The following is a 57,671-nucleotide window of genomic DNA, read 5'->3' on the forward strand; positions in this document are numbered from 1 at the left end:
ACATGATGGAGGACCCGCGTACCATCCGGTCCTGCACGCATCTGCTGTTCATCGCCAAGAACCTGGAGCGGATCGGCGACCATGCCACCAACATCGCCGAACGCGTCTATTTTGCCGCCACGGGCGAGCAACTGCCGGTCGTGAGGCCGCGCGGCCTCCCGGTGGTGTAACGGAAGCGGGATGATGTCGGGCACGATGATGGAGACGGGCGAGGATGCGGGGGCGCGCAGGCCCTATATCCTGGTGGTCGAGGATGACGACGCGCTGCTGATGCTGGTGCGGTACAATCTGGAAAAGCTGGGTTACGAGGTCGGGGTGGCCGAGGACGGCAACCAGGCGCTGGCGCGGGTGGCGGAGCGCCGGCCCGACCTGATGATCCTGGACTGGATGCTGCCCGGCCTGTCGGGGCTGGATGTGTGCCGGCGGCTGCGCGAGCAGGAGGTGACCCGGGGGTTGCCGATCCTGATGCTGACCGCGCGGGCCGGCGAGGCCGACAATATTCGCGGCCTGGATGTCGGTGCCGACGATTATGTCGTCAAACCTCTCAGCATCGAGGCGTTGCAGGCGCGCATCCGCGCCCTGCTGCGGCGGGCGCCGCCGCTGGAGCAGGTGCTGCGCTTTGCCGACCTGACGATGGATACCGTTGCCCATCGGGTCGAGCGCAACGGGCGGACGCTGGCGCTGGGCCCAACGGAATACCGGATCCTGGAGTTCTTCCTGCGCCATCCGCGCCAGGTCTTCTCGCGCGAGGACCTGTTGCAGCGGGTGTGGGAGCGGGGGGTCCATGTGGAACTGCGCACCGTCGACGTGCATATCCGTCGCCTGCGCCTGATCCTGAACGGGCCGGGCGAGGGCGATGTCGTCCGCACCGTGCGGGCCGCCGGCTATGCCCTGGATGATCCGCGCCCCTGATCGCGCCGCCCGCGCGCCTGTCGGGACGGGAGTTGAGCCATGTCCGTCCTAGCGGTCGAAAACATCGTGGCGGCTTTGGGTGCGCTGGCGGCCGGCGCGCTGGGGTGGCGCCTGGTCGTCGGCCGGCGCGCCGCGACCCTGTCGATGGCGGGGGGGGATTCCGTCCACGCGGTGCCGCCCTCGGCCACCGTCCTGTCGCGCATGTTCGAGACGCTGGACCTGGTGCCGGCGGCGATTCTGGTGCTGGATGCCGGAGGGCGCATCCTGCATGCGGGGCCCGGCGCGTGGGAATTGTTCGGCGACAGCCTGGGCGCGATCATGCGGCATCCGGCCGCGCTGTCGGCGGTGCTGGGATTGTGCGATGGCGACCGGGCCGAGATGGATATGATGCTGGACGTGCCGATCCGCCGCGCGGTGCGCGGGCAGTTCCGCCGGATCAGCATCGGGCCGGGGCAGTCGGTGGTGCTGGCGACCTTGCAGGATGGCAGCGAGCGCGACGCGCTGGAGCGCATGCGGACCGATTTCGTGGCCTATGCCAGCCATGAACTGCGCACCCCGCTGGCGGCGCTGACGGGCTTTATCGAGACGCTGCGCGGGCCGGCGGCGGACGATCCGCCGGCGCAGCAGCGCTTTCTGGAGGTGATGGCCGGCCAGGCGGCGCGGATGCAGCGCCTGCTGGACCGGCTGCTGATGCTGTCGCGGGTGCAGATGATCGAGCATCGCAAGCCGCGCGGCACGGTCAGCCCCGCCACCATCGTCGCGCGGGTGCGCGACGAGGCGGCGCCCCTGCTGGAAGCGGGGCCGGCCAGCCTGGAGATCGACCTGGCCCCCGGCCTGCCGGACTTTGCCGGCGATGCCGACCAGGTGGTGCAGGTGCTGCTGAACCTGGTCGAGAACGCGATCAAATATGGTTCGGCCGAACGTGATCGCGGGGTGACGATCGGCCTGCGCGTGCGCCAGATGGTGCCGGCGGCGCTGATGGGTGTGATGGGGGCGGGCAAGGTGCATGGCGTGGGGTCGGGCGAGGGAAGCGTCCGCCAGGGGGTGGCCTTTACCGTGGCCGACAATGGGCCGGGGATAGAGGCGCGGCACCTGCCGCGCCTGACCGAGCGTTTCTATCGCGTCGAGGGCAGTTCGACCCGGCGGACCGGAACCGGGCTGGGGCTGGCGATCGTCAAGCATATCATCGACCGGCATGACGGGCGGCTGACGGTCGAAAGCCGGGTGGGGCACGGGACGGCCTTTACGGTGTGGTTCCCGTTCGGGGATGGCGTGTCTTTGAAACGTCATGAAACTGTCATAGACACATCATGCCCCCAGCCGGCCGATCCGGGCTAGGAGGAAAGTGCCCGGGATGGCGCCTTGCCGCTGCCCCGGATTTCTGTCTGTCACGCTCGTTCAGGAACGGAACCCGATGCGTCGTCCTGTCAAATTCCTTGCCGCCCTCATGGTTGCGGCTGGCCCGGCTGCCCTTTCCGTGGCGCATGCCGCCGACATCACCGGAGCCGGCTCCAGCTTCGCCGCTCCGATTTACGAAGCCTGGGGCGCGGCCGCCAAGAACGCTACCGGCGTGGCCGTGAACTACCAGAGTGTCGGCTCCAGCGCCGGTCAGAACCAGATCCTGGCCGGGACGGTCGATTTCGGCGCCTCCGACGCCCCGATGGACGCGGCCAAGCTGGAAAAGGGCTCGCTGTTCCAGTTCCCGACCGTGATGGGCGGCATCGTTCCGGTGGTGAACGTGCCGGGCGTGAGCGCCAACGCGCTGCGCCTGACGGGCGACGTGCTGGCCGATATCTATGCCGGCACCATCTCGTCGTGGAACGACCCCCGGATCGTGGCGCTGAACCCGGGCCTGAAGCTGCCGGACCTGCCCATCGCGACGGTGCATCGCGCCGACGGGTCGGGCACGACCTTCGTGTTTACCTCGTACCTGTCGCGTGAATCGCAGTCGTGGCATGACGCGGCCGGTGCCGGCAGCTCGATCGCCTGGCCGGGCGGCGTGGGCGCGCGCGGCAATGATGGCGTCGCGGCCTCGGTCCGCAACACCGAAGGCGGCATCGGCTATGTCGAATATGCCTATGCCAGCCGCAACCACATGACGACGGTGCAGCTTAAGAGCAAGGCCGGTGATTTCGTCACCGCCGACCTGAGCAGCTTCGCCAAGGCCGCCGAGGCCGCCGATTGGAAGGGCGCGACCAATTTCGCGGTCGACCTGCTGGATACGCCGGGCCAGGGCGCGTGGCCGATCGTCTCGGCGACCTACGTGCTGGTGCCGAAGCCGCCGAAGGATGCGGCCAAGGGTACCGCGGTGCGGAAATTCTTTGGCTGGGCCTTCGACAATGGCGATTCGGCTGCCCGCCGCTTGGATTATGTCGTCCTGCCGGCTTCGGTGAAGGCTGCCGTGCGCGCCGCCTGGTAACGGCGACGCTCCATCCGGTTATGGAAAAGGCGGGGGCCCCGGGTCCCCGCCTTTTTTATTTGTAGTGACGGGATCGGGGAAAAATAATTCTGTCATGTTCTTCATGTGTGTTTTATCGCCTGTCGTTCCATGGACGATGTTGTTTTTAGGGCACAGTGATTAATTCTATTTATTTTCAATTGTTTGCGGCGTTTTGTCATCGATCTGTCATACAACAGTTATAAAATCATCACACCGCAAAAGGATGGTCCAGTTTACGAAGTCGTCATCTTCTTCTTTGGAACGGATGATATGCGTCTTCGATCCTCTCTTTCCGCCCTGTTCTGCACCACCGCATTGCTGGGCACTGTCTCGTTCATTCATCCGGCAGCGGCCGCCGACTCGCAGGATGCGCAATTGCGTGAACTGCGCAGGGAAATGCTGGAGATGCGGAGCCAGATCAAGGCGCTGAGATCGCGCCTGAACGAGCCCGACAGGAACACGCGGACCGCCCGGGTGGCGGAAGCGGCGCATCGTTCCGAAATGTCCAACCGCATGGCGCATGATATCCATATCGGCGAGCCGGCCCTGCCGAGCGTCGGCGTGCTGAACGCGTCGGGCGCCGGGACGCCGCCGTCGGATCGCGCGGTGGTGGAATCCTGGAAGGATTTCCAGGCCGCTTCGCAGAGCGACGAGGAAGTCGCGGTCGGCGGGATGAAGATCGGCTTCCCCAAAGGGCGCTTCACGGTCCAGTCGAAGGATGGCGAATATGCGCTGTCGATCGGCCTGGCCTTCCATGAGGATTTTGGTGGCTTCATCACCAACAATCCGCGCAGCAGCGGCAATATCCATGAGGCGAAGGGCGCGTTCAACAGCTTTACGACCAACCAGCGCCGCCTGCGCATTCCCTTCATGTTCCGCTACAAGAACTGGGTCGCCGCGGTCACCCCGGATTTCGGCGCCAACCACAATGACGGCTATGTCGGGCTGTATGAAGGCAACCTGAACTATACCGGCCTGCGCAACACCATCCTGACGGTCGGCTACTTCCAGCCGCGCGTGACCGAGGAAGACGCGGAAAGCTCCAACGACTTCTTCACGCTCGAGCGTCCGAGCATCACCGACATGGTGCGCAACATCGCCGCCGGTGACGCCCGCTTCAGCGTCGGCGGCCTGCATTACGAAAAGCGCTGGTGGATCGCCGGGTATTTCACCGGACAGGAATGGGGCCATCGGAACCCCTCCGATAACGGCGCCACCTATTATGGCGGCGGCAGCGGCGCCGTCGTCGACAGCCAGACCGGCGGCGTGTTCCGCGTTGCCGGCCGGCCGGTCGCGACAAAGAACTGGGATGTGCATCTGGGCACCTCGGCGATGTCCGCCTTCAAGGTGCAGGGCACGGGCACCAACAACCGCACGACCTCGTTCGGCCAGCGCCCCGAGTTCGATATCGGTGAAGGCAGCATGGCCGCCACCGGCGCGATTCCCTTCGTCTCGCATATCTGGGCGGCCGGGCCGGAACTGGGCGTTCGCTGGAACCGCCTGCTCGTGAAGGGTGAGTATTATCACGTCGGGGTCGAGCGGTCGCAGGGCCTGCCGACGCTGGGCTTCCAGGGTTGGTATGGTGCCGCCGCCTATACCATCTTCGGCACGCCGCGCATGTATAACGTCAAGGAAGGCGCCTGGGGCGCGCCGGGCGTGAAGGAGACGGAGGAGTTCGATCCGGCGCACGACAAATGGGGTGCCCTGGAAGTCGTCGGCCACTACAGCGTGATCGACCTGAATTCCAACGCCAACGACCCGTCGGCGCGTGCCGGCAGCAAGATGTACAACTATTACGGCGTGAACGGTGGCCAGCAGACGGTCTGGCAGGGTGGCCTGAACTGGTATCCGAACCGCCATTTCGCGATCAAGGCGGACTACAGCCACTTCATCGTGTCGCGCAGCCAGCAGGCGACCAACACGCTGGGCCGCACCGGCGACTCGGTCGAGGCCCGGGTGCAGGCGACGTTCTGAGCAGACGACGGGAGAGAGCCGCGTCTGCGCGGATCTCTCCCCGGGAACGGGACCATGGCGAAGGGCGCGCGGCATCCGGTCCGCGCGCCCTTTTTCCATTCAGGTTTCGCGATGGCGGGCTTCGTCGAGCGCCTTGCGAAACGCGTTGACCATCAGGCTGTTCTCGGCCTCTTTCTTGACCACGAAATGGAGCTGGGTCGAGAGCGGCGGCAGGTCCGTGCAGGCCAGCGGGCGCAGCCGGCCGTCGCGGACCATCGGGGCGGCGAAGGCGTCGGGCAGGAAGCCGATATACACGCCGGTCAGGATCAGCATCGCCCGTGCGTCGATCGTCTCGGCCGAGGCGGAGAAGGCCAGGCGGCGGCGGATGGCGGGCCAGTCGGACGCCGTGGCGGCGTCGGAGACGTCGATCAGGCGTTCGTTCTCCAGCATCGCCAGCGTCAGCGGGCCGTCATGGCCGAACAGGGCGTGCCGGCGGCCGCAATAGAGATGCAGCGTCTCGGTGACCAGGATGCTGGCGCTGAGGGCCGGCTGGTCCGTCGGCATCAGGGTGAGCGCCGCCGTCGCCCGGCCGTCGAGCAGGGCGTGCTCGATCTCGGCGGCCGAAGTCGAGGTCATGCTGATGAAGACTTGCGGGTGCTGGCGGGCGAAGATTTCCAGTGCCTGGATGATGCCGGTTTCGCCATAGACCAGCATGTTGTCGATGACGTAGAGCGCGAAGCGGCCGGACAGCACGCCGCTGGCGATATTGACGCGGTCGCGGAAGCGGTCGATGTCGCGCAGCAGGTCGTCCGTCGCCTCCAGCACCGCGCGGCCTTCCGGCGTCAGCGCGAAGCCGCCGCGTCCCCGGCGGCACAGGCGGATGCGCAGGCGCTGTTCCAGCGACGAGATGTCGATGCTGATCGACGATTTGCTCTTGCCCAGCGCCAGTTCGGCGGCGGCGAAGCCGCCGCGCGTGGCGACGGTGCGGAACACGCGCAGCAGGCGCAGGTCGACCTCGGCCAACTGGCCGGAGAAACCCTGGGGGGAGCGGGCCGGGGCGGCCCCATGCCGGGGGTCGGCCAAGGGAGCATCCTTCCTCTGTGCGAGGAAGGGGCATATCATGGCCGGGCGGCGGGCGCCATTTTCCGGCCCGGGCCGTCAGGAGGCGAAGGGGCGGGGCGACACCGAGGCGTGGCCGCCATCCTGCATGACGTAGGCGCGCATCTCGCGGGCCAGGGTCTCGGCTTCCTCCAGCCGCAATTTCACGATGTCGCCGATGCTGACCAGGCCGACCAGGGTGCCGCCGCCATCGAGGATCGGCACATGGCGGCTGTGCCGGCGGGTCATCTTGCGGGCGACCATGTGGATATCCTCCGACCGCGTCGCGGTCGGGACCTCGCGGGTCATGATGTCCCGCGCCGCCAGGCGTTCGACGCCCGCGCCGTGACGCGCCAGGGCATCGACGATCGAGCGTTCCGAGACGAGGCCGGCGAGATGGCCGGCGCCGTCGACGACCGGGACCGCGCCGATGCGGCGTTCGACCAGCAGGCGGGCGATCGCCGCGACGGGCTCGTCGGGCTCGACGGTGACGACGGCCGCGCCTTTCTCGTTGAGGATGTGCAGGACGGGGATGCTCATCGGGTGTCTTCCTGTGATTGCTCCACGCTTCATGGGTGGCGTGGCGTGCCGTCGAAGGTGGCGTTTTTCGGCCCGGGCGCAATGGCGCGCGCGGTCATATCGGTGTGAGGGCGCCCTGGTGCTTCACGGCGGGGGGGAACGTCTCATATAAGGGGGGCGCGCCGGGATGCGGCGTAGCGCGGGTGTTCGCGTCGCGACCGCCCGGCCCCTGTCCGGAAAGGCTTTCGAGATCATGCCCGCCTATCGTTCCCGCACCACGACGCATGGCCGCAACATGGCGGGGGCCCGCAGCCTGTGGCGCGCCACGGGCATGCAGGAGTCCGATTTCGGCAAGCCGATCATCGCCATCGCCAATTCCTTCACCCAGTTCGTGCCCGGGCATGTCCATCTGAAGGATCTGGGGCAGCTCGTGGCCGGCGCGGTGGCCGAGGCGGGGGGAATCGGCCGGGAATTCAATACCATCGCGGTCGATGACGGCATTGCCATGGGGCATGGCGGCATGCTGTACAGCCTGCCCTCGCGCGAGCTGATCGCCGATGCGGTGGAATATATGTGCAATGCCCACTGCGCCGACGCGCTGGTGTGCATCAGCAATTGCGACAAGATCACGCCCGGGATGCTGATGGCCGCGATGCGGCTGAACATTCCGACCATCTTCATCTCCGGCGGCCCGATGGAGGCCGGACGGGTGACGACGGGGGGGATCGAGCGCCATGTGGACCTGGTGACGTCGATGGTCTCGGCCGCCGATCCGCGCGTCAGCGATGCCGAGTCCGAATCGATCGAGCGGTCGGCCTGCCCGACCTGCGGATCGTGCTCGGGGATGTTCACCGCCAATTCGATGAACTGCCTGACCGAGGCGCTGGGCCTGGCGCTGCCGGGCAATGGCAGCCTGGTGGCGACCCATGCCGACCGGCGGGATCTGTTCCTGGAGGCCGGGCGGCGGATCGTGGGCCTGGCGCGCCGCTGGTACGAGCAGGACGATGCCGGCGTTCTGCCGCGCGGCATCGCCACCATGGCCGCGTTCGAGAACGCGATGACGGTCGACATCGCCATGGGGGGCTCGACCAACACCGTGCTGCACCTGCTGGCCGCCGCCCATGAGGGCGAGGTGCCCTTTACCATGGCCGATATCGACCGGCTGTCGCGCCGGGTGCCGCATCTGTGCAAGGTCGCGCCGTCGAAGGCCGACGTGCATATGGAAGACGTGCATCATGCGGGCGGGGTGTTCGCCATCATGGGCGAGCTGGACCGGCTGGGGCTGCTGCATCGCGAGGTGTCGATGGTGCATGCGCGCTCGCTGGCCCAGGCGCTGGAGCAGTGGGACGTGGCGGCGCCCGAGGCGCGGGAGGCGGCGCGGACGCTGTTCCGCGCCGCGCCGGGCGGGGTGCGGACCACGCAGGCATTCTCGCAGGCCAGCCGGTATCACGCGCTGGACCTGGACCGGGCGGAGGGGGCGATTCGCGACGGGGCGCATGCCTTCAGCCAGGATGGCGGGCTGGCGGTGCTGTACGGCAACATCGCCGAGGACGGCGCGATCGTGAAGACGGCGGGCGTGGCGGCGAACCTGCTGCGCTTCAAGGGTCCGGCGCGGATCTTCGAGAGCCAGGACGATGCCGTGTCGGCGATCCTGGGCAACCGGATCGTGGCGGGCGACGTGGTGGTGATCCGCTATGAGGGGCCCAAGGGCGGGCCGGGGATGCAGGAGATGCTGTACCCGACCAGCTACCTGAAATCGAAGGGGCTGGCGGAATCCTGCGCGCTGATTACCGACGGGCGGTTCTCGGGCGGGAGTTCGGGCCTGTCGATCGGCCATATTTCGCCCGAGGCGGCGGAAGGCGGGGCGATCGGCCTGCTGCGCGAGGGCGACCTCATCGAGATCGACATTCCCGGCCGGGTGCTGCGCGTCGACCTGCCGGACGCCGAACTGTCCGCGCGGCGGCTGCGGATGGACGAGGCGGGGGAGGCGGCGTGGCAGCCCGTGCGCACCCGCGCCGTATCGGTGGCGTTGCAGGCCTATGCCGCGCTGACCACCAGCGCCGCGCGGGGCGCGGTGCGCGATGTGGGGCAGTTGCGCCGCCGCGGATAGCGGGAGCGGCCGTGCGGGGCGCCGGGTGGACAGTCCGGCGCCCTTCTTGTATTCATATCGTAATGATACCCGTCTGATGTTACGTTGGGCAATATATTGCCCGGCAATGATGAAGAGTTGGGCATAGATTTGGCCCTTCTGTACCGTGTCGGCGGCTTCATGAAATTTGTTTTCGGAACATGGACATCTTTTCATACATACTTTGAAATATATCTATGTATAGGCTGTGGTGAGACAGCGTTGCTCTTGCGGGCACGCGCGCACGGGGAGCCAGAGATGATCATCACGCCGCATAATTCCTGATCCGAGCGGGACTGGCCCGCGCGTTGCGCGGTGCTGAGGCCGGACCCGGCCATGGCTGACGGACAGCGTGTCGACCCTTCTGCGTGTCGCGGAAAGGGGATGGCGCGCCGGTCGTCCGGACGTGGCTGCGCGGCCTGTTTCCTCCTGATGCCGGTAAATGCCCTGGACAGGGAAAAAGTCACCTATGAATGCAATCGTCGTGACGGCCCTGCGACGGCCGTACACATTTGTCGTTCTGTCGATCCTGATCGTCTTGTTCGGCGTCATGTCCGCCCTCAAGACGCCGACAGACGTCTTTCCCAATATCAAGATTCCGGCGATTGCCGTGGTGTGGACCTATGGCGGTCTGCTGCCCGACGAGTTCGCCGCGCGCGTCATGTACAATTACGAACAGGGCGTGACCTCGACGGTCGAGGGAATCGAGCACATGGAGTCCGATTCCTATTACGGCCGCGGCATCGTGAAGATCTTCTTCCAGCCCGGCACGGAGATCGGATCGGCCGAGGCGGACGTGACCGCGATCTCGCAGACGGTGCTGATGCAGTTGCCGGAGAAGATCCCGGCGCCGATGATCATGAAGCTGGAGGCGTCGTCGGTTCCCGTCATCACGCTGGAGCTGACGTCGGACACCATGACGCCGTCGGACCTGTTCAAGCTGGCGCAGATCCGCGTGCGCACGCTGCTGGTGACGGTGCCGGGCGCCATCGTGCCGCATCCCTATGGCGGCATGGACGCCTTCGTGATGTTCGCGCTCAACCAGAAGCAGCTCCAGGCGCACCACCTGTCGGCGATGGATGTGCAGAACGTCCTGGACAAGCAGAACATCGTGCGTCCGGCCGGCGACCAGAAGATCGGCCCCACCGACTGGATGGTCGCGACCAACGCGCAGCCGCGAACGATGGAGGAACTGGCGAACATCCCGATCAAGCGCGTCGGCAATTCCGTCATCTACATGCATGACCTGGGCGACGTGTATCGCGGCGGCCATCCGCAGACCAACCTGGTGCTGGTCAAGGGCCGGCAGGCCGTCATCATGGTGGTGATGAAGAGCGGCGAGGCCTCGACCCTGGATGTCGTGTCCGGCGTGAAGGCGCTGATCCCGCGCCTCCAGAAGGTCATTCCGCCCACGGCCCATATCTCGGTCCTGAACGATGCCTCGGGCTTCGTGAAGGATTCGATCGTGGACGTGTTGCGCGAGATGGTGACCGCCGCGTTCCTGACCGGGCTGGTGGTGCTGCTGTTCCTGGGCTCGTGGCGCTCGACGATCATCATCGCGACCTCGATCCCGCTGGCGATCCTGTGCGCGGTCATCGGGCTGGGCTGGGCCGGGCAGACGATCAACGTCATGACGCTGGGCGGGCTGGCGCTGGCCGTCGGTATCCTGGTCGACGACGCCACCGTCATGATCGAGAATATCGACACCCACCTGGAGATGGGCAAGGAACTGGAGGTCGCGATCATCGACGCGGCCAACCAGATCGTGATCCCGACCTTCGTCTCCACCACCTGCATCTGCATCGTCTGGCTGCCGCTGTTCGAACTGGGTGGGGTGGCCGGGTGGCTGTTCATGCCGATGGCCGAAGCCATCATCTTCGCGATGATCGCCTCGTTCATCCTGTCGCGGACGCTGGTGCCGACCATGGCGAAGTTCCTGCTGGCGGGGCAGACCCATGGCGCGCACGGGCATGACACGCATGAGGACCAGCTGAAGGGCGGCAATATCTTCTCGCGCTTCCAGCGCGGGTTCGAGCATCGGTTCACCGCCTTCCGCGAGGCGTATGGACGCTTCCTGGAACGGTCGATCGCGCGGCGGGGGCGCTTCGCGTCGATCTTCCTCGGGCTGTCCCTGCTTTCGATGGGATTGTATGTCGTGGCCGGGCGCGACTTCTTCCCGGAAATCAAGTCCGACCAGTTGCAGATGCACATGCGCGCGCCGCTGGGCACCCGGATCGAGGTGGCCGGCCGGATCGCGACGCTGGTCAGCGACCGGATCCATCAGCTCCTGCCGGGCAAGGTCGACGATGTGGTGAGCAATTGCGGCCTGCCGGAAGGCCCGCATAACCAGGCCTTCATCCCCACCCCGACGATCGGGACGCAGGATTGCGACCTGACCATCACGCTGACGGAAGCGGAAGCGCCGGTGTGGGATTATCGCGCCGTGCTGCGCAAGGGCCTGTCGGCGAGCTTTCCCGGCACGGTCTTTACCTTCCAGCCGGCCGACCTGACGGCACGTATCCTCAATTTCGGCTCGCCCGCGCCGATCGACATCAAGATCGCCGGTCCGGAGCTGGGCAAGAGCTACACCTACGCGCTGGAGCTGGTGAACAAGCTGCGGCTCGTGCCGGGGGCCACCGACGTGTCGTTGCAGCAGACGATGAAGACGCCGACCCTGTTCGTGAAGGGGGACCGGACCTTCAGCCAGGCGACCGGCGTCAATGCCGCCGACCTGGCCGACAACGAGCTGATGACGCTGTCGGGCAGTTCGACCGTCGATCCGCAATACTGGTACGATCCGGCCTGGGGGGTGACCTTCCTGCTGAATACCTATGTGACGCAGAACCAGTTGACGCACTTCAACGACCTGCTGTCGATCCCGGTCGACAAGGGGGACGGCGACCCGTCGGGCAAGGGGATGCAGTTGCTGGGCGCCATCAGCACGATTTCGGCCAAGGGGACGCCGGGGCAGGTGTCGCACTACAACTCGATGCCCGCCTTCGATATCTACGTATCGGCCGAGGGCACCGACCTGGGCAGCGTGCTGGCGGGCGTGAACAGGGTGATCGCGCAGACGGCGGCGGACGTGCCGCGCGGCGCGGCGGTGGATGTGGAAGGGCAGGCGACGACCATGCGCAGCGCCTATGTGCAACTGGTCGGCGGCCTGGCGGTCTCGATCGTGCTGATCTACCTGCTGATCGTCGTCAACTTCCAGTCCTGGCTTGATCCGTTCATCATCATCTCGGCGCTGCCAGGGGCGCTGGCGGGGATCGCGTGGAGCCTGTTCCTGACCCACACGCATCTGTCGGTGCCCGCGCTGACCGGTGCCATCATGTGCATGGGAACGGCGACGGCGAACTCGATCCTGGTCGTGTCCTATGCCCGCGAGCGGCTGGAGGTGCATGGCGATGCGCTGAAGGCGGCGCTGGAGGCGGGATATGGACGTATCCGCCCCGTGCTGATGACCGCCGCCGCGATGATCGTGGGCATGGTGCCGATGTCGATCAGCAATTCGCAGAACGCGCCGCTGGGCAAGGCGGTGATCGGCGGCCTGATCGTGGCCACCATTTCGACGCTTCTGTTCGTTCCCTGTGTCTATGCGATTATCTACAACCGCTCGTCGAGCCGGAAGGAGACCGTTTGATGGCTTCTCTGTCACGCAACACCCTTCTGGCGTCGGGGGCATGTGTCCTGGCGGTGCTGGTCGGTTATCAGGTGGTCACCCGTGTCCATGCGGTGACGGAACTGCGCGCCGAGACGTTGCGCAATGCGTTGCCCGACGTCGCGGTGATCCTGGCGAAGCCATCGCCCAAGACCGTGACCCTGACCCTGCCGGGCAATATCGATGCCTGGTACCAGGCGCCGCTCTTTCCGCAGGCCTCGGGCTACGTGAAGATGTGGTACAAGGACTACGGCGCCGAGGTGAAGGCCGGCGACGTGCTGGCCGAGATCAACGCCCCCAGCCTGGACGCGCAATATGCCCAGGCCAAGGCCGACCTGGCGGAGGCGCAGGCCAAATACAACCTGGCCGTGGTCAGCGCCAATCGCTGGCGGGCGATGGGCAAGTCGCAGGCGGTGTCGGGCCAGTCGGTCTCGGTCGCGGATGCGAACGAGAAGGCCGGGCTGGCGGCGATGCAGGCGGCCGAGCACAGGGTGGACCAGTACGAGGCGTTGGAGCGCTTCAAGACCATCGTGGCGCCGTTCGACGGCGTGGTGACGTCGCGCGACATCAATGTCGGCGACTATGTCAGCAGCGGGGCCGGGGAGCATGGCAGCAACGGCGACGCCAGCCAGCTCTTTACCGTGTCGGACATGCACAAGATGCGCCTGTTCGTCTCGGTGCCCGAAACGTTCTCGTATATTCTCAAGCCGGGCATGACCGCCCAGGTCAGCGTGCCGCAGTTCCCCAACCAGACCTTCAAGGCCGACTTCCTGACCATCGCGCGGGGATATGACCCCAATACCCGCACGGCGATCACCGAGTTCGTCATCGACAACGACAAGCATGAGCTGTGGCCGGGGACGTTCGCATCGGTGACGATGACGGCGCCCTCGACCCCCGGTGTGTTCCAGATCCCGACCGCGGCGCTGGTGTTCCAGGAGAAGGGCATGCAGGTCGCGGTGCTGGACGCCAACGACGTGGTGCATTACCGCGACATCCAGGTGGGGCGCATGGCCGATGCCGAGACCGACGTGACCTCGGGGATTTCGCCCAGCGACCGGATCATCAACAATCCGCCGGCCGACCTGCTGGAGGGGCAGAAGGTCCATGTCGTCCAGCCCGTGAAGGGGTATGATGAATCGTCCGAGGAAATCGAGGGATGAGCATGCGGTCACTGCGCCGGACCATGATGTCCGGCGGGGCGTTGCTGTCGCTGGCGGCGCTGTCCGCCTGCGACCTGGCGCCCGCCTATCATCCCCCGACCTATGTCGTGCCGGCGAGCTGGCATGGGCAGGGGGCGTTCGCCACCGCGACGCCGGCGGACACGCAGATGCCGTCGAACTGGTGGACGCTGCTGCATGACTCGCAGCTCGATGCGCTGGAGGACAAGGCGATCGCCGCCAATGCGGACTTGCAGGCGGCGGCCGAGCGGTTCGTGCAGGCGCGGGCCATGGTCATGAGCGCGCGGGCCGACCTGCTGCCGCATTTCGGGCTGGCCTTCGGCGCCTCGGACAACAAGCAGTCGGCCGACCGGCTGTTCCGCTACAAGGGCGCGCTGACCCAGACCGACGAGTTCTATGGCGGCCTGGCGTCGTGGGAGCCGGATTTCTGGTCCGAGATCCGCAACCAGGTGCGGATGGCCAAATTCTCGGCCCAGGAGAAGGCGGCGGATTATGCCGGCGCGCGGCTGAGCCTTCAGGCGGAACTGGCCAGCGACTATGTCGCGCTGCGCGGCTATGACGCGCAGGATGCGATCTATCGCAAGTCCATCGCCTATTACGAGCAGGCGCTGAAGGTGACGCAAACGCAGCTTGCCAACCAGGCGGCGCCGCGGCTGGACCTGGCCCGCGCGCAGAACCGCCTGTATGTGACCCAGGCGGCCGAGCTGGACATCATGGCCCAGCGCGAGGTGACGGAGCATGCGATCGCGGTGCTGACCAACAGCGCGCCGTCCGGTTTCCATATCGCGCCGACGGACCGGCTGATGTTCACCCGGGCGGCCATTCCGGTCGGCGTGCCGTCCGACCTGTTGCAGCGGCGGCCGGACGTGGCGGCGGCGGAACGCGAGATGGCGCAGGCCAACCGGGCCATCGGCGTGGCGCGGGCGGCGTTCTATCCGCATATCTCGCTGCATGCCAATGGCGGTTTCGATGCCAACGGCTTCGACCTCGCCAACCTGGCGAACAGCATGTGGTCGTATGGCGCGTCGGCCTCGATGCCGATCTTCGAGGGCGGGATGCGCCGGGCGGCCTTGCAGGCGTCCTGGGCCAGCTATCGCGAGATGCGCGACCATTACCGGTCTTCGGTGCTCGGGGCGTTCCGCGAGGTGGAGGACGGGTTGTCGCGCACCGACCGGCTCTGGGCGGAAAGCCTGCGGCTGAAGGCGGCGACGTCGGCGGCGCTGGACATGCAGAACATGACCATGACCCTGTACAAAGGCGGGCTGTCGCCCTACCTGGACGCGATCGTCGCGCAGGAAGCGGCGCTGGAGGCCCAGATTTCGCAGGTGCAGGTCGAGACCCGCTATTTCCAGGCGGAAATCGGCCTGATCCGGTCGCTGGGCGGCGGATGGAACGACAAGCTGCTGCCGACGCCGGACCAGACCATGACGTTCTCGGTCCTGCAATATGACGGGTTGCATCACCCCGAGCCGGCCGGTGGCATCGCCAGCGTGCGGGACGAGGTGCCGTTCGACAACCTGACCGGGGCGGCACCGGCGCTGCGTACCGGGACGGCGCCGGTTCAGGCGGGGCACTAGCCGCTGGCTTGTGACGGCCAGGGTGGACGAAGGCGGGGCGGCTCTGGCGCCCCGCCTTCGCGGCTTGCTGGTCCGGATGGAAAATGAAGGCGGCGAAGGGCGCAAGCCGCACGCCGGCGACGAGGCGGATGCTGTCATCCGCCTCAAGCGTCCGCTCATGGGTGGACATGCGACCGGAGCGGCCCGTTCCAGATAAAACCCGGCAGGACGTAGTTTTTCTGAAGCGAGTGGCCGGACGTATCGAACACCAGACCACCAGGCAGGGTCAGAAGCTGCTGCCCTCGACGGGGATGCCAGACCGTCTGTGCAAATTGGGCATAGCGGCCGTTCCGACCCGATTGCATACGGGCGGCATCATGGGTGAAGGCGATCCTCCCGCCATTGGCATCGTAGCGTCCCGGTAGGCGGCTGCCGTTCGCCGTCTCGTCATGACATGCGCGCCGCTCGCGCCATGGAGCGTCCAGCCGTGCCCCCATGGGAAGCCGCCATTATAGTATTGCGCGGCATTCGAGTCTTCGTAAGCGTCCGGACTACGCACGCTTGACTGCGGGTCTCGTGAATGCGCCGGCTCTCTGTATCAGCGACCTAAACATTGATTGACCAGTATAAAAGGTAGAAAAGATGGGCCGCTTTCGCCCTCATTTTTGCCATTCAATGCCCGGTTAAGCTTCTTCGAATAACGAACTATTCCCGGTTTTTCTTGACGTGAGGAGCCAGGGCGGCCAGCGATGAGGCCATGGATACGATCAGTCTTCTTGCCCTGCTCCTGACCCTCTCGGCAGGCTTCAGCATTCTTAACCACCACACATTGCGTGTTCCTGTCACGATTGGCGTTCTGGTCTTCTCATTGCTGACCTCGCTGCTGGTCATGATCCTGAATCCGCTGATCCCGGCCTATGATCTTCAGGCTCTCCCACGATCCGTGCTCGGTGCCATCAATCTGCCTGCGGCACTTCTGAATGGTGCCCTGTCGCTGCTGCTTTTTGCGGGAGCCATGCAGGTGAATGTCGGACATCTGCGCGCAAAGCTGATGTCTGTGACAGCCCTCTCCATTCTGGGAACCGTGCTGGCCGTGGCTTTTCTGGCGGTCGCGGCGTGGTGTGTTTTCCCGCTGCTGGGCCATGCCGTTCCGTTTACATGGTGCATCGTGCTCGGCGCCATTCTGGCACCTACGGACCCGGTTTCAGTCGTGGGGATGCTGAAACGTCTGGGACTGCCAGGACCGCTACAGGCCGTTTTTGCGGGTGAGAGCCTGTTCAATGACGGTGTGGGCGTCGTTATATTCGGTGTAACGATCGGGCTGGCGAACGGAGACAGCCAGGGAGTGGGAGCTTCCGAGATCGCCCTGAGCTTCTGCCGCGAAGCGCTCGGTGGCGGCCTTCTTGGAGCGGCAACCGGGTGGATCGCGCTTCGTGTGCTCAAGGCGCAGCGTGACCCTCATATCGATCTGCTGACCTCGCTGGCTCTGGCAACCGGAACATTCAGCATCGCCAATCAACTTGGCATGTCCGGTGCGATTGCCGTCGTCATGGCCGGTCTCTGCTTCGGAACCAGCTACAGCCATTCCATTTTCGATGAAGTATCCCGCAAGGAACTCGATATTGCATGGACGCTGATTGACGAGGTGCTGAACGTCTTGCTGTTCATGCTCATCGGCTTTGAAATACTGGAGATCAGGCCGCATCTGTTTACGGTTCTGGCAACGCTTGCTGTGATCCCGTTATCCATTGCCGTGCGGGCATTGAGCGTGCTGTTCTCCACCCTGCCGGTTCATCTCCGGCAGTGGGAGCGCGGCCGTGTCCTCGGCATTCTGACATGGGGCGGTCTACGTGGCGGTATCTCGGTCTCTCTGGCGCTTGGCCTGCCACCCGGAGACCTGCGCGACCTGCTGCTGCCTGTTTGCTACGGTGTCGTGGTGTTCACCATCATCGTGCAGGGGCTGACCATGGAGCGGGTCGCCCGCAGGCTCTATCCGTCAATCGCCTCCCGGTCGCAATAATGCCCTCCTCCATTCTCCCGGTCTCGATTTCCGCCCGACGGGTTTTCATTCTCGGGCTTGTCGCAGGCTATGTGGATGCCCTGAGTTTTGTTGATCTGGGCGGCATCTTTGCTGGCGCGATGACAGGTAATACCACGCATATGGGTGCCTCGTTTATCAGTGGGAACTGGCATCATGGCCTCCTTCTGGCCGTGCAGGGCGAGACGATCGCGAAGTTCTCCGGCATGCCCAGAAAACTCCTCTCTCAGTGTATCAGGAGCTCTCCACTTTTTCAGCGCAAGTCCACATCGTGCCAGTCATCCCGCGGATCCGACGTTGCGACTGGCACTGGAAACGACCCAGGCTGTCTTTGCGCGTCAAGTCGGACGGGAACGGGTGGGCGAAGAACAATCGCGTCTATGAAGGGCGGGGCGGTTCGTAACGTGAATCGTCGCGTGTCGATCGCGTGTCCGACCCGTTGTGGTCCGCCATGTGTCACGATCGTCGACCGCGCCAGGGCCAGACTATGAACCAGATTCATGTTTGGATGAAATCAAATCATTTTCATTCAAGTGTGAGTTGGGGCATAAGACATGCACCGCTGCCGAACGGCAGGCAGGGTGACGGTTGCCGCCTGGGAAATCTTGAAACGATAATTGGGATTTTTCTGATTATCGACGGATGGACCGTGGAATTTCTGGATAATGGGATGCAGGTCGATGATGATCAAGGACGATACATTCAAGATCTCGCGCATTCGCTTCGACGAGAATTATCGCCCCTCCGATAATACGCGGCTCACGACCAATTTCGCCAATCTGGCCAGAGGGGAGAGCCGGCAGGAGAACCTGCGGAATGTCCTGAGAATGATTGACAATCGTTTCAATGACCTGGCGCATTGGGATAACCCCGACAAAGATCGCTATTCCGTTGAGCTTGAAATCATCTCCATCGAGATTCGTATCGATTTCGATGGCGGGAAGGATATGTTTCCGCTGATCGAGGTCCTGAACACGATTATTGTCGACAGGAAGACCGACAGGCGCATCGACGGGATCGTGGGGAACAGCTTCTCCTCGTATGTGCGGGATTATGACTTCAGTGTGTTGTTGCCGGAGCATAACAGGACGCGGACCGCATTCGGCACGCCGCGTCATTTTGGAGACCTGCATGGGACGCTCTTCAAGTGCGTGGTCAATTCGCGCGCCTACGGGGAGAATTTCAGGAAGCTGCCCGTCATATGCCTGAGTGTTTCGAGCAACAGGATCTATCATCGGACTGAAAACCAGCATCCGGTATTGGGTGTCGAATATCAGCAGCGTGAATTTTCCCTGACCGACCAATATTTTGAAAAAATGGGCATGCAGGTTCGCTATTTCATGCCGCCCGGCAGCGTCGCGCCCCTGGCGTTCTATTTTTTCGGTGATCTGCTTTCTGACTACACCAATCTTGAGCTTATCGGCACCATCAGCACGATGGAGTCTTTTCAGAAGGTCTATCGCCCTGAAATTTACAACGCCAATGCCGCCGCGGCGGCATGTTACCAGCCGAGTCTGACGCATCAGGATTATTCGACGACCCGGATCGTCTATGACCGCGAGGAGCGCAGCCGACTGGCCGTCGCGCAGGGGAAATTTACGGAAGAGAGATTCATCAAGCCATATCAGGACATTCTTGAGCGGTACTGCGCCGATTGCTCCGTTTGATCAACCAGGAATACGAGGTCTGCTTTCATGAAAACATTGCTCCCCACCGCGACGGCCGGCAGCCTGCCCAAGCCTTCGTGGCTTGCGAAGCCCGAGACGCTGTGGTCGCCCTGGAAATTGCAGGGCGCGGAACTGGTCGAGGGCAAGCAGGATGCCCTGCGCCTGACGCTGGACGACCAGGATCGCGCGGGCATCGATATCGTCAGCGACGGCGAGCAGACGCGCCAGCATTTCGTCACGACGTTTATCGAGCATCTCGGCGGCGTCGATTTCGAGAACCGTCAGACGGTCAGGATCCGCGACCGTTACGATGCCAGCGTGCCGTCGGTCGTGGGCGCGGTGACGCGCGAGAAGCCGGTCTTTGTCGAGGATGCGAAATTCCTGCGCGCGCTGACGAGCAAGCCGATCAAGTGGGCGCTGCCGGGCCCCATGACCATGATCGATACGCTGCATGACGGCTATTATGGAAGCCGCGAGAAGCTGGCGTGGGAGTTCGCCAGAATCCTCAACCAGGAGGCCAGGGAGCTGGAGGCGGCCGGTGTCGATATCATCCAGTTCGACGAGCCCGCGTTCAACGTCTTTTTCGATGAGGTGAACGATTGGGGGATCGCGGCCCTGGAGGCGGCGATCGAGGGGCTTCGATGCGAAACCGCGGTCCATATCTGCTATGGCTATGGCATCAAGGCCAATATCGACTGGAAGAATGGCCTGGGGGCGGAGTGGCGGCAGTATGAGGAGATCTTTCCAAAACTGCGGGAATCCAGGATCGACCTGATCTCGCTGGAATGCCAGAATTCGCGCGTTCCAATGGACCTGATCGAACTCATTCGCGGCAAGAAGGTGATGGTGGGCGCCATCGATGTGGCGACCCATGCCGTCGAGACGCCCGAGGCGGTCGCCGATACGCTGCGCAAGGCGCTTCGGTTCGTCGATGCCGGGAATCTTTACCCCTGCACCAACTGCGGCATGGCGCCGTTGCCGCGTCACGTGGCGCGCGGCAAGCTGCGGGCGTTGGCGGCGGGCGCGGCAATCGTGCGGCGGGAACTTTCGGCCTAGCCGGCCGCCGCGTCCTCGCCCGTCGGGCGCGCCCCGAGCATATGGGCGATCGCGTAGGGCAGGTCGGGGCGGTTCATCGTCGAGATATGAAATTCGTTGATTCCGTGGGCCTGCAAGGTACGAACCAGTTCCACCGCCACGACGCCGGCGACGATGCGGCGGAGTTCGGGGTTCCGTGACGTGTCTTCGAACAGATGCGTCAGCCAGGCTGGCACCGTGACGCCGCAGATGGCCGAGAAGCGGGCCACCTGGTCGTAGGTCGATATCGGCATGATGCCCGGGACGATCGGTGCGGTGATGCCGGCCGCCAGGCAGCGGTCGCGCAGGCGCAGATAGGTCGCGGCGTCGAAGAAATACTGCGTGATCGCGCGGGTCGCCCCGGCATCGAGCTTGCGCTTGAGATTGTCCAGATCCGCTTCCGGAGACGAGGCGGCGGGATGCGTCTCGGGGTAGGCGGCGACGGAGATTTCGAAATCCGCGATGCGGCGCAGGCCGGCGACGAGATCGCTGGCATAGGCATAGCCGCCCGGATGCGGCGCATGGCCGGCGCCCGGGGGCGGATCGCCCCGCAGGGCCACGATGTGCCTGACACCGGCCTGCCAGTAGGCGCGGGCGATGTCATCGATATGTTCGCGGGTGGCGCCGATGCAGGTCAGGTGCGCGGCGGGCGCGAGGGATGTTTCCCGTTTCAGGCGCGCGATCGTGGCGCGGGTGCTGGCCTGCGCGCTGCCGCCCGCGCCATATGTCACCGACACGAAGCGGGGCGACAGCGGCGCCAGGCGCCGGATGCAGTGCCATAGCCGCTGCGCCATGGCGTCGGTTCTCGGTGGTACGAACTCGAAGGACAGGACGGGGGGCGGAGCGTCGCGCATGCGCAGGCAGGCGCGTGGCGTGCCCGCGAGCATGGCTTCCGGATCGATGGTCATGGCGGGCGTCGCCGGGAACGGCGCGCGGGGGGCTGGGTGATCGGTCGTGGCCATGGAGCGTTATCCGGATGAATCGTGCGGTGACGTCACGCTAGGCGCTTGTGAAGATGAGCTGAAATGATATGTTTTTATGATTATATGAATTTCATGCATTTTCGGGGTGGACATGGGGGTTCTGGAGCGCAGTCATCTGATCATCATCCAGGAAGTGGCGCGGGAGGGGTCGTTGACCGCCGCCGGGATGCGCCTGAACCTGACCCAGCCGGCGCTCAGCCATGCGATCCGCAAGATCGAAAACCAGCTTGGGGTCAAGATCTGGCGGCGGGAAGGGCGGTCCCTGGCGCTGACCCAGGCGGGCGAATGGCTGCTGTCGCTGGCCAACCGCCTGCTGCCCCAGTTCGAACTGGCGGAAAGCCGGCTTGAACAGTTCGGGAATGGCGAGCGGGGGGCGCTTCGTATCGGGATGGAGTGCCATCCCTGCTACCAGTGGCTGCTGAAGGTGGTCTCTCCCTATCTGGAGAGATGGCCGAAGGTCGATGTCGATGTGCGACAGAAATTCCAGTTCGGGGGGATCGGCGCGCTGTTCAGCAACGAGATCGATGTCCTGGTCACGCCGGACCCGCTTTACAAGCCGGGCCTGAAGTTCACGCCGGTCTTCGATTATGAACTCGTGCTGGTCGTGGGGCCGGAACACCCGTTGCGGGATGCCAGGTTCGTCGTGCCCGAGCAGCTTGCCGGGGAGACGCTGATTACCTATCCCGTGCCGTCCGAACGGCTTGATATCTACACGCAGTTCCTGCAACCGGCGGGCATCGGGCCGCGACAGCAGAAGCAGATCGAGACCACGGACATCATGCTGGTCATGGTCGCGCATGGCCGGGGGGTCGCGGCGCTGCCGCGCTGGCTGGCGGAAGAATATGCCGACCGTTTTGAACTGTATCCGGTGAAGCTCGGCAGGAAGGGCATTGCGAAGCAGATCTTTCTCGGCCGCCGCGAAACCGACGAGGAGATTCACTATCTGCGGGATTTCATCGCATTCGCCGCGTCACCCGGTCTGGCCGGCCAGGGCGTCGCCGACGTGGAAAGCCGCGCCGGCAGATCGGGGTGAAGGGGGAGCCCTGATGCCGTGTCAGGGGGTGGCCTGGGCGCCCAGTTCCCGCGCCAGGTTTTCGAACAGCGGCGCGCGCGGGTCGGTGGCGCGCCACCACAGGCCGATGGTGCGGCCGATCTCGGGCGATGCGAAGGGTACGGCGCGGGAGAAGCCGCGCGCCTCGGTGCCGGTATCGACCGCCAGCGCGGGCATGACGGCGATGCCCTCGCCGGCGTCGACCATGTAGCGCAGCATCTCCACGCTGGTCGCGAACGGGCCGTCGGGGTCGGGGTGGGGCGGGGTGGCGGGGCTGCACAGCGACACAGTCTGGTCGCGCAGGCAGTGGCCGGGGTCGAGCAGGATCAGGGCGGCGCCGTCGAGATCGGCGGAGGACAGAGCGGAGCGCGCGGCCAGCGGATGGGCCCGGGGGAGCAGGACGCGAAACGGCTCGAAGAACAGCGGGGCGGCGGCGATGCCGGCATCCGTGACCGGCATCGCCGCGATCGCGATATCCAGCGTGTAATCCAGCAGGTGCCGCGCCAGATCGGGTGTCCGGTCCTCGGTCAGGCGCAGGGCGATGTCGGGGTGGGCGGCGCGAATCCGCCGCAGCAGCGTGGGCATGTAATAGGGCGCCAGCGTGGGGATGATGCCGAGCGCCAGGGAGCCGGACAGGTCGTGCCCGGTGCCGTGGGCCTGTTCCATCAGGACATGCGCGTCGCGGACGATGCGTTCGACCAGGGGGATCAGGGTCGCGCCGCGCTGGGTCGGGCGGGCGCCCCGGCGGCCGCGTTCGAAGAGCGCGCAGCCCAGCAGGGCCTCGACCTTGCGGATCTGCTCGCTCAGGCCGGGCTGGCTGACGCCGCAGAGCCGCGCGGCGCGGCCGAAATGGCCGGTGCGGCTGACCGCCAGCACATAATCGAGGTCGCGCAGCGTCAGGCCGGCGAGGGAGTGGGGAGGGGGGGTGGCCATATGATAGGGATAGCCTTTTGTTTCTATAAAGAGAATCGATTTTATCTATCAGACTGCGGCGGGTAGGCAGGGTTTCGCATCATTTGCGGAAAGGAAAACGCCATGTCCGACCCGATTGCCCGCCCCGTTCTGACGACCAGTGCCGGTGCGCCCGTTCCCGACAACCAGAACAGCAAGAGCGCCGGCCGCCATGGGCCGCTGCTGCTGGAGAACTACCAGTTGCTGGAGAAGCTGGCGCACCAGAACCGCGAGCGCATTCCCGAGCGGGTCGTCCATGCGAAAGGCTCGGGCGCCTATGGCCGCTTTACCGTGACCGGGGACGTCACGCGCTATACGAATGCCGCCATATTCGGCGAGATCGGCCGGACGACCGATGTGCTGGTGCGGTTTTCGACCGTCGCGGGGGAGCGGGGCGCGGCGGACGCCGAGCGGGACGTGCGCGGCTTCGCGCTGAAATTCTATACCAGCGAGGGCAACTGGGACCTGGTGGGGAACAATACGCCGGTCTTCTTCGTGCGCGATCCGATGAAATTCCCGGACTTCATTCACACGCAGAAGCGCCATCCGCGGACCAACCTGCGCTCGGCGACCGCGATGTGGGATTTCTGGTCGCTGAGTCCGGAAAGCCTGCATCAGGTGGCGATCCTGTTCTCGGACCGGGGCTTGCCGCGCGGCTATCGGTTCATGGACGGATTCGGCAGCCATACCTATTCGTTCTGGAACGATGATGGCGAGCGGTTCTGGGTGAAGTTTCATTTCAAGACCTGGCAGGGCCACCGCCATTGGACCAATGACGAGGCCGCTGCGATCGTCGGCCAGGACCGGGAAAGCGCGCAGCGCGACCTGTATGATGCCATCGAGGCGGGTGACTTCCCGCGTTGGACGCTGTCGGTGCAGATCATGACGGAGGCGGATGCCGCGCGGCAGCCGTTCGATCCGTTCGACCTGACGAAAGTCTGGCCGCACGCGGACTTTCCGCTGATCGAGGTGGGCGTGCTGGAACTGAACCGCAACCCGGCGCATTATTTCGCGGAAATCGAGCAGGCGTCGTTCTCGCCGTCGAATATCGTGCGCGGAATCGGCTTTTCGCCGGACAGGATGTTGCAGGGGCGGCTGTTCGCCTATGCCGACGCCCATCGCTATCGCGTCGGCACGCATTACGAGAGCCTGCCGGTCAATCAGCCGAAATGCCCGGTCCATACCTATCATGCCGACGGGCCGATGCGTTTCGACGCGCCGCAGGGCACGGATGCGTATTACGAGCCGAACTCGTTCGGCGGGCCGGTGGAGGACCCGCGCGCGAAGGAGCCGCCGCTGAAGCTGGACGGCGTGGCCGGATATGCCGACCATCGCGTGGGCAATGACGATTACCGCCAGCCCGCCGCGCTGTTCCATCTGTTCGACGAGGCGCAGAAGGAGCGTTTCTTCGGGAATATCGCGGCGGCGATGCAGGGGGTGCCGGCGGTTATCGTCGAGCGGCAACTGGCGCATTTCGCCAAGGCCGATCCGGCATGGGCGGAGGGGGTGCGGCGGGCGCTGGCGCGCGCGGCGGAATAGGGACGCCCCCTACCCCCAGCCCGTATCGCCCGGTCATGGAGCGGCGGCCCGGAATCGTTTCCGGCCGCCGCGAACCCGCGTTGTCCGGACCCGCCGCGAACATGCCGCGTGGTCCCGCACGCGCCGGATCGGGGGTGTAACGTATGGATCGTGGAATAAAACCGCCATATTTTTGTGTCGTTTCGACATCGGGTGCCAGTGAATCTGATTTTATTTGCGAGGCGATGATATCTGGCAAACCGTAACTTGATCGAAATAAAATAATCGGGATGAAAGGAAACGAAAGGAAACGATTGTCACAAAATCATAACGAGACCTGATCCGGGCCCGACCATATGAAGGCACCCATACGCCCGGAGCGACGTCGTGGCGACGCGTGGCAACATATTTAGGACGGAGCGACATGAACAGAAGCGCGGCCCTTTTTCTGACGACCTGCCTTACCGCCGTCATGATCCATCACGGCGCGGTCGCGGCCACGGCGCACCATACGCACAGCGCGCGCCAAGCCTCGCCGCAGGCGGTGCCGGCGGCGGCCTCGGCCCCCGTGCCGGTTCGCGCGCGGGCCGTGGCGCCGGCGGCGCATGTCGCGAGCGGGGACGAGGCGATCGTCGTGCTGGGCGCGGGTGCCGCGCGCGAGACGCAGACCGTGTCGCATCTGGCGATCCAGCAATATGTGCCGGGCACCAGCCCCTTCAAGGCGCTTTCGAAGCTGCCGGGTGTCATGTTCACCACGTCGGACCCGCTGGGCTCCTACGAATGGTCGCAGCAGATCATCATCCGCGGGTTCGACCAGAGCCGGCTGGGCTTTACGATGGACGGGATTCCGCTGGGCAATCTCGCCTATGCCAACGATAACGGCCTGTCCATCGGGCGCGCGTTGCAGACCGAGAATAACGGCCGCGCGACGCTGACCCAGGGCGCGGGCTCGCTGGGGGTCGCGGCCTCGAACAATCTGGGCGGCGCGCTGGAATTCACCTCGATCGACCCGACCGAGAAGTTCGGCGTGGATGTCGCGGGTACGGTCGGCTCGTCGGGGACGTGGCGCACCTTCATGCGCGTCAACAGCGGCGTGCTGCCGGGCGGCGGGAAACTGTACGTTTCCTACGATTACCAGGATGCCAACAAGTGGAAGGGCGACGGCGTGCAGCAGCAGCAGCAGGCCAATGCCAAATTCGTCCAGCCGCTGGGCGACAAGGTGAAGCTGACGCTGTTCGGCGACTGGTCGAAGCGGGCGGAGAACGATTATCAGGACCTGTCGCTGGCGACGATCCATCAATATGGATACCGGGTGGACAACATCACCGGAAATTATGCGCTGGCGAAACAGATCGCGTATGACTACCAGCACGGCCTGCCGGGGCCGCCGGGCATCGGCACGACGAACTATGGCGATATCGGCGATTTCGTCTATTGGAATTCCGCCGGGCTTCGGCAGGATGCCATGGGTTACGGCAAGCTCGATTTCCAGATCAACGACCGGTTGAGGGGATTCGCGACCGTCTATGGCCACACCAACAGCGGCCAGGGCGTCTGGGCGACGCCGGACGTGCCCACGCCGGACGCGCTGGGCGGTTCGCCCATTTCGATCCGCACGACCGAATATGACATCCATCGCGAAGGCTTCATCGGCAGCCTGAGCTATCGGATCGCCCATCATACGATCGAGGGCGGGTTCTGGTTCGAGAACGACGATTTCGAGCAGGCACGCCGCTTCTACCCGCTTGGCCAGGACAATGTGCCGGGCAGCACGTACTGGTACAAGAACAACTGGTTCGCCACCCAGTGGCAGGGCGCGTTCAATACCAAGACCTATCAGGTCCATTTGCAGGATACCTGGCAGATCACGCCGGCCCTGAAGCTGAATTACGGCTTCCGGTCGCTGATCGCGGACAATGCGGCGCACCAGATCGGCAGCAATATCGGCGGCGTGAAGGGGCCGGACAGCTATCCGTCCGGGTCGATCCAGTCCAGCAACGGCTTCCTGCCGCAGGTCGGCGCGAATTACCGCGTCAACGCGCATAACGAGGTGTTTGCCGATTTCGCGCGCAACATGGCGGCGTTCGACAATTCCAATACCGGCGCGACCAGCCCGTTCGCCACGACGATCGCGGGATATGAGGCGATCAAGAACAAGCTCAAGCCGGAAATGGCCTATTCCGAGGAACTGGGTTATCGCTATCACGACCATAACATCCAGGCGTCGATCACCGGATATTATGTCGAGTTCCAGAATCGGCTGCTGAGCATCACCCAGGGGACGGGCGTGCAGGGCAACCCCTCGGCGCTGGCCAATGTCGGTGGCGTCACCACGCGCGGCGTCGACCTGGCCTTCAACTACCAGTTCGCCCGCAACTGGTCGATCTATGCGTCCTATGCCTTCAACGACTCGAAATATAACGACAATGTCGACAGTGGCGGCACGATCTACGCCACCAGGGGCAAGGATGTGGTGGCCATGCCGCGCAACCTGGCCAACGTGCAACTGGGCTATGATGACGGGTCGATCTGGGGCAACGTCAACATGCAGTACCAGGGCCGGCGCACCTATACCTATGAGAACGATGTGTGGGTGCCGGCGAACGACATCTTCAACCTGAGCGTGGGCTATCGCTTCCACAGCGACAACTGGGTGTTGCGCGGCGTCGATGCCCAGGTGAACGTGACCAACCTGTTCGACAAGCGCTATGCCGCCACCGTCGGCTCCAACGGGTTCGTGTTCTCCGACCCCTCGCGCACCTTCGCCACCTTGCAGGCCGGTGCGCCCCGCATGGTGTTCTTTACCCTGCGCAAGCATTTCTGAGCCGGGGATGGAGGGTTCCCCCGGTCGCCGGCGCTTCCTGCAATGGAGCGCCGGCCTGGCGGCCGGGGCCGCGCTGCCCGACAACCTGCGCCGGGCCCTGGCGATTCCGCCGCATCGGGTGACCGGCACCATCGCCGACGTGGCGCATGTGGTGATCCTGATGCAGGAGAACCGGTCGTTCGATCATTATTTCGGCTGCCTGAACGGGGTGCGCGGCTTCGGCGACCCCAGGGCCGAACGGCAGCCGGATGGCAGTCCGGTCTTTGCCCAGCCGGACGGGAAGGGCGGGCGGGTGCTGCCGTTCCGCTTCGAGACCGACCATACCTCCAGCGCCTGCCTGGCCAGCCTCGACCATAGCTGGAAGGGCACGCAGGCGGCGTGGGACGACTGGAATATCTGGGTCGCGCGCAAGACGGCCATGACGATGGGCCATTTCACGCGCGCGGAGATCCCTTATTATTACGCGCTGGCCGACGCGTTTACGCTCTGCGACGCCTATCATGCCTCGATCTTCGGCCCGACCAATCCGAACCGGCTGTATTTCTTCAGCGGCACCAGCGGCCTGGCCGTGGGCGACCATGGGCGGCAGGTCGTCGAGAATGTCGATGACGGCAACTGGACGGCCGACATGGCACGGGATCGCGCGTCGTTCGCGCCGTTTCGTTGGACGACCTATCCCGAGCGATTGCAGGCGGCCGGGGTGTCGTGGCGGATCTATCAGGAATACGACAATTTCGGCGACAATCCGATTGCCTCGTTCGCCGCGTTCCGGGACCTGGACCGGCGGTCGTGGCAGTATCAGCGCGCGCGGAGCATCGTCGCGGGATCGACCCGCGCGACCATGAACGGCTCGGACGGGCGGTATCTTGTCGAGGCGTTCGAGCGGGATGTGGCGGGGGGCACCCTGCCGCAGGTGTCGTGGATCGTGCCGCCCACCGCGCTGTCGGAACATCCCGAGGCGCCGCCGGGCTATGGCGAACATCTGATTTCGCGCCTGATGGACGTTTTCGTGCGCCATCCCGCGGTCTGGGCGAAGACGGTCTTCATCCTGAATTACGATGAGAATGACGGGTTCTTCGACCATGTGCCGCCGCCCGTGCCGGCACTGGACGCGGCGGGCGGGGCCAGCACGGTGCCGGTGGCGGGCGAGGTGTACGCGGGCCAGCCGGTGGGGCTGGGCCCACGAGTGCCGGCGCTGCTGATCTCGCCCTGGAGCGCCGGCGGCTGGGTCAATTCGCAGGTCTTCGACCATACGTCCGTCCTGCGCTTCCTGGAGGCGCGGTTCGGGGTCGCGGCCCCGAACGTCACGCCCTGGCGGCGGGCGGTCTGCGGGGACCTGACCTCGGGCTTCGATTTCACGCGGCGGGACGCCGCGTGGCCGGCGACCCTGCCGGATACGGCGGCCTATCCGGACCGGACGCGGGCATCGTGCCGGCTGCCGCCGCCCGTGATTCCGGAGCGGCAGTCCCTTCCGCGCCAGGAGGCCGGACAACGCCCGGCGCGGCCCCTGCCGTACGAGGTCCATGCGGACCTGGAAACGGGCGGCGCCATCCGGCTGGCCTGCGCGGGGACGCAGGGAGCGGCCTTGCGGGTGCGCGACGCGCGGGGGGTGCGCCACTATACGATCGAGGCCGGGGACAGCCATGTCCTCGCGGCCGTCGGGCCGGTGTCTGTCCATGGGCCTAACGGTTTCTTTCGCGATTTCGCGCCCGGGAGCGGGCTTGCGGTCGCGCTGCGGGCGGGGCCGTCCCCGGACACGGTCGTGCTGCGGTTGGGTCATGAAGGCGCTGCCGCGCGCGCGGTTGCCGTCGCCGATGGCTATCGCGATCTCCGGCGGGAGGTCCTGGTGCCGCCGGGCGGGGCGGTGGAGGTCGCGATCGAGGTTGCCGGGAGCGACCATTGGTACGACCTGACGGTGGTGCCGGCCGAGGGAGGCGGCCCGCTTGCCCGGTTTGCCGGCCATCGTGAAACCGGGCGGCCCAGCCGTACCGACCCCGCCATCGGCGGCATGGCGGGGCCGCCCGCCTGACCCTGGGGCGGGGCCCGGATGAGACACGTGTGGAATGAAGTTTATTTCCGGCGCTTATCAGGATACTGATTGGCGGGGGCATTCCGTGCGAGGGGGGCTGGTTGGGCTGGAGACCTTATCGTTCCGCCGAGCGCAGGCGGGGCCTTGGCACGGCCGCCATGCTTGTGCTGGTCTTCGCGTTGAGTTGCATGGTCGCGCGCTTCTTCCTGACCGACGAACTGGGCTATTCGTCGTTCTGGCCGCCGAACGCGGCCATGCTGGTGGCCCTGCTGACCCTTCGCCCCCGGCTGGCGGCCGGGGTGCTGGTCGCGGGTCTGGCGATCAATTTCGCGATCAACGCCGTCGCGGGCGGATTGTCGCCGCCTGAGAGCTTCCTGGCCTGCGTGCTGAATGTGGTGCTGGCCCTGGTGGCCGCCCCGATGACGCGCCGCTTCTGCGGGGCGGCCACCGACCTGACGCGGCCGCGCCGTTTCGCGGCCTTCACGCTCATTGCCCTGCTGTCGGCGGCCATCGAGGCGGCGATCGGCGTCGCCATCGAATATGTGCTGATGGGCGACGGCACCCCGCCGTTCGGCGAATGGATGCAATGGGTGCTGTGCGATGCGCTGGGATTGCTGCTGGCCACGCCCGCCGTCATGCATCTGGTTCGCGCGCCGCGCCCGGAGCATGCGGCCTGGCAGGTCGGGAGGGGCACGCTGGTCTGGCTCCTGTCCTGCGTCGTGCTGACGATCGTGAGCTTTGCCTGGGCGCGCACGCCGCTGTTCCTGTTCCTTTACCCGGCGCTGGCGATGCTGGCCTTTCATGCCCGGCCGGTCTGGAGCCTGACGGCCGTCTTCTTCGTCTCCACCTTCGCGTCGGCCCTGACGGCGCATGGCTGGGGGCCGATCGCCCGCCTGTCGCCCGACGGCACCCTGATGCGCGAGAGCATGATGGAGCCGTACCTGTTCTCGCTGCTGATGGTCGTGCTGCCGATCAACAACGCGGTGGGGGAGAAGCGGCGCGATACGCGGCGGCTGATGGTCATGAAGGCCAATCTGGAATATGCTGCGACCCATGACATGCTGACATCGACCATGAACCGCCAGAAATTCGAGGCGATCCTGAGATCGGTGGTCGAATGGCCGCAGGCCGGCGCGGTGCTGTTCATCGATGTCGACGACTTCAAGGGGGTCAATGACAGTATGGGCCATCAGGCGGGGGATGAATTCCTCAAGGCCTTCAGCGATCGGCTGCGGGACCTGGTCCTGTGGCGCGGCGGGAGTGTCGGCCGTTTCGGCGGCGATGAATTCGCGGCCTTCGTGCCCGGCCGGTTTTCCCCGGAGGAACTCGATTCGTTCTGCGGCATGATGTCGCGGGCGCTGCGCGCGCCCTATTGCTTTGCCGGGATCATGCGCTCGGTCACGGCCAGTATCGGCGCGGTGACGATCGGGACCGGACGCATCACCGCCGACGAACTGATCCACCGGGCCGATACCGCCCTGTACGCGACCAAGGCGGCGGGTCGCGACGGTTATACGATCTTCACCGCGCCGGCCGCGGATCTCGTCGCGTTTTCAGCCGACGCGGCGCGGCGCGGCGCGGCGTCCGTGCAGCCATAGGCGGTTTGCGCGGGCTGGTGGCCGGGTTGCGATCGGCACCGCCCTGTCATGTCGAATCTGAAATGACGGGTGTCGCGTCCGTGCATGAAAACGGCCGGCCGGTTCCGTAACCTGACAGGGTGAACGATGCGTTGCTCTGTCATTCCGACTTGATAATGTTTGGTCTGCCGAGGCCTTGAACCGATGTCGCCCCAAGGGCGGAAGCGGGGCGGCGGGTTCCTGGTTATTGAACTCTCTAGTCGTATCAACGCGATATCGGGATGGCCGCTCTCCATTATGATGCGCCGCGCAATTCCGGTTGACAGAATGTTTCGAGACTATAACGTTAATCGGGTCCGTGCCCGATCCATGTCATGAACATCGATCCTGGAGTCCTCAGCAGAATGCGACGACTTGCACAGAACAAAAGCGTACGCTTCGCCTCGATGCTCTTCTCTTCAACGGTCATGGTGTCCGCGCTGACGGTCGGTCAGGTGGCGAGCGCCGCGTCGGCGAGCGACCCGCATCATCGGAAAGGGGCGAAGGCCGCGAAGTCGTCGGTCGCGGTGCCGGCGGCGGCCGTGCCGGCCGGTGGGGCAGCGCATCGGGCGGACGCGCGCGCGGCGCTGCATGTGCCGTCGGTGGGCGAGGATATCGCCATCTCCGCCCAGCGGCGTGCCCATGGCACGATGATTACCGTGGGGGCCAGCGCGATCGCGCGTGCGGTGGCGGGCACCAATCCGCTGAAGGTCCTGGCCCAGCAGCCTGGCGTGATGTTCCAGTCGGACGATCCGCAGGGTGTCGATACCTGGTCGACCCAGATCTACATGCACGGGTTCCTGCAGAACCAGATCAGCACCACGCTGGACGATATTCCGCTGGGGGAACTCACCTATCGCAACTATAACGGCCTGAATCCGATCCAGGCCATCAGCTCGGAGAATGTCGGCCGGCTGGACGTCTCGACCGGCGCGGGTGCGGAATCGGTCGCCAGTACCAACAATCTCGGCGGCTCCATCGAATATCATTCCTCCGATCCGAAGAGCCGGTACGGCGCCACGGTCGCGCAGACCTTCGGCAGCAACAACCTGTTCCATACCTTCGTCCGTCTCGACAGCGGCGAGCTGAACCGGTCGGGCACGAAATTCTATATATCCTACATGCGCAACAACACCGACAAGTGGAAGGCGGGCGGCAACCAGTTCTTCCAGCAGGTGAACGCGAAATTCGTCCAGCCGGTGGGGCAGGACAGCAGGATCTCGGCATTCTTCGATTTCAGCCAGTACATGCAATACAACTACCAGGATTATTCGCTGGATATCTGGAAGCATGGTGGAAACTATATCGACAACTACTATAACGGGAAGGCCAGCGGCTATCTGGCGGCCTATGCGGCGGCGCAGGGCCATTATCCGAGCTATCTGGACGGGATCACCGACAAGGCCGATGCCGCCTATTACGATGGTGCCTCGGCCTCGACCGACCTGTTCGGCGGCCTGACGGGCGATTTCCGCCTGACCGACCATGTGCGCTGGAAGACCAGCATCTATGGCCATGGCGACCAGCAATACAATACCTGGAGCAATCCGTTCTATCCCTCGCCGAACGGCGCGCCGATGTTCGAACAGGTGAAGCAGCCGAGCATCCAGCGCTTCGGCATCCTGTCCTCGGTGCAGTACGAGGTGGCGCACAACCATCTGGAAGCCGGGGTCTGGTACGAGAACAACAAGTTCGGATCGAGCATGTACGGCTATGAGCAGCCGCTGGTGGTCAACGGCGTCATCGAGGGGACGCCGATCAATACGCTGGGCAATTTCACGAAGCTGACGCCCTTCATGCAGTTGTTCGGGCAGACGATCAATACGAACACCTTTACCGCGTTCGTGCAGGACACCTACAACCCGCTGCCCAATGTCGCGCTTCATTTCGGCTTCAAGTCGCTGCTGAATACGTCGCGCGCGGGCGATGGCTATTACAATACCGCCTATTACGGGCCGGGGGCCGAGGCCGCCGGCACGCTGACGACCGCGCGGGCCTTTCTGCCCCATATCAGCGGCGACTGGCATTTCCTGAAACATCACGAGCTTTATTTCGATGTCGCGGAAAACGTGCATGCCTATCCGCAGGGGCAGTTCAAGACCGTGTCGTCGCCCTTCGCGGTGACGCAGGCCGCGTTCGACTATGCGCGCCCGACCCTGAAGCCCGAAAGCGACTGGGCCTATGCGGTCGGGTATCGCTATTCGGACCATTTCGTGGATGCCACGCTGCACGCCTATCATACGGATTTCTTCAACCGTCTTCAGCAGATCACATCGGGCAATATCGTGAATCCGGTCTCCACGGTGCTGAATGTCGGCGGGATCACGATGAATGGCGTCGATGCCGGCCTGACCTTGCGGCTGGTGCGCGGCCTTTCGCTGTATAACAGCATCAGTTGGAACCATTCGACCTATGACAACAATGTCACGACGCAGGGCGTGACCTATTACAGCAAGGGCTCGCAGGTCGTGGCTGAAGCGGGCCAACAGGTTTGGAACATGGGGACAGAGAATTTGGAACCCATTTTTGGGTGGCTGGTCCGCTCTAAATGAGCACTTAGGCGACGACTAAGAGCACTTTGCTGTGGGTCTGATTGTCACCATATACCGCGCGAAATCGCGGTCACGTTTGCACCGTTCGGCCAGAATGCGAGCGTCAATGCGCTCCGTTGCTCCCATGCCCTCCAGAACTGCGTCCAACCGTTCCATGGTGGCGTCATGATACGCATCGTCCAGGCACGACCGGTATCCGATCGTCACCATGACGTCCTCTACAGCCTTCAGCAGTTCGTAGAAGTCCTCATCCATATTGTGATTCCCCCTTTGAAATCCGGGCGCCGGCATCACGAGGGTCGGATGTTGTCTCAACCACACCCCGCGCCACAGTCAACGTGTCACTCTCTGCCAAACGGTTTGCGGGAGGATACGGATAAGGTGGCAGAGGCGGAAACTCCCGAGGCGGACGGCCCGCCTGGGCGTCCAACTCCTGGATTGTGAGCCGCGCCGAAATTGCCTGGGCATAGAGATCCTGCAACGCATCGTCCGACTGCCAGCGCTGACGCATCAGCTCGGCGACGCGGCCGGTCAGGTCGGACAGCAACGGCTCCAGCTTCGCTTCGCGTGCAGACGCGCGGTCTACCAGCGCCAGCGCCTGCCGACCTGCCGCTAACTGGGCGCGATCGTCGGCGATGCGTATCCCGGCCATTTTCGCGTACCATCCCCCGACGCCGCCCACCATCGTAGTAATGGCAACGCCATAGTCCGCCCAAACCTGCGCCAGACTGATCACGGAACTCCCGCCGCCTTCGGCGTAGCCGGCGGTGCAGCAGGGACTGGCCCGACCTTGGGCAGTGGCCGGGGCGGCTGATCGAGATTGCCCGCACCCGGATTAGCGTTGAGCCCGGCAGCCGCAACGATCGCCTGCAACGTATCCTGCAACCCGGCAATTGTGTCGATCGCTGTGGCCGGCACGGTGATCCCGTTGACCAGGCGCAAAAGGAATTGCGCGTCCGCACCGCCGACCTCCGGCGTGGCAGCTGCCAGCGCGGCCCGCAGATCGCGAATACGCTGCGCCACTGCGCCCGGGAACGGGCCGCCGGCCAGCGCCTGCTGGAGGATTGCGACCTGATCGGCGGTCAGCGTTGGGGAAGCCTGCGTCGTGTCTGTCGTCGTCACAAATAATCTCCTGTTGGGTTACGCTGCTTGGTTGAACAGGCCGCATGCCACGCCGCCGGCCTGGATCGCCTGCACGGTCGCGATCACGTCGGCCAGGGTGCTGGATGCGGTCAGCGCGGCCGGCAGGGTGGCCGGGGCATAGCCGGTCGCCCCGTTGAACGAGACGCCGCCCGTTGGGCTGATATGCAACGCTATCTGTCCGGTCGTCCGGTTGTAGACGCCAAGATCTTCGGCACCATTATGGGCGGTATCCTGCACCAGGAGATAACCGCCGGTCCCATCGGCACCGATCCCCAGCCCTAACGCACAATATTTCGACGCGCCGCCGGTCTGGGCTGCGAGTACCAATGACGCCGGATACTCGCCGTTGGCGCTGACGAGCGGATGATCGATCCACAGGCCATACGTGTCCCAGTCTCCGATATACCCGCCGTACATGAGCTTCGATCGGGCGTCGGTGTGCATATATGGCGTGCCGCCTCCGCCGCCGACCCGGAACCCGTATATAAATCCGTAATCCGCGCCGGCCTGGTTGCCGTCGTAGATATCGGACGTCCCGGATATCCCGGCGACAGACAGGCCGGCGGTCTGAGGATAACTGCGCGTTCCGGCCGGCCCTTTATAGTAGGCGATTTCATCGGCGCTGGGCGGCGTCGTCGCAGCGGCATAGCCAAACGATCCCGATCCGATTCCATCGATCACGCAGTCGTTGGCGCCCATCGCCCGCCCGAGCAGCGACATGCCGAACATCATGCCCGATCGCTTGGTGGGGTCGGTCGTGCATTGGCTGTAGCAGTGATTGTCGTAGGCAATAACGTGGTGGGGGCCCAAAATCTTCGCCCAGTCCATCGGCCCGGTCATCGTATAGACGGCCGAGAACTCGCTATAGGTGCCGTCGTCCAGCTTCCCGACGTCATAGATATTCTGGTTGATCCACAGCGCACCGGTACTGCCGATGACCGGCGTGGTTTTGCCCAGATCCTGATTGAGCAGCACCCCGACACCTACACTGCCGTAGGCGTTGCTGGTCAGCTGTTTGTCGATTGCCGACCATAGATATAGCTGGTCGTCAGCCGTGTAGCGCAGGGGGGTATTGCCGGTGGCGGAGTGCCACAGATAGAGATCGTCGCCGCCATTGGCAGACTGATCGCGTCCGAACTGCCACCCGCCCTGCCCGAACGAGATCGCGTTGCGGTTGGAGAGGCCTGACAGGTTTTCGAGCGTGACGGCGGCGCTCGTGGCGTCCTCGGTGGCAAACAATGCGTCCCACAGTGTGGTGCTCCACAACTGTCCGCTGACCACGTCCGCCTTGGCCTGCTGGATCTGGTTGAGCTGAGCGGCGCGGAGAGTGGCGCCAGCCGTGAAATTGATGACCAGATCGCCCGTTTGATTGGTCACGACGCCAATACCCCTTCCACCATCAAGGTGCCGATGAATCCATCGCCGCTCGCGATTGGGGCGCCAGTGCCGCCATTTTGCTTGGCAGCGCCGAGTGTCAGCGTATTGCCCTGCACAGTTCCGCTGACCCACGCATCATAATTCGCAGGTGATGTGATCACGTTGCCCAGCGAGTAGGCAGTCCCGAAGGCAAACGGCAGCGGGATATTCTTTCCCTGATAGACATTGATTTCTTTCCAGATCAGCCGGCACATGGTGCCGGTCTTGACCCAGATGATGCCGCTGGAGTCACCGTTTGCCGGTGATGTGCCGGTTGATGCAACCGGATAGCCGCTCAATGTGTCGACTGCCTCGCTCAAGGCCGCTTCGACCCCCTCCGCCCGATCTGTCTCGGATGCCACGGCTGCGGTGATCGCCTGGGCGAGTAGCGTATCGTCATCATCTTTCAACGCAATGCCGAAGGCCTTGATCGCGGCAGCCAGCGTGTTCTGAACTGCGTTGCGATCTTTGGCCAGCAACGCCGTGCCAGGAATACCATTGGGGATATCCCGATCCACATACTGCCGACGCCCTTGCGCATCGGTCACGTATCCCGCAGCAGACGTATAGTCCATTAGGTAGATCCTCTAGCGCACGCGCTCACGAGACAGCGTTCATATTGAGAGTGAAGAGGTCTAGGGCGGCGTCCGTTGGCCCTGAGCCGAAGCCGAAGACGAGGGTCGTATCGGCCGGAGACAGTTTCTGAAGCGGGCAGGTGAGCAGAGAGAACTCATTGGCGATTACTGGTGCCAGCACATCGCCACAGACGGTCACGCCACTGACACCCACGCCGCAAATGGCTGCCTCCGGCCCTGCGATCGCGCCATCTCCCTGGATATTCACCACCCAGACAAGGCGATCAGTCACCCGACTGCACACATCGACGCCACAGACTGCCGGGCCACAGATGGCGGGCTCCGGCTCGTCGATCGTAATCGTCACGCCCACGGCCGCCGCCATGGCGATCAGGCCGGGAATGGTATTGTCGCCGACCGACACCCAGCGCTGCCACGCCAGCGCCTGGCGCAATGCGACGGTGGAAGCCAGCGCGTCGCGCCCGCATGGGTCGGGCCCCAGCGTCGCCTCGTAATCGGATAGCAGCAGGGTCGACGTGCCGGGATTGATCTCCAGCTTCAGGGCATCCAGGAGCACCTCGGCTTCCGAGATGAGCCCCGCGCCGGGATAGAGATAGCCGGCGACGTTGCTTTCCTCGTCGCCCGAGAGCGCGAAACCGGGCGGCAGGAATTCCCGCAGGCGCGCCTGGAGGATCTGGTCGGGGGTGCGGCTCATGCCACATCCTCCCAGGCGATCGCCCCAAGGACAGGCGCCTGATTCGCGGCCAGTTGCTCGTCTGCCGTCGGGTCCGACACGAAATGGCTGATCTCGCCCGCAATCGAGGAAATCGCGTCGGAGAGCTGTGATGTGTAGATCCAGCCGCCCAGCCCGATCCCGGCGTAATAGGTGGAGACGGCACCAGCAACGAGGGCGCGAGCGTTGACGGTATCCGGGTTGAGCGTAATCGTGGGATTACGCGTGACGATCTGGCCCGCGACGACAGTAACATTCCCGCGCACCGGCCGTTGAGCGTCGATATAGGACTGGATCGACGCAACCTGGGCGGCCGTGGGCACAGTCGGGCCAGGCATCAGGACGAGCACCCCGACCGTGTTATCTCCGATCCAGCCGGGCACGACATTGACGCTGCCGGCGCCCCCATCCTGCGCCAGCTCGGTATATTGTGCGACGGTGCCGGCGGCCGAACGCTTGCGCACCCGCAGCAGGATACGCGATCGCCACGCCTCGACCTCCTCGATGTCGAGGCCGCCGGCCAGACCCGATCCATCGACGGCGGCGCTCGCAATGCCGGCAACGGCGGAAACCAGCGTCAGCGTGGTATTCGCCGCGATATTGCCGACCGCACCGCTCGTCTCGGCCTGTACCGGCACCGGCGATCCGATCGACCCGGCCGGGATGGTGACCGCTTGGGTCGTCATCCAGCGGACGCTGCCGTCCACCGTGAATTCGGTGCCGGCCGGCACGGGAACGGCCTGTGTGGAAGACAGCAGCACATAGCCGATTGCGGCCTTCGCGCCCTGGCGCGGCACGCCCCAGGTGTCGGCGTGCATCGGCAGCAGACCATCCAGCGTCGCAGTCTGGATGAACAATTCTTTCGCGAGCTGCTGCACCAGCAGATACAGCTCATACAGGCCCATGGCATGGACGACGGCCAGCACGTTTTCGAAGGTGTTGGCCGCGCGGCCGTCCAGCGTCACCAGCGTGCCGTCGTCAGCGGTGAACTGCCGACCATCCAGATAGGTGCAGAACCGTTCGGCCAGTTCTGCCGGAGTAGGGATTTGCAGCGTCATGCGCTGGCACCGACCAGGACAGGAGCGCTCACGGTCACACCATACGCGACAACCGTCGCCCGCAAGCGCCCACGGGCAATCCAGTCGGCCGCGACGCTGTAGTCGTGGCCATGATCAGCCGCGATCTCGCCGACCGATTCACTGAGATACTGGATCGCAGCCTGGCGCGTGACCTCGGTCTGCTTGGCATCCTCCAGCAGCCACATCCGCGATCCGGTGCGGCGACCATCCGTGCGCACGGCATCGCCGACCCAGCCCCGCATGGCCAGCAGGCCGCCCGGTGCCACGCCGTTCAGCGTGCCGGGGATACGGTCGTCGGCCCGCGCGCGACGGTGCGACAGCATCGCGATCAGAAAGGTGCTGGCCGGCGTGCGGTCGATCACGATGCGCCCGCGCCCATTGCTCTTCGCTGCAACGCGCACGTCGCCACGCCTGGCGCCAGCGCGCCAGCCGATGGCGATATTCACATAGGGCACGGCGGTGGTCATGCGCGCAGCATCGCGCGCGCGACGCCGCGCGTGCATCATGCGAAATAGCAGGTAGCGTCAGGACGCCTGCGGCGGCCCGCTCGTATCCAGGCCCGACTGGACCTTGGTATGGGGATGGTCATGCAGGCTCACGCCGTTGGCCACCACATCCTGTGTCGCGGTGATCTTGCCGTTGACCTTCAAATCCACGGACAGCGTGGCGAGCGCGGCCGTCAGATCGAGGATCACATTGCCCCCGATCTCGACCTTCATTTCCTGCGCGGCCTGGATGCGGACGAACTTCCCGCCCTCAAGATAGACCGCCTGCCCGACAGCGTCGTAAAGGACCGTCTCGCCATCGCCCAGCGCGCCCATATGCGCGAGCGACGGATTGGCGGGCGGCAGGGCAACCAGGTCTGCCTCGTCTGCGCCGGCCGCGAAGACATGCGTCACCGCCCCATCGACCGGAGCGCGCGATGACAGGCCGAACTGCTGATGCACCAGCACCTGGCTCCGGACATAGCCGGCGCGCCCCTCGATCGTGACATGCTGACCCGAAGCGCCATCGTCGATCGCGTGGACGACCGCCCGCCCGAACAGGCTACGCACGCGCTGCGCGATCTCATGCGCGATGCTCACCGCGCCGATCCGTCGTAGACGCGCCCCGTGCGCGTGCGCCGCGCGCCGTTATGGCGGTGATCGATATCCCCAGTCAGATCATAGGCGTCCGGCTGGACGACCGAGATCCGCGTCTGGTAGCCGCCCGGCCCATCGACCCAGGTCACGGCGCCGATCAGCATGTCCTGGTTCAGGTCCGCATACTGGTCCTGCACCGAGACCAGGGCATTGGGCAGCCACAGCGCGCCATGGGCATGCAGCCCGGCGACCGTATAGACATGCATGGTGGCGCCAGCCCGGGTGGAGCGCAGTCGCCAGTCGGCCTGGTCCTGCAACGTCCAGGGCGTGGCATCGGTCCTGGGCTTCATCGCCTTCCGCCGATGCGGCGTACGGATGCCCCGATAGGCACTGGACGCAACGCTGCTGGCGGCGGCATTGGGATCGACCGGATTGGCCGCCTGCTGAGCCGCGATCGAGCCGCCCGACTGGGTCGATGACAGGAAGGCGCGCGGCCGGTGCCGGCGCACATCGGGATCGATCGCATGGCCGTAACGCAGGATCGCCCGCGCCTCCGCCTGCGAGGGCGTAAGCTGCCCGGCGCCGGCGCTGAGCGGCGCCTGAAGCGGCGCTGATCCCGCTCTCAGCGGGCTCTGAGCCGGGCGCAGCAGAGAATTGAACGCCCCATGCACCCACACGTCCGAAAACCGCCCTCGCGAGGATTTCCGCACATCCAGACCCAGCACATTCCCCGGATTGCGCAGGCTGTCCGGCGCGCGCGTGCGCCCGGCCTGCGTCAGGATCACACCGCCCACCCCATCCGATGTCACCAGGATACCGCGCTGGCGGCTGTGCCGCTCGATCGCCGCCATCACCGTCTCGGCCGGCTCCAGCGCCACCAGGGTGAACGGCGCGCCGACATCGACGTCGGCCGATACGGTGATCCCGAACGGATTGGACAGCGCCGACACCAGCTTGGCCAGCGTGATCTGCCGGTATTCGCCCGGCCCGATCGGATTGGCGCTGGCGTCGACCAGGTCGCCCGTCACATCGCGTCCCGAGATCGCGGCCTGGAACCCGTTGCCGTCCATCTGCAACTGGATGTCGTCGACCCAGCCCTTCAGGACCGTCTCGCCATAGATCCGCACCTCGACCGGATCATGCTCGGAGATCCGCATCGCCTCCGCCAGGCCGGCTTTCGAAACCGGCGGCGCGGACGCATCGCCGAACGCTGCAAGATCATGGCGCGGGAAATAACTGACGCGGAAGCCGCCCGCGATATCGGCCAGATCGCGCCCGGCTTCGGCCTCGGTATATTCCACCAGTTGCCGGCCGCCGACGAAGACCTGCATCGGGCGCGTGCTGCGCGTAACGGTGACGGTCTCGCTCATGACGCCGTTTCCAGCGCCTCGACCGTTCCCGCCGGCACGATCGCCGGCAGTGCCAGGCCGTTGCGCGTCACCAGATCGCCGATCATCGGCACCACATTGTCGATCGTGTCGCCGGTCAGCGCATAGGCCAGCGTCCACACGCTCATCTCGCGCGGCACCGTCACCGACACCACGGACGGCAGGCGTCCGAGCCGTGCGGAAATATCGGCATAGACGGCCGCGCGGGTGGACTGGATCGCCTGATACAGATCCGCGATGGCCGAAGGCGCGATGCCGTTACCAACCGTCACGGCCGCCGCCGCCACCACAGCGTCGCCCAGCGCGTCCAGCGCCGCCACCAGCGCGTCGCGGGTCGATAGCGCATCCTGCTGGCTGGCGTAGCCGATCGCGGCGGCCGTCGCGATCGCCTGGGTGACGCAGGCGACGGCGGCGACCAGGGTGATCGCCCGCGCCGATCCGCACCCGGGTTGGGTCGCCAGCGTGCTGCCCGCATTCAGGCACCCTTGGGCGGCGGCGATCAACAGCGCGGTCCCGGCCTGCGGTGTCGGCGCCAGCATCAGCGTCCCGTTGCTCCCCTGCGCCGCCAGCTGCCCGAGATAGTCCTGGGTGCTGACCGACGGCGCGACGAACAGGCTTCCCGCATTGCTCGATGTCGTGCCGGACGATGATCCCCCCGGCGCCACGGCCGCCGCCGTCGCCGGCAGCACGGCGTTGGCGATCGCCACCGGCACCCCGACCAGGGCATCCGTCACCGCATCGGCGTAGGTGGTGCCGGTATTGGTCAGCGGCTGCGCGACGCCGGCCGACAGGGTCGCCAGCGGCGTGGCGCAGGCGGTCGCGATCGGCTCCGACGCATCCGCGATCAGACCGCCGAACATTGCCCCGACCTGGCTGAAGCTGTTCTCCACCGACCGCACCAGGGACACGCCAATCAACAGCGGCGACAGCACCTGGCGCATGACCGAGGTCGCCTGATCGAGCATGCTGTCGGCCTGGTCCAGCAGCTTGCTCAGGCTGTCGAGCATCCCGCTGCTGGACGACTTTCTGGCCGACGGCGCCGGTTCGCGCACCACGGTCATTTGCAGGGTGGCGACGCCCTGCTGGGTTTCGTCGAACCCGATGCGCGCTGGCTCGCCAACCAGGCGCACGCGCATCTCGCCCCACCACGGATGCACCAGCGTGGCCGGCCCCCTGGCCAGCAGCGCCGCGCGCATCAGCCCGGCGCGGTAGACGTAATCGTCGCCGCAGATCAGGCCCCGGATATGAATCGGCCCGTCATGCTGGCCCAGGTCCTGAAGCGCGAAATCGTCGATGCCGGGGAAGAACAACTGCACGACGCGGCGGCCGACCTCGTCCTCCGACGCCGGCATCGAAAACGTCACGCCCCGGAACTTGGCCTCGGCCAGACTGGCGGCCACCAGGGACGTCATGCCGCCGAGGCCCGACAGGTTGGCCAAGCCGCCCATCGGCCCGATCGTGCCGTTGAGCATCCCGATGGCCTGGCTCAGTGTGCCCACGGTGGATCTCGCGGTGGACAGCACGCCGCTGGCTGTGCCGGCGACCGCGCCGACCGTATTGCCGATCCGCGAGAGCGCGCCGCTCATGGCCGCCCCACCATGCGCCCGGTGTTCGGCTGGGCAATCGTCACGCCATGCGTCGGCCCACCCGTCTGCCGCACCTGGAGTCCTCGATCGGCGGTGACATGCAGGTTGACCTGCTGGGCGCGACCGGCGGCGTTATGCGCGCCGGCAACGGGCACCGCGACGGCCGGTGACGGCACCGGGGCCGCGAACCCCATATGCCGCCCCATCCACGAATGGTCGAACGCGCCCTCGAGGTCATGCAGCTTGCCGGTCAGGCCGTCGGTAAGCACATGCCATTCCGAGGTGATGCCGGACAGGATGCGTGACGGCAGGCCCCCGGTCCAACCGTCCAGCCAGTGAGTAAAGTCCAGGATGAGCTGTCGCCAGATATGCAGCCCGCCGGAGAAGATACTGCCGATGCCCCGGATCGCCTGACCGAGCCCGGTCAGGATGCGTTGCCCGTCAAACGTGAACACGCCGGCCAGGACATTCGCGAAGCCACCGACCAGCCCGCCCAACCCCTTGAGTTCCGTTTTAAAGAAGCCGGAAAAGCGGTCCCAATGCATGGCAATGTCGGCGATGACGCCGGTAATGACAGCGCCCGCAATCACGAACACCCCGCCGAAACCGAGCATGGCAATGCGACCACCAATGAATGCGGCCCGCATGCCCACCATCAGGGTGCGCAAGCTCCGCAGCGGCGCCAGAACGAGGGTGATCCCTGCCCGGAGTGGCCCCCAGATCACGCCCAATGCGGACAGCGCAGCAGTCAATCCCAGCGTCGCCCCCATGATTCCTGTAATGGCGGTCGTCGACCCGGGGACGTTCTTTTCCATCCAGTCGAACCCATCGACGGCATGATTCAGCGCTGAAGTCATCACGTTCAGCGTCGGCACGAAGCCTTCGCCGATCCGACGGTTCAACTGTGCGATGGCTTCCTCGAACATCTGAAGTCTGATCTGCGTTGATGTCAGGCCGGTCGCATAGTCCCCGTTGATAACGGACTGATTTGCGCCGGACGTGCGCGCATGAATGTCCGTATATTGGTCCCAGTGCTTCATCAGCGCCGCCGCACCGACAAACGATTCATGGTTGCGGAAAATATCCGCCATGGCTTTGGCATCGGCTCCGCCGTGCGTCACACGACGGATCTGGTCCATGATCGCCAGCAGCGGATCGGCACCACGATCCCTCGCTTTCTGCTCGACCCCGAACATATCAACGCCGTAATGCTTGAGCCGCTCGCTCGTATGGCCCTGCATCAGGTCCACCAGCAACTGCTTCGTGTCCGTCACGGCTTCACTATCGTAACCGGTGGACTTGCGGATCACGGCCATGGTCGCGGCCAGGTCATCCACGCCCGCGCGACCATGAATACCAAAAATGCCGGCCGTCGCCGCCGCCTGCGGCAATAGCGGCGCCAACTTCTCAAACGGCAGATCGGCAGATTTTCCGGCCAGCGCTATCGAGGCCAGCGCCCCGCCCAATTGGGCCGGACCAATCCCTAAACTTTCCTGCAACGAGAACGCACTGCGCGCTACCGCGTCCGGAGCGGCGGTATAGGCCGTCGCGATATGCGCGAGGGTCGGCATGAGCCCACTGATCTGAGCCGTCGAATAATTCTCGCGGGACAGAAAACCTGCCGCTTCTACCAGGTCCAGGCCACGCTGACCGGTCTGCCGCGCGAGCGCATCCATCTGACGTCCAAAGGAATGCACAAAGGCGCGGTTCGCGTCGCCGTGTAAGTCGCTCCCGATGCCGATATGCACGAGCGTATTGTCATACTCGGCCAGCGCATGGATCGGCTCCAGTAGCCCCGCGCTCGCCATGACGGCCGTCATGCCATGATGCATGCTGTGTTGCAGGCTGTCGGAGAAACCACGCCCGGCTTCGCGAACGCTCCCGAAATAACCCGACGCTGCCGTGCCCATTCCACCCAGCGAGACGCCAGCCATGGCAGTCCGAATCTCGCGCAGTCGCATCAGCATCGCATCGAGCGCCGACGTCGCGCGGACCGCACCGCCCGCGATCTCGGCGCCCATGGTCTCGCCCTCGGCACCGGCCGTAACTGCCGCGCCGCCGACCTCGCCCAAATTGACCGACAGCGAACTGGCCTGCCATGCCGCTTGGGTAAAGGCGGCGCTCAGACCCTCATAAGCGGCACTCGCCGCGCGCCCGGCTTCGGCCGCGCGGGTCGCGCCCTGGCTCGCCCCGCCCAGCGCACGGTCCAGCCGATCGGTCGCTTCCGTCGCCTGCGTCAGCGGCGCGATCAGCCGTTCCAGCGGCGCCATGGCGGTCGCCAGCCGGTCCAGCGTCTCGTTCAGCTTGCCGAAGAGAGCGTCGAGCGAGCGGACGCCCCCCGATGCTTCGTCCTGGAGCGTCAGCCGCAGGGAGGCTGTCAGCGGCGCGCCGTTCATGTCATCTCTCCATCCGCGCCGCTGCGGCCTGTTCCTCGAACAACGTCCTGGTGTGGTCGGACCAGAACCGCATCTCGTCCCATGTCAGCGCCAGCAGCTCGGCCCGCGACCAATGCAGGCTATTTGCCAGTGCCGTGACGACGACCGGCCAGTTTACTGGCCAGGATCGGTAAAAACGCCGACGATCGCCGCCGCCGCCAGATAGTCCCGCGCGTCCAGTCGCTTGAGAACGTCCTCGCCGATGAAGCCGACCAGGCCGGTCGACGCCTGAATCAGCCCGTTCATCGACCCGGCCATGCCACCCTTAGCCGCCTGGGCGCGCATGACGTCGGCGCCGGTCAGCGGTGAAAATGACAGTGTGCTGATGACGGAACCGACATCTCCGCCGGGGCCGGTGGCTGTCAGCGTTACCGGATGGCGCAGGGACAGCACGACGTTGCCGTCCGGATTCCACGCCGCGCCCTTGGGCAGCTTGGGGCGCTGGTCCTGCTGCACCTCGATGTCGGCGGCGGGCTGATCCAGGCCAATCGCCTGGGCGCCGTAATTGATCGTGGGGGCGCCGAAATCATCCATGTTCATCACGAAGTCACCTGAATCGAGTAGTTATCGAAAAACCAGCGCAGCGCGGCCTTGCCGCCCTGGTCGCCGATCTGCGGCTTCTGTTCGAGGATCGCGTCCTCGATCGCAATCACCTGCCCGGTGTCGCATCGCACCTGGAGCGGCCCGCGCACGGACGGGTCGAACCCGTCCAGATTGTCACCGGTCCCCAGGGTGGTCGTCGCATTGACGGTGCCGCTCTGGTAGGAGCCTGCGGTCCGCGTGCGATAGCCGGTCGTGATCGCGGTATTCTTGCGCCCCGGCAGCTGGATATTGCTGCCCGGGGCGCAGTCGATCAGGGTCGTGCCCTTGTAGATCTGGACGATGCCGATGACGTCATTGGGGTTCGCGGCCATCTATCAATACTCCGTCTGGATCTGGCCATCGACGCGGATCACGTTGCCGATCACCTGGATCGGCATCACGTAAAGCAGCCGGTTCTTGTTCTGCGGGTCGCGCCAGAACTGCACCTGGTCGGCGAGGCCGTCGACATTCTCGATCCAGCCCTGCGCCTCCCACAGCTTCATCTGGATCAGCGCCTCGGTCTTCGCGATCGAGGGTGTCAGCACGCCATCGGCCAACGACAGGGTCGACCCGTCGTCCGCCAATTTCAGCCGTGACCACGACGAGGTGTAGCTGCGCCATTCGTAGCGCACCCGCGTGTCCGTCTTGACGGTCATGATGTCCTGCCAGGCCGTATCCGGCAGGCCGTTCGCATCGGTCTGGTAGGTGGTGACCACGCGTTCCAGCGACACGGTGCCATCCTGGCCCACCTTGAAGGTGCTGCCGCCCGTGCCCAGCAGGACGTTGCGCATGGTCTCGTCGTAGAGATCGGCGTCGGCCGGCCCCAGCCCCTCCAGGCCCGTCAGCACCAGATCCTGCATCTGCCGCGCCGGATCGCTGTTCGACGCCTGCGCCGCGACCGCGCACAACACCGCGCCGGCTTCCCAGGGCGACCACAGCGGATTGTTCGCCGGCAGCACGCACAGATACGGGCAGTTCAACGTCGCCTGAAGCGCCAGCGCATCCGAATACGACCCGCGAATACCGATGAAGCCGTGGGCATCCTTGCGGACCATCGCGCCATAACGCCGCGTCAGCTCCGTCGTGAACGTCGCCAGATTCGGCGCATCGGTCAGGCACAGATGCATGTCCGTGTACCAGACGTTCGACACGGCATCGAGCGCGGACGTGATATCAGGCGATCCCGCGCCGCCGGAGAACGGCGTCACCGCAAACGTCAGCCCCGGCACCTGGTCGGCATGGGCGGCAGACATGCGCAGATCAATGCTGTTGCCATGCACACCGACTTCCTTGACGGTGAAATTCACCGACGCACTGGCTCCGTCCGCCACGGCCGTCGCGATCGTCGCCGCGTCCGTCACGGTCGCCAGCGCGGCCACGATTGCCGCCTGCGCCTGCGCCGCCGTGGTGCCCTTGGTCAGCACCACCGGCACGCGCACGCCGCCAACCAGCACGGCAATCGTGCCGTTCCCGGTCGCGGTGCCGGCGGGCAGGATCGCGCCCGTCGCCGCAACCGCGCCCTGGGCAGGCGCGACGCCGATCACATCCACCTGCACATACGGGCCGGCGCCGAGGAACTTCACTGCCTGTCGCGCCAGCGCGGTGCCGGTGCCGAACAGCGCAGGCGGCTGGGACGGATCGGTGACGGGCACGGGCACGTTCGCCTGGGCGATCCCGCCCGCGAGCTGCCCGATCAGCAGCACGCGCAAAGGCATCGCGGTCGGCGTATTGCCGGACCGGATCGCGGTGATTTCCGCGTTCGATCCCGGCACATTCCAGTTATCCGGGATCTGGGTCAGGGAAACGGTCGTCATGCCTTACCTTCCGTCGGCGTCGCGGCCGTGCTGGCGGTCTTCACGGCCGGTGTGGCCGCATTTGTCGCCGGAGCGGCAACGATGTCCTTCCAGCCCCACAGACGGCGCCAGAATGCATCGCGCAGATCCACCTCGAACGGCTCGGCACCGACCAGACGGCCGGAAGCGTCGCGCAACGTCTCGGGATGTTTGGCGACGACACGCACGATCTTGCTCATGCCTCGGTGTCTCCAATCGGGTTGTCGTCTGGGGTAGAGGCAGTGCCGAACTGCCAGGTGCCCGAGATCTCGTTGAAATCGTCCAGGGCGGCGGCAAGGGACGCCTGATCGTAACCGACATTGGTAACGGCGACGGACAGGGTGACGATCGCCGTCCGGTCATCGATCCAGCCGGCCGCCTCCTGGTTACTGGAACCACGCACCATCACCGTCCCGAGGCCGGCGAGCCTCTGGCCGTGCAAGGCCTGCACGGCGGCGTTCATCATCAGCGATACGCCGGGCATCGTCTTCGTGCCGGCCTGCAAATCTTCGGGCTTTTGCTGCTTCACCAGCAGGAATACCGCCAGCATCACATCGCCACGAAACAGACCATAGCTCTCTCTGGACGGGTTCCAGCTCGCGAGCGCGATCCCGACCATCGGCGCGACATTCGCCAGTTCCCTCCAGCGCTCCACGCTCATGCGCGGCTGCACCGTCTTGTAGCGGAACCGGGTCGGCAAGAATTGCGCCTGCAACAGGGCCGTCACCCCGTTGATCGCGCCCGCGACCGGGCCCCCGTCGCTATACGGCGCGATCAGGGACGTCGTGGTCTCGCTCATGGGCAGATCCCCCGGAAAGCCGGGGGCCGGGTCGCGACCTGGCTGAAATCGGTGCCGACATTCAGCGGCACCGCGCCGTCCAGGGTGACGCTGCCGTTATTCACAGCCGAGAGCCATGCGATGGCATCCTTGCGATCCGCCCGCAGCGCTTCGGAGGGAGAGGTGTTCGATTTCCCCCACAGCACCCACCGCGCCAGCACGCAGCAGTAGCGCGTCAGCACCGGCGAAGTGGCCGCCACCGGCACTGCGTAACGGCGGCGCAGATAGGAATCCATCTCGTCCGACGCCACGTTCAGCGCCATCGTGACCTGGCTCGGATCGATGGCCACCTGTTCGGCGCCCTCCGGCGTGGTGACGGAAATCAGTTCCGCCTCGCCGAACGCCGTCACCATGTCAGCCTGGGTCGCGTAGGACATCAGACGAACGCCACCAGTTCCAGGTTCGGCTCCGCCGCGAGCTGCTTCAGCTCCGCTTCGCCGAAATGGTCGATCGGATAGACCGCCACCGCCGGATGCTCGATGCCGGCGCGTCGGAAACCGGGCTCCCGACAGATGACGATCAGGCTTTCCCCAGGCACGACCTGACCGTCACCGCTGGCGGAAATCAGATGCACGCTGCCCTCGGGCTTCGTGCCGCCGGTTCCGGCCTGGATGGTGCTGCCGTCAGGCATCACCAGATCGACGACATCCGCATCGTCGGCAGGCGCAGCGGGCTTGTTCACAGGTGCGCGCGCCATCTTACGCTCCCACTGCCTGCGGCAGGCGGTCGGCCGCCAGCACGTCGCAGTAATCGGCCCAGACGTTGCTGCCCGTCACCCACGTATTGCCGTCCGGCGCCAGCACCGGCACGAACGTGGTCTTCAGCAGGCCGCGCAAGGCCCCTTCCAGGTTCTTCGGGCACACCACCAGCGTCGGCTTCACGCCATAGGGCGTGCCGTCGCGCCGGCACTGCGACGACATGGCGGAGATGATGTCCTGGAACACGGCGCCGGTCGGCGGCCGGTTGGTGGCGATGGCATACATATGAAAGCCGAAGCCGGCCGCGCAGCGACCGTCCGTGCCCCAGACGAATTCATCGTCCCAGAAGACGTTGTCGTCGGTCAGCTTGGTCTTGGCGACGATCGCGAACGGCCGGCGCGGCTGGTAGACCATCGGCTTCAGGCCGCGCGAGGTATCGAACACATACCACCAGGGCTGCGCGGTCTCGCCCGCCTTGATGGTCAGCAGGTTGCTCCACGACACCAGACTGGCCGTGCTGTCATAACCCGGATGATCGGCGTCGAAGAACGGCTGGCCGTCCATGCCGATACCTGTTGCCGTGCGGCCCTCGGCCAGCTTGTCATAGACGAGCTTGTCGGGCAGTTCCCCGGCCAACTGCCCCAGCTCGTCCACCTGCGGCATCAGGAAGGCGAACTGGTCGTCATCCAGATCGTCACGGGAAATCGCCAGCGTGCCCTCGAACTTCCGGTTGGTGATGACCATCCGGTCGGCAACCGACAGCCGATGCACGACGCGCGTGCCCTTCCATTCCCGCAGTCCGGTCAGTTCGGCCAGGCGCGGATAGAAATTCGCCGCCGCCGTGGACGGGATCTCCATGGAGAACCGGTTCCAGGTCGGCGCCACGACCTCAAGGCGTTTGTTGAACGCCGTGTTGATGCGCGTGGTCAGCGCGTTGATGTTGCCTGCGTTGATATCCATCGTGCGCGTGCCTTACGAAATATAGGTCCAGGGGGTGCCGGTGCTGTCGATGCCGGTCAGCACGCCGACCTGGAGCCGGGCATCTCCACCCTCCGGCGTCTGGGTCAGCGAGACGGTTTCGTCATCCACCGCGTAGACGGGCGCGCCCTTGTTGGCCCACGTCGGGGCGACATCGAACGGCAATGCCCAGGCACCCTTGCGGACCGGAACGAGGCCGGCTCCACTGTTGGCGCCATACACGTTCGACGTGCCGGTATTGTCCTGGCCGTACTGGGCGATGCCTTCGATCGCCACGATCGGCGACGGCGGCGCGGCGGTTCCGGCCCGGACGATGGTGCCATCCTGGCACACCGCGACGACCGAGCCGCGATAGACCCGACTGGCCGACGCCACGGGATGGGCGAATTCCGGCGCATGCCCGCAGACCATGCTGTCCAGGGCGCGATCGTCAGTAAGCATTGGCCGCCCCCATGGTCTTGCGATCGTCGTCGGTGATGCCCAGTGCGGCATCCATGGCCGCGACCGACTGCGCATCCGCCCCGGCCGGCAGGCCGGCCGTGGGCGCGCCCGGCTGACGCTGGTGCAGGGCGATCCGCCCGGCCGGCAGCTTGGGCAGGCCAGCGATGATCTTGCGGGCCATGTCGGGATTGCTGGTGTGCAGCGCGACCAGCTCAGTGCGCAGCACGTCGCTGATGATGTGCCCGTCCCGCGCGGCCTGTTCCACGGCGACCTCGGCATCACGCTGGGCATTCGCCGTCGTCAGCGCGGTGACCTGCGCCTGCAATGCCGTCACCTGGGCGGCGTGGGCGCTCTCGCCCTCCAGGCGCGCCCGGACACCGGTCACCAGGGCGTCGGCGCCGACATCGGCTCCCAGGCCGACCAGCGCGCCGATGCGGGAATGCAGTGAATTGGCCTGCCGCGCGGCGTCCAGCGCGCGATCGACGTCCGCCTGCGTCGCCGTGTCGGGCAGCCCGAGACGACGCGCCAGTTCTGCGAGGTCCATCCTCGTCTCCTGTCTATGGTGTAGGGAATTCACCGCCAGATTGGGGTCGTTGGTCAGCGAGACGCGCACGATGCGCGTCACGGTGCCGTCCGCCGTGTGCCGGAAGACCGGCGACACGCCGCGATAGGCATGGTCGGCCAGAGCCTCCCGGCCGCGCCGGTTCCACTCGACGCGCGCCCAGATGCCGTCGTCGCGCGATTGCAGTTCGACTGCCCAGCCCTGCGCCGGGCTCGGCAGGCCGATCTTGGCGCCGATGTCGGTCGCATGATTTTCATCGACGGCCAGCTTGCCGTGCGCATCGCGCATGCTGGCAGCAATCACGCCGGCCGCGTCGCGCAGGACATAAGGCCCGCGTCCGTCCACACCCTTGAACGTGCCGGCGGGCAGGATATGAATCCACTCGGGCACACCGGCAGCGTCGGCGGCCGGCAATTGCATCATGTGGCAGGAAAGGGCAGTTCTCATTGCCGCCGAACATCGCGCGCGGCGGGCGCGCTGTGCATCATGCTAGGCAGCACGAGGCGGATCAGGCCCCGCGATCCGACATCGCCGGATTTTCGTCCGCACAGGCCCGCATGGCATCCGGGGGCATAATCTCCCGTCCAGGGCGGCAGGCGCCGCGCTACCCCCTCTTAAACGCTCTTACGGCCCTCTTAAAATCCCATCGGCATGTCGCCCTGTCATCCGCGCCCGATCGCGCGGGTGAATGCGTCTTCCAACTCGCCCAGGATCATCTCGCGGTCCCCGTCCGACAGGCCGAGGTAAGGACGCGCGGGCACCGTCACCGACCCGACCTGGACCTTGTGATCTCCCAGCATGAACACCAGCGCCTTCGCGTTCTTCGGCTTGATCACCGCGCCGAACTGGTGGACGGCGGCATAGGGCTGTTCCGAGCCGACGAAGACCTCATTGCCCACCACGCCGGAATAGATGGTGCTGCGCAAAGTGCCACTGGCGACGAGGATCTGCGTGCCTTCCTTATCGGCCGCATAAAGGGGATTGAGCGGGGCGTAAGACGCCCATTTGATTCCGGACGGATCTTCTCCTTCCTCGAAGCGCCGCTTGGTACTGTCCTCCAGCGCCACGCCGATCGCCGCCAGCAGCGGCGCAGGCTGCGCACCGATCGCGGCGATGCGCTCCAGGGCGGCATGCAGCCCGTCCCAATCCATGCTGATACCGATTGCCATGGAAAATTCTCCTCTGTTGCCCTATATGAGGGGCGCGGCGTGCAGCGACACCGGTGATATTCAGCCGACCATAGGACCGCCCTCGGGCGGGATCGTTTATGGGGTTCTGGCTGGCCCCATCTGCACGCCGTATTCCTCACTCATCGTCATCGGCCTCCACGTCTTCGGGTAGCGCCTCCAGATCGCCCGACAGGATCGGCAGATTGCGCAGAGCCTTGCGCGCCTTTTCCTTCGTCGTGCGATGGAACGACAGCAGGTAGTTCTCCGACCCGTCCGCCGTCGCCTTCACCGCCGCGCGATAGAGCTGGCCGTCGTGATGAAACAGCAGCAGCCGGCGATCGTCCTGCCGCGCCACGACATGCGGGCCTGCCAGCACCTGCGGCACCAGGCGGTAATCGGCCTCGGACAGATCGCCGTGTTTCTCGATCTGCTTTTCCATCGTCTCGCCCGACAGTCGCACGGACGCAGTATCCGACCCCAGCGCCTGGCGCACGGCATCGGGCACCACGCCGGCCTCGACATTGCCCACGGGGTGATCGCGCAACCGCAGGACCGATTCCTGCCGGGCGCGGTCGCGATGAAGATCCGGCACATCGTGCAGTGGCGTGGCGCCCGGCCGGATCGCCGTCGGCTCCGGCGCGGCTGGATGCGGCGCTGGGGCATGCGCCGGCCCCGCATCCTCGGCCGCCGGCACCGGCCCGATATGCGCGGCCTTGCCTTCCTTCCATGCCTTTCCGGGGTTGTAGGCAAAACCGGGGTCGATCCCCTCGGGCACATACAGAATCTCGCCCGTGCGCTTGTTCCGCCAGGGAAGCGCATTGATCGGGGGCGCCTGGGAAAGCATCCGGCCGGACTGGCGCAGCATCCGTTCGGAAATGACCCGCACCTCGCAATGGCAGCGCCAGCCATTGGGCGGAAAATGCGTGTTCCACCACGGATCGTCCGCGCGCAGGATCGTGCCCGACCAGGCGACATGCTGCGGGCGCGGATGCAGGCAGGTATTGTGGACATATTCCCAGTAGGGGAACATCTCCAGCGCCTCGGGTGTGGTCATCCGGGCATAGCGCCCGGCCGAATGCGCCATTGCCATGTTGACAGTATAGATCAGGTCCGACCGCCAGCCGGGCGCGCCATGATGCACCCAGCCATGTTTCGCGACGATGGCGTCGAATTCCTTGCGGAAGGTCTTGATCGTCAGCTCGCCGGCAATGGCACGGTCCACCGCCTGCCGCAGATCCGCCAGCAGCGCCTCCGATGCCGCGCCGGCCACCATGAAGCCCCGTGCATGCGCCTCCTGCCGCAGATCATCCCAATGGCGGGTCGGCACGTTCAGCTTCTGCCGCAGGAACTCCAGCGCCTGGCTGGGCGGCAATTGCGCCGCCCGGAGCGGGCCGTCAGCCATGGCCCGTCATCTGTTCCAGGATCTCGTATTCCCCGATCAGGTTGGCGACCATCATGCCCCGCGCCATCGCCTCGGCGAACGCACTGTCGGGCAGGTGCATGTCCGCCAGCCGGGCGGACAAATCCTTCAGGTCCACGGCATGCATCATCGCGGTGCGTACCGGCTCGACCATCCCGCCCAGCGCGTCCTGGGCGTCGCGCGCCACGCTGTCCGTCAGCTCGGTCACGATCGCCGGCACATCGTCGCGGGCATGGGCAGCCAGCATCCGACCCAGGCGGGCATGCAGCGCGGTATGCGCGGCCGTCTGCGCCTGCGGATCGGCCAGCCTCTGCGGCACCTGCTGCGGGTCTTCCTGGTCGTCTGCGCGCGGCGTGGAAACGGTCGGTGCCGGGGCACGCGCCGGCATCGTCCGCCCGGTCAGCACCTCCGGCGGCAGGGCATGCGCCGGCTGCACCGGCTGCGGCTGGGCGCGGGTGCCCACCACCACATCGTCACCCTCGGGCGGCTTCAGGCCGAACCGATCGTACAGATCCTGCGCCCGCACCAGCCAGCCCTGCGGGCCAGCCCACTGGATCGCCTGGACCAGCTCGGCCAGCGGCGGCTCGTCCGGACGGCCGATATTGATGGTCGGATACAGATCCTGCGGCCCGCGCGAGAACGCCACGATCGGCAGCGCGATCTGGCTGGTCGCGGTAAAGGACAGCATGCCGGCATCGGCACGCTCGATATCGTCCTGCACCATGCGATGCACCTGGCCCGATGCATGCGCGCCCTGCTTGCTCTCGGTCGTGCCGGTCTGGCCCAGCACCGCGATCGACAGGCTGCTGTCCAGGTAACGCATCCGCCGTTCGTGGATATCGTTCGCGCCCGCACCGTTCTTGGGCTCGACGAAATCGATCTCCATGGATTTCGGGATGATCGCCGCCGCAGCCCCCGCGATGTCCGACACCGCGCGAAACAGCACCTTCCGGTCATTGTCCGACGCATCCTGCCCGTAACGGCCGACACGCAACGGCAACCCGTATCCCTGGACGAACAGCGCCCAATCCCGGTTGGTGAACAGCTTGAACATCACGGCCCAGACGCACGCCCGCGTCAGGCCGGAATTGATCGTCAGGCCCGACCAGGACGGATGCCGATGCACCACGAATTTATAGGGCAGCATCTGCGCGAAGCCCCATTGCGCCACGCCACCCTCCACCGAAGGCGGCGCAGGCGCGGAGGAATCCTCACGGATCAGGATCGTCTCACCATCCTGGTAACTGACATCGGTGAAACGCTGCGGCCTGAACGTCAGCTTCTCGGGATAGTAATTCCCGGCCTCACAATGCCAGCCGTCGATTTCGTGGACGGCATAGCCCTTGGCCACGCCGTCCATCATGTCATACAGCGACCGCCGCAGGATGCCGCGATCGACCCACTTCCGCACGAGGTCGGCATGCTCGACATGCTTCGGATCGTCCGACGCCGGCGTGACGGTAATCGGCAACTGGCTGACCACCCGCTTGCGGGTATTCAGGATGCCCAGATAGTGCAGGTCCCGGCGCTCGATGAATTCGGCCAGCACCTGCCACGCCAGACTGTCGCCCTGGTCGGCCTGCGCCATCAGCTTGCCGATGATGTCCGGCGTCAGCGCGCCGATCGGCGTGGTGATGACGGCAGGCCGCAACCCCACCATCTGGGCGGCGGCCTGAGCCTGCCGAAGCAGTTCCGGCCGGATCGGTTCGCCGTCAGGTCCCAGCAGCTGCGCCATCTCAGCCGGCCGCCTTGACGCACACGCGCACCTGGTCGCGCAGGCCGACATAATCCGCGATCCACCGATGCGCCTGCGGCGTGTCCTGGTGCGCGTCCAGTTCGGCTCTCAGCGCCTTCTGATCCGCCGCTGAGTAGGTCACCAGCGCCGGGCAGACCGGCCGCAATGCAGGCGCGCCGGCACAGCCGGAGAGAGGGGCGACCAACAGGCAGCCCACATACACAACAATATGGCCGCGCTTGATGACAGCGACCATTTCCCCCGGAGCAAGGGCGCGAGCATTTTCACCCCGCACCGCCGTCAGGGCCGCCGGGAGCGGTCTCGGCGTCGTCGGCCTGGCACCGTGCCCGTCCAGGGGGATTTCCCGCGCCCGCTGCCACCACTCTCTGATTCTGCGCAACATCACGCCGTCCCCGCATCCAGCCGCGCATCCAGCGCCGCATCCGTGGGGGCGGCGTTCAACGCCGCCGCCGTCATCGCCTGCGCGGTCGTGGTAACGGCCTGCGCCTGGGCGACATCCTGCGCCTCGGTCTTCGCCTTCTGGGCCTTGGCCGACAGGCGGGAAAACCAGTACGCGCCCCCCAGTAACCCGCCCAGGATCAACACCGCCGCGATCGGCACCCCGTAATTCATCAGACAGACCCCCTCAGTCCCCAATTGTCGTTATTCGAGCCCAGATCCTCGCGCTCGATCTCATCCTCGATCGACATCCTGCCGCCCTGGAGCTGGGCATGCTGATTCGGCACCCTCTGGTATTCGTAGATTTCCGGCTCTGCCCGACTGGCTGCGACCGCCATGGCCGCCGCGATCGCGGCGTCGCCGTGGCTCTTTCCAGTGGCATCGGTCAGCCTGCTTTCGGGGACGCGGGCCACCCCACGAATGGTCTTGATGGCGCGCAGATCGGTCTGGATGTCACGGTCGGCCGGGATGACGATCTCGGCGTCCTGGAACGCTGCCTGAAGAAACGGCATGGTCTCGCGATACCATGCTTCGCTGATCATGACGGCTTCGACGCGCGACCCATATTCCTGCACCGTGACTTCGGCCAGATACTGCCCGTTGCCCCGCGCATCCATCTTTCCAGCCCTGAAACGCGGCAGCCGGTCGAGGAGATAGAACAGGATCTGTCGCTGCTGCTCGAAGGGCACGCCACGCAGTTCGACAACCAATACCGTGCGCTTGGTCTTGTTCGACTCGATCGCGCAGAACCAGAAAACGCTCAGGTCGCAGGTGCGGGCGAAATCTTCCCCGAAAACATGCGGCGTATCAGCCTTCATCGCCATCAGGTGTGGCAGCAGGCGGTCTTCGCAGAACTGGCGCGCATCGGCTTCTCGTGCGGCCTTTGACTGAAGGGCGAAGGCTGGCTTCCGCTCCCATCGAACGACGGGAACGCCCTTCTGCTCTCGCGCTTCGATCAGCGACAGAGGCAGAAAGACGCCATTATCATTGGCGGGTATGACATGCAGTTCCTCGTCGGCGTCATCACCGAACTCGGCAAGGATCTCGTCGTACCACTCTTTCTCGCCTTCAGGCGTCCATTCAGTGCCCAGCTTCTGGCAGATTTTCCTGTAAAGCCCCTGCGATACCGCATCATCGAAGGTGATGCGCATCAGGTGATAGGGCTTTTTCCCGGACTGGCAGTCTTTGACCAGTTCATTGAACGGATTGGTGGCACCCTTGTGTGTAGACAGGATGATGATCCGCGCACCCCAGATGCGCAGGGCCAGCGCGGCCTTGATCATGCCCGCCAGATCGTCAACGAAGGCCGCTTCGTCCAGGATCACCAGACCCTGTTTCGACCGGAACGCACGCGGCACCGATGGCAGCGCCAGAATCTCGAAGCCAGAAGCAAATTTGATCCGGAATACATGAATCGTCTTTTCCGGATTCGCGGGATCGGGGAAGACTTCCTCGCCCACCTCCAGCCCAACACCGACCAGAAGTTTGGCATGTTCCGCACAGTCGTCGATGAACTGGCGGGTCATGTCCTTCTCATAACCCATGTAGAACACGTCCATGCCGCCAGCCGACGCAGACGACATGGCGACAGTCACCGCCAGCCAGCTCAACACCCATGAGATGCCGATACGACGCGACTTCTCGATCACCGTGACATTGTGGGACAAGCATTCACGGATGACGTCCTGCTGGTAAGGCAGAAGCGGATCGAGGTCGGTGCTGGCCAGAAGCGCCGACTTGCTCATTTTTTCACACCCAGGATACGGCTG

52 protein-coding genes and 1 pseudogene (1 of these 53 running past the window's edge) are annotated in these 57,671 nt (G+C 65.3%); 19 read left to right on the forward strand and 34 right to left on the reverse strand.

Annotation, left to right across the window (positions count from 1 at the left end):
• From HLH48_RS07650 to HLH48_RS07670, 5 genes are all read left to right on the forward strand, one after another.
• Window positions 1–170, forward strand: a 170-nt coding sequence (locus tag HLH48_RS07650; RefSeq protein ID WP_281374925.1) for a phosphate signaling complex PhoU family protein, incomplete at its 5' end; no start/stop codon positions are given.
• A gap of 13 nt (window positions 171–183) precedes the next feature.
• The gene (phoB, locus tag HLH48_RS07655) at window positions 184–912 is read left to right on the forward strand and encodes a phosphate regulon transcriptional regulator PhoB (RefSeq protein WP_373320156.1); all 729 of its coding nucleotides are present in this window, start codon (window positions 184–186) and stop codon (window positions 910–912) included.
• A 39-nt stretch (window positions 913–951) separates the two neighbouring features.
• On the forward strand, window positions 952–2,250 hold the full coding sequence (locus HLH48_RS07660) for an ATP-binding protein (RefSeq protein ID WP_182996915.1): 1,299 nt from the start codon (window positions 952–954) through the stop codon (window positions 2,248–2,250).
• 76 nt (window positions 2,251–2,326) lie between these two features.
• Entirely contained in the window at window positions 2,327–3,331 is a 1,005-nt protein-coding gene (pstS, locus tag HLH48_RS07665; RefSeq protein WP_182996916.1) for a phosphate ABC transporter substrate-binding protein PstS, read from the forward strand.
• 291 nt (window positions 3,332–3,622) lie between these two features.
• Complete coding sequence (locus tag HLH48_RS07670; RefSeq protein ID WP_182996917.1) at window positions 3,623–5,326, forward strand: OprO/OprP family phosphate-selective porin; 1,704 nt, start codon at window positions 3,623–3,625, stop codon at window positions 5,324–5,326.
• 99 nt (window positions 5,327–5,425) lie between these two features.
• Here HLH48_RS07670 and HLH48_RS07675 read toward each other — a convergent pair whose 3' ends face one another.
• Both HLH48_RS07675 and HLH48_RS07680 read right to left on the reverse strand, forming a co-directional pair.
• On the reverse strand, window positions 5,426–6,388 hold the full coding sequence (locus tag HLH48_RS07675) for a LysR family transcriptional regulator (protein WP_246387135.1): 963 nt from the start codon (window positions 6,386–6,388) through the stop codon (window positions 5,426–5,428).
• A 75-nt stretch (window positions 6,389–6,463) separates the two neighbouring features.
• A complete protein-coding gene (locus HLH48_RS07680; protein ID WP_182996919.1) occupies window positions 6,464–6,943 on the reverse strand; it encodes a CBS domain-containing protein in 480 nt (159 codons plus the stop codon).
• 232 nt (window positions 6,944–7,175) lie between these two features.
• Between HLH48_RS07680 and ilvD the strand changes: the two genes are divergently transcribed.
• From ilvD to HLH48_RS07700, 4 genes are all read left to right on the forward strand, one after another.
• Window positions 7,176–9,032 (forward strand): dihydroxy-acid dehydratase, encoded by a 1,857-nt coding sequence (gene ilvD / locus HLH48_RS07685; protein ID WP_182996920.1) that lies wholly within the window; start codon window positions 7,176–7,178, stop codon window positions 9,030–9,032.
• Window positions 9,033–9,519: 487 nt separating this feature from the next.
• Entirely contained in the window at window positions 9,520–12,693 is a 3,174-nt protein-coding gene (locus HLH48_RS07690; protein WP_182996921.1) for an efflux RND transporter permease subunit, read from the forward strand.
• Entirely contained in the window at window positions 12,693–13,874 is a 1,182-nt protein-coding gene (locus tag HLH48_RS07695; RefSeq protein WP_182996922.1) for an efflux RND transporter periplasmic adaptor subunit, read from the forward strand. The genes HLH48_RS07690 and HLH48_RS07695 overlap by 1 nt, the downstream gene beginning before the upstream one ends.
• Window positions 13,871–15,469, forward strand: coding sequence for an efflux transporter outer membrane subunit (locus tag HLH48_RS07700; protein WP_182996923.1), 1,599 nt, complete (start codon window positions 13,871–13,873; stop codon window positions 15,467–15,469). Before HLH48_RS07695 ends, HLH48_RS07700 begins: the two co-directional genes overlap by 4 nt.
• A 155-nt stretch (window positions 15,470–15,624) precedes the next feature.
• Here the strand turns inward: HLH48_RS07700 and HLH48_RS07705 are convergent, their stop codons facing one another.
• Window positions 15,625–15,945 (reverse strand): hypothetical protein, encoded by a 321-nt coding sequence (locus HLH48_RS07705; RefSeq protein ID WP_182996924.1) that lies wholly within the window; start codon window positions 15,943–15,945, stop codon window positions 15,625–15,627.
• 260 nt (window positions 15,946–16,205) lie between these two features.
• Here HLH48_RS07705 and HLH48_RS07710 point away from each other — a divergent pair, with 260 nt between their 5' ends.
• The 4 genes and pseudogenes from HLH48_RS07710 (at window position 16,206) to HLH48_RS07725 (ending at window position 20,209) form a co-directional block, all read left to right on the forward strand.
• Window positions 16,206–17,468 carry a cation:proton antiporter gene (locus tag HLH48_RS07710; RefSeq protein ID WP_182996925.1) on the forward strand — a complete coding sequence of 421 codons (1,263 nt, stop codon included), beginning with the start codon at window positions 16,206–16,208 and terminating at the stop codon, window positions 17,466–17,468.
• Window positions 17,468–17,656: pseudogene (locus tag HLH48_RS23665) on the forward strand (DUF1275 family protein); the annotation flags it as partial. The gene HLH48_RS07710 and the pseudogene HLH48_RS23665, both read left to right, overlap by 1 nt.
• A gap of 510 nt (window positions 17,657–18,166) precedes the next feature.
• Window positions 18,167–19,153, forward strand: a complete 987-nt coding sequence (locus HLH48_RS07720; RefSeq protein ID WP_306309918.1) for a DUF1852 domain-containing protein — start codon at window positions 18,167–18,169, stop codon at window positions 19,151–19,153.
• A gap of 27 nt (window positions 19,154–19,180) precedes the next feature.
• A complete protein-coding gene (locus HLH48_RS07725) occupies window positions 19,181–20,209 on the forward strand; it encodes a methionine synthase (RefSeq protein ID WP_182996926.1) in 1,029 nt (342 codons plus the stop codon).
• Here HLH48_RS07725 and metF read toward each other — a convergent pair.
• Entirely contained in the window at window positions 20,206–21,114 is a 909-nt protein-coding gene (gene metF, locus HLH48_RS07730) for a methylenetetrahydrofolate reductase [NAD(P)H] (RefSeq protein WP_246387151.1), read from the reverse strand. The two genes, HLH48_RS07725 and metF, sit on opposite strands and share 4 nt — an antisense overlap.
• 187 nt (window positions 21,115–21,301) lie before the next feature.
• Between metF and HLH48_RS07735 the strand changes: the two genes are divergently transcribed.
• Complete coding sequence (locus HLH48_RS07735; protein ID WP_182996927.1) at window positions 21,302–22,243, forward strand: LysR family transcriptional regulator; 942 nt, start codon at window positions 21,302–21,304, stop codon at window positions 22,241–22,243.
• 21 nt (window positions 22,244–22,264) lie between these two features.
• On the opposite strand, the gene HLH48_RS07740 is transcribed toward HLH48_RS07735, so the two are convergent.
• Window positions 22,265–23,194, reverse strand: coding sequence for a hydrogen peroxide-inducible genes activator (locus HLH48_RS07740; RefSeq protein WP_182996928.1), 930 nt, complete (start codon window positions 23,192–23,194; stop codon window positions 22,265–22,267).
• A gap of 102 nt (window positions 23,195–23,296) precedes the next feature.
• On the opposite strand from HLH48_RS07740, the gene HLH48_RS07745 reads away from it, so the two are divergent.
• The 5 genes from HLH48_RS07745 (at window position 23,297) to HLH48_RS07765 (ending at window position 33,751) form a co-directional block, all read left to right on the forward strand.
• Window positions 23,297–24,751, forward strand: a complete 1,455-nt coding sequence (locus HLH48_RS07745) for a catalase (protein WP_182996929.1) — start codon at window positions 23,297–23,299, stop codon at window positions 24,749–24,751.
• Window positions 24,752–25,154: 403 nt separating this feature from the next.
• Window positions 25,155–27,554 (forward strand): TonB-dependent receptor, encoded by a 2,400-nt coding sequence (locus HLH48_RS07750; RefSeq protein WP_182996930.1) that lies wholly within the window; start codon window positions 25,155–25,157, stop codon window positions 27,552–27,554.
• Window positions 27,555–27,561: 7 nt separating this feature from the next.
• Window positions 27,562–29,583 (forward strand): phosphocholine-specific phospholipase C, encoded by a 2,022-nt coding sequence (locus tag HLH48_RS07755; RefSeq protein ID WP_182996931.1) that lies wholly within the window; start codon window positions 27,562–27,564, stop codon window positions 29,581–29,583.
• A gap of 158 nt (window positions 29,584–29,741) precedes the next feature.
• Complete coding sequence (locus HLH48_RS07760) at window positions 29,742–31,181, forward strand: diguanylate cyclase domain-containing protein (RefSeq protein ID WP_182996932.1); 1,440 nt, start codon at window positions 29,742–29,744, stop codon at window positions 31,179–31,181.
• 383 nt (window positions 31,182–31,564) lie between these two features.
• On the forward strand, window positions 31,565–33,751 hold the full coding sequence (locus HLH48_RS07765) for a TonB-dependent receptor (RefSeq protein ID WP_182996933.1): 2,187 nt from the start codon (window positions 31,565–31,567) through the stop codon (window positions 33,749–33,751).
• A 15-nt stretch (window positions 33,752–33,766) separates the two neighbouring features.
• Here HLH48_RS07765 and HLH48_RS07770 read toward each other — a convergent pair whose 3' ends face one another.
• The 29 genes from HLH48_RS07770 to HLH48_RS07910 form a co-directional block, all read right to left on the reverse strand.
• Complete coding sequence (locus HLH48_RS07770) at window positions 33,767–34,006, reverse strand: hypothetical protein (RefSeq protein WP_182996934.1); 240 nt, start codon at window positions 34,004–34,006, stop codon at window positions 33,767–33,769.
• On the reverse strand, window positions 33,999–34,487 hold the full coding sequence (locus tag HLH48_RS07775) for a hypothetical protein (RefSeq protein ID WP_182996935.1): 489 nt from the start codon (window positions 34,485–34,487) through the stop codon (window positions 33,999–34,001). The genes HLH48_RS07770 and HLH48_RS07775 overlap by 8 nt, the downstream gene beginning before the upstream one ends.
• Complete coding sequence (locus tag HLH48_RS07780; protein ID WP_182996936.1) at window positions 34,484–34,873, reverse strand: hypothetical protein; 390 nt, start codon at window positions 34,871–34,873, stop codon at window positions 34,484–34,486. The genes HLH48_RS07775 and HLH48_RS07780 overlap by 4 nt, the downstream gene beginning before the upstream one ends.
• 18 nt (window positions 34,874–34,891) lie before the next feature.
• Complete coding sequence (locus tag HLH48_RS07785) at window positions 34,892–36,271, reverse strand: hypothetical protein (RefSeq protein WP_182996937.1); 1,380 nt, start codon at window positions 36,269–36,271, stop codon at window positions 34,892–34,894.
• Window positions 36,268–36,885, reverse strand: a complete 618-nt coding sequence (locus HLH48_RS07790) for a hypothetical protein (protein WP_182996938.1) — start codon at window positions 36,883–36,885, stop codon at window positions 36,268–36,270. Before HLH48_RS07790 ends, HLH48_RS07785 begins: the two co-directional genes overlap by 4 nt.
• A gap of 25 nt (window positions 36,886–36,910) precedes the next feature.
• Window positions 36,911–37,600 (reverse strand): putative phage tail protein, encoded by a 690-nt coding sequence (locus tag HLH48_RS07795; protein ID WP_182996939.1) that lies wholly within the window; start codon window positions 37,598–37,600, stop codon window positions 36,911–36,913.
• Window positions 37,597–38,676, reverse strand: a complete 1,080-nt coding sequence (locus tag HLH48_RS07800; protein WP_182996940.1) for a baseplate J/gp47 family protein — start codon at window positions 38,674–38,676, stop codon at window positions 37,597–37,599. Before HLH48_RS07800 ends, HLH48_RS07795 begins: the two co-directional genes overlap by 4 nt.
• Entirely contained in the window at window positions 38,673–39,164 is a 492-nt protein-coding gene (locus HLH48_RS07805) for a phage GP46 family protein (protein WP_182996941.1), read from the reverse strand. Before HLH48_RS07805 ends, HLH48_RS07800 begins: the two co-directional genes overlap by 4 nt.
• 57 nt (window positions 39,165–39,221) lie before the next feature.
• Window positions 39,222–39,782 carry a phage baseplate assembly protein V gene (locus HLH48_RS07810; RefSeq protein ID WP_182996942.1) on the reverse strand — a complete coding sequence of 187 codons (561 nt, stop codon included), beginning with the start codon at window positions 39,780–39,782 and terminating at the stop codon, window positions 39,222–39,224.
• Entirely contained in the window at window positions 39,779–41,149 is a 1,371-nt protein-coding gene (locus HLH48_RS07815) for a phage baseplate assembly protein (RefSeq protein ID WP_182996943.1), read from the reverse strand. Before HLH48_RS07815 ends, HLH48_RS07810 begins: the two co-directional genes overlap by 4 nt.
• On the reverse strand, window positions 41,146–42,753 hold the full coding sequence (locus tag HLH48_RS07820) for a DNA circularization N-terminal domain-containing protein (protein WP_182996944.1): 1,608 nt from the start codon (window positions 42,751–42,753) through the stop codon (window positions 41,146–41,148). The genes HLH48_RS07815 and HLH48_RS07820 overlap by 4 nt, the downstream gene beginning before the upstream one ends.
• Window positions 42,750–45,023, reverse strand: coding sequence for a phage tail tape measure protein (locus tag HLH48_RS07825; protein WP_182996945.1), 2,274 nt, complete (start codon window positions 45,021–45,023; stop codon window positions 42,750–42,752). The genes HLH48_RS07820 and HLH48_RS07825 overlap by 4 nt, the downstream gene beginning before the upstream one ends.
• Window positions 45,024–45,302: 279 nt before the next feature.
• The gene (locus tag HLH48_RS07830; RefSeq protein ID WP_182996946.1) at window positions 45,303–45,728 is read right to left on the reverse strand and encodes a phage tail assembly protein; all 426 of its coding nucleotides are present in this window, start codon (window positions 45,726–45,728) and stop codon (window positions 45,303–45,305) included.
• A complete protein-coding gene (locus HLH48_RS07835; RefSeq protein WP_182996947.1) occupies window positions 45,728–46,102 on the reverse strand; it encodes a phage tail tube protein in 375 nt (124 codons plus the stop codon). Before HLH48_RS07835 ends, HLH48_RS07830 begins: the two co-directional genes overlap by 1 nt.
• A 3-nt stretch (window positions 46,103–46,105) precedes the next feature.
• Window positions 46,106–47,584 (reverse strand): phage tail sheath subtilisin-like domain-containing protein, encoded by a 1,479-nt coding sequence (locus HLH48_RS07840; protein WP_182996948.1) that lies wholly within the window; start codon window positions 47,582–47,584, stop codon window positions 46,106–46,108.
• Entirely contained in the window at window positions 47,581–47,802 is a 222-nt protein-coding gene (locus tag HLH48_RS07845; protein WP_182996949.1) for a hypothetical protein, read from the reverse strand. Before HLH48_RS07845 ends, HLH48_RS07840 begins: the two co-directional genes overlap by 4 nt.
• Window positions 47,799–48,401, reverse strand: a complete 603-nt coding sequence (locus tag HLH48_RS07850) for a hypothetical protein (protein WP_182996950.1) — start codon at window positions 48,399–48,401, stop codon at window positions 47,799–47,801. Before HLH48_RS07850 ends, HLH48_RS07845 begins: the two co-directional genes overlap by 4 nt.
• Complete coding sequence (locus HLH48_RS07855) at window positions 48,398–48,817, reverse strand: gp436 family protein (protein WP_182996951.1); 420 nt, start codon at window positions 48,815–48,817, stop codon at window positions 48,398–48,400. The genes HLH48_RS07850 and HLH48_RS07855 overlap by 4 nt, the downstream gene beginning before the upstream one ends.
• A complete protein-coding gene (locus tag HLH48_RS07860; RefSeq protein ID WP_182996952.1) occupies window positions 48,817–49,137 on the reverse strand; it encodes an HI1506-related protein in 321 nt (106 codons plus the stop codon). Before HLH48_RS07860 ends, HLH48_RS07855 begins: the two co-directional genes overlap by 1 nt.
• Window position 49,138: 1 nt before the next feature.
• Window positions 49,139–50,098: a Mu-like prophage major head subunit gpT family protein gene (locus tag HLH48_RS07865; protein WP_182996953.1), complete on the reverse strand. Its 960-nt coding sequence runs from the start codon at window positions 50,096–50,098 to the stop codon at window positions 49,139–49,141.
• Window positions 50,099–50,110: 12 nt separating this feature from the next.
• Entirely contained in the window at window positions 50,111–50,557 is a 447-nt protein-coding gene (locus HLH48_RS07870; protein ID WP_182996954.1) for a hypothetical protein, read from the reverse strand.
• Entirely contained in the window at window positions 50,547–51,566 is a 1,020-nt protein-coding gene (locus HLH48_RS07875) for a phage protease (protein WP_182996955.1), read from the reverse strand. Before HLH48_RS07875 ends, HLH48_RS07870 begins: the two co-directional genes overlap by 11 nt.
• 215 nt (window positions 51,567–51,781) lie before the next feature.
• Window positions 51,782–52,288 carry a phage virion morphogenesis protein gene (locus HLH48_RS07880; RefSeq protein ID WP_182996956.1) on the reverse strand — a complete coding sequence of 169 codons (507 nt, stop codon included), beginning with the start codon at window positions 52,286–52,288 and terminating at the stop codon, window positions 51,782–51,784.
• A 136-nt stretch (window positions 52,289–52,424) separates the two neighbouring features.
• Window positions 52,425–53,690, reverse strand: coding sequence for a phage head morphogenesis protein (locus HLH48_RS07885; RefSeq protein ID WP_182996957.1), 1,266 nt, complete (start codon window positions 53,688–53,690; stop codon window positions 52,425–52,427).
• Window positions 53,683–55,443 (reverse strand): DUF935 domain-containing protein, encoded by a 1,761-nt coding sequence (locus HLH48_RS07890; RefSeq protein WP_182996958.1) that lies wholly within the window; start codon window positions 55,441–55,443, stop codon window positions 53,683–53,685. The genes HLH48_RS07885 and HLH48_RS07890 overlap by 8 nt, the downstream gene beginning before the upstream one ends.
• Window position 55,444: 1 nt before the next feature.
• Window positions 55,445–55,846, reverse strand: coding sequence for a hypothetical protein (locus tag HLH48_RS07895; protein ID WP_182996959.1), 402 nt, complete (start codon window positions 55,844–55,846; stop codon window positions 55,445–55,447).
• Window positions 55,846–56,076, reverse strand: a complete 231-nt coding sequence (locus HLH48_RS07900; RefSeq protein WP_182996960.1) for a hypothetical protein — start codon at window positions 56,074–56,076, stop codon at window positions 55,846–55,848. The genes HLH48_RS07895 and HLH48_RS07900 overlap by 1 nt, the downstream gene beginning before the upstream one ends.
• Entirely contained in the window at window positions 56,076–57,647 is a 1,572-nt protein-coding gene (locus tag HLH48_RS07905) for a hypothetical protein (protein ID WP_246387138.1), read from the reverse strand. Before HLH48_RS07905 ends, HLH48_RS07900 begins: the two co-directional genes overlap by 1 nt.
• A protein-coding gene (locus HLH48_RS07910) for a DUF3486 family protein (protein ID WP_308446606.1) crosses the window boundary here: on the reverse strand, window positions 57,644–57,671 show its final stretch. The gene runs 524 nt beyond the window's last position; only the last 28 of its 552 coding nucleotides appear in the window; the start codon falls outside the window, past its right edge; it ends in the stop codon at window positions 57,644–57,646. Before HLH48_RS07910 ends, HLH48_RS07905 begins: the two co-directional genes overlap by 4 nt.

Origin of the sequence: Gluconacetobacter sacchari (assembly GCF_014174255.1) — a bacterium.
GTDB lineage: Bacteria > Pseudomonadota > Alphaproteobacteria > Acetobacterales > Acetobacteraceae > Gluconacetobacter > Gluconacetobacter sacchari.

Excerpts from the sequence above, each read along its gene's own strand:
- phoB (WP_373320156.1), top strand. The coding sequence starts at position 184 with ATGTCGGGCACGATGATGGAGACGGGCGAGGATGCGGGGGCGCGCAGG.
- HLH48_RS07660 (WP_182996915.1), top strand. The coding sequence starts at position 952 with ATGTCCGTCCTAGCGGTCGAAAACATCGTGGCGGCTTTGGGTGCGCTG.
- pstS (WP_182996916.1), top strand. The coding sequence starts at position 2,327 with ATGCGTCGTCCTGTCAAATTCCTTGCCGCCCTCATGGTTGCGGCTGGC.
- HLH48_RS07670 (WP_182996917.1), top strand. The coding sequence starts at position 3,623 with ATGCGTCTTCGATCCTCTCTTTCCGCCCTGTTCTGCACCACCGCATTG.
- HLH48_RS07680 (WP_182996919.1), bottom strand. The coding sequence starts at position 6,943 with ATGAGCATCCCCGTCCTGCACATCCTCAACGAGAAAGGCGCGGCCGTC.
- ilvD (WP_182996920.1), top strand. The coding sequence starts at position 7,176 with ATGCCCGCCTATCGTTCCCGCACCACGACGCATGGCCGCAACATGGCG.
- HLH48_RS07690 (WP_182996921.1), top strand. The coding sequence starts at position 9,520 with ATGAATGCAATCGTCGTGACGGCCCTGCGACGGCCGTACACATTTGTC.
- HLH48_RS07695 (WP_182996922.1), top strand. The coding sequence starts at position 12,693 with ATGGCTTCTCTGTCACGCAACACCCTTCTGGCGTCGGGGGCATGTGTC.
- HLH48_RS07700 (WP_182996923.1), top strand. The coding sequence starts at position 13,871 with ATGAGCATGCGGTCACTGCGCCGGACCATGATGTCCGGCGGGGCGTTG.
- HLH48_RS07705 (WP_182996924.1), bottom strand. The coding sequence starts at position 15,945 with ATGGGGGCACGGCTGGACGCTCCATGGCGCGAGCGGCGCGCATGTCAT.
- HLH48_RS07710 (WP_182996925.1), top strand. The coding sequence starts at position 16,206 with ATGGATACGATCAGTCTTCTTGCCCTGCTCCTGACCCTCTCGGCAGGC.
- HLH48_RS07720 (WP_306309918.1), top strand. The coding sequence starts at position 18,167 with ATGATGATCAAGGACGATACATTCAAGATCTCGCGCATTCGCTTCGAC.
- HLH48_RS07725 (WP_182996926.1), top strand. The coding sequence starts at position 19,181 with ATGAAAACATTGCTCCCCACCGCGACGGCCGGCAGCCTGCCCAAGCCT.
- metF (WP_246387151.1), bottom strand. The coding sequence starts at position 21,114 with ATGCTCGCGGGCACGCCACGCGCCTGCCTGCGCATGCGCGACGCTCCG.
- HLH48_RS07735 (WP_182996927.1), top strand. The coding sequence starts at position 21,302 with ATGGGGGTTCTGGAGCGCAGTCATCTGATCATCATCCAGGAAGTGGCG.
- HLH48_RS07740 (WP_182996928.1), bottom strand. The coding sequence starts at position 23,194 with ATGGCCACCCCCCCTCCCCACTCCCTCGCCGGCCTGACGCTGCGCGAC.
- HLH48_RS07745 (WP_182996929.1), top strand. The coding sequence starts at position 23,297 with ATGTCCGACCCGATTGCCCGCCCCGTTCTGACGACCAGTGCCGGTGCG.
- HLH48_RS07750 (WP_182996930.1), top strand. The coding sequence starts at position 25,155 with ATGAACAGAAGCGCGGCCCTTTTTCTGACGACCTGCCTTACCGCCGTC.
- HLH48_RS07755 (WP_182996931.1), top strand. The coding sequence starts at position 27,562 with ATGGAGGGTTCCCCCGGTCGCCGGCGCTTCCTGCAATGGAGCGCCGGC.
- HLH48_RS07760 (WP_182996932.1), top strand. The coding sequence starts at position 29,742 with ATGCTTGTGCTGGTCTTCGCGTTGAGTTGCATGGTCGCGCGCTTCTTC.
- HLH48_RS07765 (WP_182996933.1), top strand. The coding sequence starts at position 31,565 with ATGCGACGACTTGCACAGAACAAAAGCGTACGCTTCGCCTCGATGCTC.
- HLH48_RS07770 (WP_182996934.1), bottom strand. The coding sequence starts at position 34,006 with ATGGATGAGGACTTCTACGAACTGCTGAAGGCTGTAGAGGACGTCATG.
- HLH48_RS07790 (WP_182996938.1), bottom strand. The coding sequence starts at position 36,885 with ATGGACTATACGTCTGCTGCGGGATACGTGACCGATGCGCAAGGGCGT.
- HLH48_RS07795 (WP_182996939.1), bottom strand. The coding sequence starts at position 37,600 with ATGAGCCGCACCCCCGACCAGATCCTCCAGGCGCGCCTGCGGGAATTC.
- HLH48_RS07800 (WP_182996940.1), bottom strand. The coding sequence starts at position 38,676 with ATGACGCTGCAAATCCCTACTCCGGCAGAACTGGCCGAACGGTTCTGC.
- HLH48_RS07805 (WP_182996941.1), bottom strand. The coding sequence starts at position 39,164 with ATGACCACCGCCGTGCCCTATGTGAATATCGCCATCGGCTGGCGCGCT.
- HLH48_RS07815 (WP_182996943.1), bottom strand. The coding sequence starts at position 41,149 with ATGAGCGAGACCGTCACCGTTACGCGCAGCACGCGCCCGATGCAGGTC.
- HLH48_RS07820 (WP_182996944.1), bottom strand. The coding sequence starts at position 42,753 with ATGAGCGGCGCGCTCTCGCGGATCGGCAATACGGTCGGCGCGGTCGCC.
- HLH48_RS07825 (WP_182996945.1), bottom strand. The coding sequence starts at position 45,023 with ATGGCGCCGCTGGAACGGCTGATCGCGCCGCTGACGCAGGCGACGGAA.
- HLH48_RS07830 (WP_182996946.1), bottom strand. The coding sequence starts at position 45,728 with ATGAACATGGATGATTTCGGCGCCCCCACGATCAATTACGGCGCCCAG.
- HLH48_RS07835 (WP_182996947.1), bottom strand. The coding sequence starts at position 46,102 with ATGGCCGCGAACCCCAATGACGTCATCGGCATCGTCCAGATCTACAAG.
- HLH48_RS07840 (WP_182996948.1), bottom strand. The coding sequence starts at position 47,584 with ATGACGACCGTTTCCCTGACCCAGATCCCGGATAACTGGAATGTGCCG.
- HLH48_RS07845 (WP_182996949.1), bottom strand. The coding sequence starts at position 47,802 with ATGAGCAAGATCGTGCGTGTCGTCGCCAAACATCCCGAGACGTTGCGC.
- HLH48_RS07850 (WP_182996950.1), bottom strand. The coding sequence starts at position 48,401 with ATGAGCGAGACCACGACGTCCCTGATCGCGCCGTATAGCGACGGGGGC.
- HLH48_RS07855 (WP_182996951.1), bottom strand. The coding sequence starts at position 48,817 with ATGTCCTACGCGACCCAGGCTGACATGGTGACGGCGTTCGGCGAGGCG.
- HLH48_RS07860 (WP_182996952.1), bottom strand. The coding sequence starts at position 49,137 with ATGGCGCGCGCACCTGTGAACAAGCCCGCTGCGCCTGCCGACGATGCG.
- HLH48_RS07865 (WP_182996953.1), bottom strand. The coding sequence starts at position 50,098 with ATGGATATCAACGCAGGCAACATCAACGCGCTGACCACGCGCATCAAC.
- HLH48_RS07870 (WP_182996954.1), bottom strand. The coding sequence starts at position 50,557 with ATGCTTACTGACGATCGCGCCCTGGACAGCATGGTCTGCGGGCATGCG.
- HLH48_RS07875 (WP_182996955.1), bottom strand. The coding sequence starts at position 51,566 with ATGAGAACTGCCCTTTCCTGCCACATGATGCAATTGCCGGCCGCCGAC.
- HLH48_RS07880 (WP_182996956.1), bottom strand. The coding sequence starts at position 52,288 with ATGGCAATCGGTATCAGCATGGATTGGGACGGGCTGCATGCCGCCCTG.
- HLH48_RS07885 (WP_182996957.1), bottom strand. The coding sequence starts at position 53,690 with ATGGCTGACGGCCCGCTCCGGGCGGCGCAATTGCCGCCCAGCCAGGCG.
- HLH48_RS07890 (WP_182996958.1), bottom strand. The coding sequence starts at position 55,443 with ATGGCGCAGCTGCTGGGACCTGACGGCGAACCGATCCGGCCGGAACTG.
- HLH48_RS07895 (WP_182996959.1), bottom strand. The coding sequence starts at position 55,846 with ATGTTGCGCAGAATCAGAGAGTGGTGGCAGCGGGCGCGGGAAATCCCC.
- HLH48_RS07900 (WP_182996960.1), bottom strand. The coding sequence starts at position 56,076 with ATGAATTACGGGGTGCCGATCGCGGCGGTGTTGATCCTGGGCGGGTTA.
- HLH48_RS07905 (WP_246387138.1), bottom strand. The coding sequence starts at position 57,647 with ATGAGCAAGTCGGCGCTTCTGGCCAGCACCGACCTCGATCCGCTTCTG.